Source organism: Aestuariimicrobium sp. Y1814, from assembly GCF_050113895.1.
Lineage (GTDB): Bacteria > Actinomycetota > Actinomycetes > Propionibacteriales > Propionibacteriaceae > Aestuariimicrobium.
This window is the reverse complement of sequence record NZ_JBNJRW010000016.1, coordinates 1-52,720: the sequence shown is the minus strand read 5'-3', so window position 1 is coordinate 52,720 and position 52,720 is coordinate 1. Positions and strand designations below refer to the sequence as shown.

General features: G+C 68.2%; 52 protein-coding genes, 1 tRNA gene, 1 other RNA gene and 1 pseudogene. 36 read left to right on the top strand and 19 right to left on the bottom strand.

Translation table 11 applies throughout. The features are described from left to right. Positions 1–33: 33 nt before the first annotated feature. Positions 34–1,193, bottom strand: a protein-coding gene (locus ACQE3C_RS14370) for an IS3 family transposase (RefSeq protein ID WP_434539690.1) whose coding sequence is annotated in 2 segments (ribosomal slippage) — positions 34–912 and positions 915–1,193 — 1,158 coding nt in all. Because the reading frame shifts where the segments join, the coding sequence is not laid out codon by codon here. Positions 1,194–1,450: 257 nt separating this feature from the next. On the opposite strand from ACQE3C_RS14370, the gene ACQE3C_RS14365 reads away from it, so the two are divergent. The 3 genes and pseudogenes from ACQE3C_RS14365 to ACQE3C_RS14355 all read left to right on the top strand — a co-directional run. Continuing rightward, complete coding sequence (locus tag ACQE3C_RS14365; RefSeq protein ID WP_434539821.1) at positions 1,451–2,623, top strand: aminotransferase class I/II-fold pyridoxal phosphate-dependent enzyme; 1,173 nt, start codon at positions 1,451–1,453, stop codon at positions 2,621–2,623. Positions 2,624–2,792: 169 nt separating this feature from the next. Further along, the gene (locus ACQE3C_RS14360; RefSeq protein ID WP_434539820.1) at positions 2,793–4,160 is read left to right on the top strand and encodes an NADH:flavin oxidoreductase; all 1,368 of its coding nucleotides are present in this window, start codon (positions 2,793–2,795) and stop codon (positions 4,158–4,160) included. Next, a pseudogene (locus tag ACQE3C_RS14355) lies at positions 4,157–4,771 on the top strand (Type 1 glutamine amidotransferase-like domain-containing protein); the annotation flags it as partial. The gene ACQE3C_RS14360 and the pseudogene ACQE3C_RS14355, both read left to right, overlap by 4 nt. Positions 4,772–4,873: 102 nt before the next feature. Here the strand turns inward: ACQE3C_RS14355 and ACQE3C_RS14350 are convergent. The 3 genes from ACQE3C_RS14350 to ACQE3C_RS14340 all read right to left on the bottom strand — a co-directional run bounded on the left by ACQE3C_RS14350 (position 4,874) and on the right by ACQE3C_RS14340 (position 7,467). Then, the gene (locus ACQE3C_RS14350) at positions 4,874–6,730 is read right to left on the bottom strand and encodes a DUF262 domain-containing protein (RefSeq protein ID WP_434539819.1); all 1,857 of its coding nucleotides are present in this window, start codon (positions 6,728–6,730) and stop codon (positions 4,874–4,876) included. A 52-nt stretch (positions 6,731–6,782) separates the two neighbouring features. After that, positions 6,783–6,856: transfer RNA gene (locus ACQE3C_RS14345), tRNA-Val, on the bottom strand. A 35-nt stretch (positions 6,857–6,891) separates the two neighbouring features. Then, complete coding sequence (locus ACQE3C_RS14340) at positions 6,892–7,467, bottom strand: CueP family metal-binding protein (RefSeq protein WP_434539818.1); 576 nt, start codon at positions 7,465–7,467, stop codon at positions 6,892–6,894. Positions 7,468–7,589: 122 nt separating this feature from the next. Between ACQE3C_RS14340 and prfB the strand changes: the two genes are divergently transcribed. From prfB to ACQE3C_RS14310, 6 genes are all read left to right on the top strand, one after another. Next, entirely contained in the window at positions 7,590–8,699 is a 1,110-nt protein-coding gene (gene prfB, locus ACQE3C_RS14335) for a peptide chain release factor 2 (RefSeq protein WP_434539817.1), read from the top strand. A gap of 154 nt (positions 8,700–8,853) precedes the next feature. Continuing rightward, the gene (ftsE, locus tag ACQE3C_RS14330) at positions 8,854–9,540 is read left to right on the top strand and encodes a cell division ATP-binding protein FtsE (protein ID WP_434539816.1); all 687 of its coding nucleotides are present in this window, start codon (positions 8,854–8,856) and stop codon (positions 9,538–9,540) included. 28 nt (positions 9,541–9,568) lie between these two features. Next, entirely contained in the window at positions 9,569–10,471 is a 903-nt protein-coding gene (gene ftsX, locus ACQE3C_RS14325) for a permease-like cell division protein FtsX (RefSeq protein WP_434539815.1), read from the top strand. 30 nt (positions 10,472–10,501) lie between these two features. After that, entirely contained in the window at positions 10,502–12,034 is a 1,533-nt protein-coding gene (locus tag ACQE3C_RS14320; RefSeq protein WP_434539814.1) for a M23 family metallopeptidase, read from the top strand. Between the two features lie 163 nt (positions 12,035–12,197). Continuing rightward, positions 12,198–12,677: an SsrA-binding protein SmpB gene (gene smpB, locus ACQE3C_RS14315; protein WP_434539813.1), complete on the top strand. Its 480-nt coding sequence runs from the start codon at positions 12,198–12,200 to the stop codon at positions 12,675–12,677. After that, positions 12,628–14,505 (top strand): DUF2207 domain-containing protein, encoded by a 1,878-nt coding sequence (locus ACQE3C_RS14310; protein WP_434539812.1) that lies wholly within the window; start codon positions 12,628–12,630, stop codon positions 14,503–14,505. The genes smpB and ACQE3C_RS14310 overlap by 50 nt, the downstream gene beginning before the upstream one ends. Before the next feature lie 38 nt (positions 14,506–14,543). Here the strand turns inward: ACQE3C_RS14310 and ACQE3C_RS14305 are convergent, their stop codons facing one another. Beyond that, on the bottom strand, positions 14,544–14,915 hold the full coding sequence (locus ACQE3C_RS14305) for an FKBP-type peptidyl-prolyl cis-trans isomerase (RefSeq protein ID WP_434539811.1): 372 nt from the start codon (positions 14,913–14,915) through the stop codon (positions 14,544–14,546). A gap of 103 nt (positions 14,916–15,018) precedes the next feature. On the opposite strand from ACQE3C_RS14305, the gene ACQE3C_RS14300 reads away from it, so the two are divergent. After that, the gene (locus ACQE3C_RS14300; RefSeq protein WP_434539810.1) at positions 15,019–15,654 is read left to right on the top strand and encodes a DUF1707 domain-containing protein; all 636 of its coding nucleotides are present in this window, start codon (positions 15,019–15,021) and stop codon (positions 15,652–15,654) included. Positions 15,655–15,777: 123 nt separating this feature from the next. Beyond that, positions 15,778–16,145: a transfer-messenger RNA gene (gene ssrA / locus ACQE3C_RS14295) on the top strand. On the opposite strand, the gene ACQE3C_RS14290 is transcribed toward ssrA, so the two are convergent. The 5 genes from ACQE3C_RS14290 to ACQE3C_RS14270 all read right to left on the bottom strand — a co-directional run bounded on the left by ACQE3C_RS14290 (position 16,124) and on the right by ACQE3C_RS14270 (position 20,063). After that, positions 16,124–17,689, bottom strand: a complete 1,566-nt coding sequence (locus ACQE3C_RS14290; RefSeq protein ID WP_434539809.1) for a recombinase family protein — start codon at positions 17,687–17,689, stop codon at positions 16,124–16,126. The two genes, ssrA and ACQE3C_RS14290, sit on opposite strands and share 22 nt — an antisense overlap. Further along, the gene (locus ACQE3C_RS14285; RefSeq protein ID WP_434539808.1) at positions 17,686–18,279 is read right to left on the bottom strand and encodes a recombinase family protein; all 594 of its coding nucleotides are present in this window, start codon (positions 18,277–18,279) and stop codon (positions 17,686–17,688) included. The genes ACQE3C_RS14290 and ACQE3C_RS14285 overlap by 4 nt, the downstream gene beginning before the upstream one ends. Positions 18,280–18,491: 212 nt before the next feature. Beyond that, positions 18,492–19,094, bottom strand: coding sequence for a cadmium resistance transporter (locus tag ACQE3C_RS14280; RefSeq protein ID WP_016997609.1), 603 nt, complete (start codon positions 19,092–19,094; stop codon positions 18,492–18,494). After that, a complete protein-coding gene (cmtR, locus tag ACQE3C_RS14275) occupies positions 19,091–19,450 on the bottom strand; it encodes a Cd(II)/Pb(II)-sensing metalloregulatory transcriptional regulator CmtR (RefSeq protein WP_006590980.1) in 360 nt (119 codons plus the stop codon). The genes ACQE3C_RS14280 and cmtR (ACQE3C_RS14275) overlap by 4 nt, the downstream gene beginning before the upstream one ends. A gap of 223 nt (positions 19,451–19,673) precedes the next feature. Continuing rightward, positions 19,674–20,063: a heavy metal-responsive transcriptional regulator gene (locus ACQE3C_RS14270; RefSeq protein ID WP_036382791.1), complete on the bottom strand. Its 390-nt coding sequence runs from the start codon at positions 20,061–20,063 to the stop codon at positions 19,674–19,676. A gap of 71 nt (positions 20,064–20,134) precedes the next feature. Between ACQE3C_RS14270 and merA the strand changes: the two genes are divergently transcribed. After that, on the top strand, positions 20,135–21,583 hold the full coding sequence (merA, locus tag ACQE3C_RS14265) for a mercury(II) reductase (protein WP_434539807.1): 1,449 nt from the start codon (positions 20,135–20,137) through the stop codon (positions 21,581–21,583). A gap of 271 nt (positions 21,584–21,854) precedes the next feature. On the opposite strand, the gene ACQE3C_RS14260 is transcribed toward merA, so the two are convergent. The 3 genes from ACQE3C_RS14260 to ACQE3C_RS14250 all read right to left on the bottom strand — a co-directional run bounded on the left by ACQE3C_RS14260 (position 21,855) and on the right by ACQE3C_RS14250 (position 23,345). Beyond that, positions 21,855–21,995: a hypothetical protein gene (locus ACQE3C_RS14260; protein ID WP_002854087.1), complete on the bottom strand. Its 141-nt coding sequence runs from the start codon at positions 21,993–21,995 to the stop codon at positions 21,855–21,857. Positions 21,996–22,059: 64 nt separating this feature from the next. After that, entirely contained in the window at positions 22,060–22,971 is a 912-nt protein-coding gene (locus ACQE3C_RS14255) for a cation diffusion facilitator family transporter (protein ID WP_002854089.1), read from the bottom strand. Continuing rightward, positions 22,971–23,345, bottom strand: coding sequence for an ArsR/SmtB family transcription factor (locus tag ACQE3C_RS14250; RefSeq protein WP_036334148.1), 375 nt, complete (start codon positions 23,343–23,345; stop codon positions 22,971–22,973). The genes ACQE3C_RS14255 and ACQE3C_RS14250 overlap by 1 nt, the downstream gene beginning before the upstream one ends. A gap of 86 nt (positions 23,346–23,431) precedes the next feature. Here ACQE3C_RS14250 and cmtR (ACQE3C_RS14245) point away from each other — a divergent pair, with 86 nt between their 5' ends. From cmtR (ACQE3C_RS14245) to ACQE3C_RS14200, 10 genes are all read left to right on the top strand, one after another. After that, the gene (gene cmtR / locus ACQE3C_RS14245; RefSeq protein WP_060774483.1) at positions 23,432–23,791 is read left to right on the top strand and encodes a Cd(II)/Pb(II)-sensing metalloregulatory transcriptional regulator CmtR; all 360 of its coding nucleotides are present in this window, start codon (positions 23,432–23,434) and stop codon (positions 23,789–23,791) included. Then, positions 23,788–25,692: a heavy metal translocating P-type ATPase gene (locus tag ACQE3C_RS14240; RefSeq protein WP_068398428.1), complete on the top strand. Its 1,905-nt coding sequence runs from the start codon at positions 23,788–23,790 to the stop codon at positions 25,690–25,692. The genes cmtR (ACQE3C_RS14245) and ACQE3C_RS14240 overlap by 4 nt, the downstream gene beginning before the upstream one ends. A 66-nt stretch (positions 25,693–25,758) precedes the next feature. Then, a complete protein-coding gene (locus tag ACQE3C_RS14235; protein WP_068398372.1) occupies positions 25,759–26,364 on the top strand; it encodes a cadmium resistance transporter in 606 nt (201 codons plus the stop codon). A 263-nt stretch (positions 26,365–26,627) separates the two neighbouring features. Beyond that, complete coding sequence (locus ACQE3C_RS14230) at positions 26,628–27,224, top strand: recombinase family protein (protein ID WP_010534181.1); 597 nt, start codon at positions 26,628–26,630, stop codon at positions 27,222–27,224. Positions 27,225–27,231: 7 nt separating this feature from the next. Next, the gene (locus tag ACQE3C_RS14225) at positions 27,232–28,629 is read left to right on the top strand and encodes a Mu transposase C-terminal domain-containing protein (protein ID WP_434539806.1); all 1,398 of its coding nucleotides are present in this window, start codon (positions 27,232–27,234) and stop codon (positions 28,627–28,629) included. After that, the gene (locus tag ACQE3C_RS14220; RefSeq protein WP_037161208.1) at positions 28,626–29,444 is read left to right on the top strand and encodes an AAA family ATPase; all 819 of its coding nucleotides are present in this window, start codon (positions 28,626–28,628) and stop codon (positions 29,442–29,444) included. The genes ACQE3C_RS14225 and ACQE3C_RS14220 overlap by 4 nt, the downstream gene beginning before the upstream one ends. A gap of 61 nt (positions 29,445–29,505) precedes the next feature. Beyond that, positions 29,506–30,477: a hypothetical protein gene (locus ACQE3C_RS14215; protein WP_434539805.1), complete on the top strand. Its 972-nt coding sequence runs from the start codon at positions 29,506–29,508 to the stop codon at positions 30,475–30,477. A 5-nt stretch (positions 30,478–30,482) separates the two neighbouring features. After that, positions 30,483–30,740, top strand: coding sequence for a helix-turn-helix transcriptional regulator (locus tag ACQE3C_RS14210; RefSeq protein ID WP_434539804.1), 258 nt, complete (start codon positions 30,483–30,485; stop codon positions 30,738–30,740). Positions 30,741–30,871: 131 nt separating this feature from the next. Further along, positions 30,872–31,195, top strand: a complete 324-nt coding sequence (locus tag ACQE3C_RS14205) for a hypothetical protein (RefSeq protein WP_434539803.1) — start codon at positions 30,872–30,874, stop codon at positions 31,193–31,195. Further along, on the top strand, positions 31,192–31,755 hold the full coding sequence (locus tag ACQE3C_RS14200; RefSeq protein WP_434539802.1) for an antirestriction protein ArdA: 564 nt from the start codon (positions 31,192–31,194) through the stop codon (positions 31,753–31,755). Before ACQE3C_RS14205 ends, ACQE3C_RS14200 begins: the two co-directional genes overlap by 4 nt. 5 nt (positions 31,756–31,760) lie before the next feature. Here ACQE3C_RS14200 and ACQE3C_RS14195 read toward each other — a convergent pair whose 3' ends face one another. Next, a complete protein-coding gene (locus ACQE3C_RS14195; RefSeq protein WP_434539801.1) occupies positions 31,761–32,027 on the bottom strand; it encodes a helix-turn-helix domain-containing protein in 267 nt (88 codons plus the stop codon). Between the two features lie 110 nt (positions 32,028–32,137). Here ACQE3C_RS14195 and ACQE3C_RS14190 point away from each other — a divergent pair, with 110 nt between their 5' ends. Then, entirely contained in the window at positions 32,138–33,124 is a 987-nt protein-coding gene (locus ACQE3C_RS14190) for a hypothetical protein (protein ID WP_434539800.1), read from the top strand. 49 nt (positions 33,125–33,173) lie between these two features. On the opposite strand, the gene ACQE3C_RS14185 is transcribed toward ACQE3C_RS14190, so the two are convergent. The 5 genes from ACQE3C_RS14185 to ACQE3C_RS14165 all read right to left on the bottom strand — a co-directional run bounded on the left by ACQE3C_RS14185 (position 33,174) and on the right by ACQE3C_RS14165 (position 38,229). Then, a complete protein-coding gene (locus ACQE3C_RS14185) occupies positions 33,174–35,135 on the bottom strand; it encodes a relaxase/mobilization nuclease domain-containing protein (protein ID WP_434539799.1) in 1,962 nt (653 codons plus the stop codon). Positions 35,136–35,139: 4 nt separating this feature from the next. Next, positions 35,140–35,586, bottom strand: a complete 447-nt coding sequence (locus tag ACQE3C_RS14180) for a MobC family plasmid mobilization relaxosome protein (RefSeq protein WP_434539823.1) — start codon at positions 35,584–35,586, stop codon at positions 35,140–35,142. Positions 35,587–35,885: 299 nt separating this feature from the next. Further along, complete coding sequence (locus ACQE3C_RS14175; RefSeq protein WP_434539798.1) at positions 35,886–36,374, bottom strand: hypothetical protein; 489 nt, start codon at positions 36,372–36,374, stop codon at positions 35,886–35,888. 59 nt (positions 36,375–36,433) lie between these two features. After that, positions 36,434–38,011, bottom strand: coding sequence for a DNA primase family protein (locus ACQE3C_RS14170; protein ID WP_434539797.1), 1,578 nt, complete (start codon positions 38,009–38,011; stop codon positions 36,434–36,436). Further along, a complete protein-coding gene (locus ACQE3C_RS14165) occupies positions 38,008–38,229 on the bottom strand; it encodes a helix-turn-helix transcriptional regulator (protein WP_434539796.1) in 222 nt (73 codons plus the stop codon). Before ACQE3C_RS14165 ends, ACQE3C_RS14170 begins: the two co-directional genes overlap by 4 nt. A gap of 991 nt (positions 38,230–39,220) precedes the next feature. Here ACQE3C_RS14165 and ACQE3C_RS14160 point away from each other — a divergent pair. The 13 genes from ACQE3C_RS14160 (at position 39,221) to hpf (ending at position 52,692) form a co-directional block, all read left to right on the top strand. Then, positions 39,221–39,781, top strand: coding sequence for a YqgE/AlgH family protein (locus ACQE3C_RS14160; protein ID WP_434539822.1), 561 nt, complete (start codon positions 39,221–39,223; stop codon positions 39,779–39,781). 149 nt (positions 39,782–39,930) lie between these two features. Beyond that, positions 39,931–40,647 carry a hypothetical protein gene (locus ACQE3C_RS14155; RefSeq protein WP_434539795.1) on the top strand — a complete coding sequence of 239 codons (717 nt, stop codon included), beginning with the start codon at positions 39,931–39,933 and terminating at the stop codon, positions 40,645–40,647. A 14-nt stretch (positions 40,648–40,661) separates the two neighbouring features. After that, on the top strand, positions 40,662–41,927 hold the full coding sequence (locus ACQE3C_RS14150; protein ID WP_434539794.1) for a hypothetical protein: 1,266 nt from the start codon (positions 40,662–40,664) through the stop codon (positions 41,925–41,927). An 11-nt stretch (positions 41,928–41,938) separates the two neighbouring features. Continuing rightward, the gene (locus ACQE3C_RS14145; protein WP_434539793.1) at positions 41,939–42,904 is read left to right on the top strand and encodes a hypothetical protein; all 966 of its coding nucleotides are present in this window, start codon (positions 41,939–41,941) and stop codon (positions 42,902–42,904) included. A gap of 244 nt (positions 42,905–43,148) precedes the next feature. Then, positions 43,149–44,060, top strand: a complete 912-nt coding sequence (locus ACQE3C_RS14140; RefSeq protein ID WP_434539792.1) for a hypothetical protein — start codon at positions 43,149–43,151, stop codon at positions 44,058–44,060. 81 nt (positions 44,061–44,141) lie between these two features. Continuing rightward, the gene (locus ACQE3C_RS14135; RefSeq protein ID WP_434539791.1) at positions 44,142–44,990 is read left to right on the top strand and encodes a hypothetical protein; all 849 of its coding nucleotides are present in this window, start codon (positions 44,142–44,144) and stop codon (positions 44,988–44,990) included. A 40-nt stretch (positions 44,991–45,030) separates the two neighbouring features. Continuing rightward, a complete protein-coding gene (locus tag ACQE3C_RS14130) occupies positions 45,031–46,035 on the top strand; it encodes a hypothetical protein (protein ID WP_434539790.1) in 1,005 nt (334 codons plus the stop codon). Then, a complete protein-coding gene (locus ACQE3C_RS14125; RefSeq protein ID WP_434539789.1) occupies positions 46,035–46,922 on the top strand; it encodes a hypothetical protein in 888 nt (295 codons plus the stop codon). Before ACQE3C_RS14130 ends, ACQE3C_RS14125 begins: the two co-directional genes overlap by 1 nt. Positions 46,923–47,008: 86 nt before the next feature. Beyond that, positions 47,009–47,713, top strand: a complete 705-nt coding sequence (mtrA, locus tag ACQE3C_RS14120; RefSeq protein ID WP_434539788.1) for an MtrAB system response regulator MtrA — start codon at positions 47,009–47,011, stop codon at positions 47,711–47,713. A gap of 20 nt (positions 47,714–47,733) precedes the next feature. Then, the gene (gene mtrB, locus ACQE3C_RS14115; RefSeq protein WP_434539787.1) at positions 47,734–49,446 is read left to right on the top strand and encodes an MtrAB system histidine kinase MtrB; all 1,713 of its coding nucleotides are present in this window, start codon (positions 47,734–47,736) and stop codon (positions 49,444–49,446) included. After that, positions 49,443–51,200 carry an LpqB family beta-propeller domain-containing protein gene (locus ACQE3C_RS14110; protein ID WP_434539786.1) on the top strand — a complete coding sequence of 586 codons (1,758 nt, stop codon included), beginning with the start codon at positions 49,443–49,445 and terminating at the stop codon, positions 51,198–51,200. Before mtrB ends, ACQE3C_RS14110 begins: the two co-directional genes overlap by 4 nt. Before the next feature lies 1 nt (position 51,201). Next, positions 51,202–51,864, top strand: coding sequence for a ComF family protein (locus tag ACQE3C_RS14105; RefSeq protein WP_434539785.1), 663 nt, complete (start codon positions 51,202–51,204; stop codon positions 51,862–51,864). A 195-nt stretch (positions 51,865–52,059) separates the two neighbouring features. Further along, the gene (gene hpf, locus ACQE3C_RS14100) at positions 52,060–52,692 is read left to right on the top strand and encodes a ribosome hibernation-promoting factor, HPF/YfiA family (protein ID WP_434539784.1); all 633 of its coding nucleotides are present in this window, start codon (positions 52,060–52,062) and stop codon (positions 52,690–52,692) included. Positions 52,693–52,720 lie beyond the last annotated feature (28 nt).

Here is a 52,720-nt window from a genome sequence, read left to right as displayed (position 1 = left end):
TGGGACTGCTGCACGTCTTGGTGACAGGTTGGGTTAGGCGGCTTGGTCGGCCGGTGTGGTCATGATGGTCTCGAACTCGATGGGGGTCAAACGTCCCAGGCGGGCTTGTCGTCGGCGGCGGTGGTAGGTCCGTTCGATCCAGGTCACGATCGCGATGCGGAGGTCGTGGCGGGTGTGCCAGCGGCGCCGGTCGAGGACGTTGTTCTGGAGCAGGGCGAAGAAGGATTCCATGGCGGCGTTGTCGCCGGCGGAGGCGACCTGGCCCATCGAGCCGGTCAGGTCGTGACGACGCAGGGCGGCCAAGTACTTCCTGGACCGGAATTGACTGCCCCGATCGCTGTGCACGATGCAGCCGGTCACTTTGCCGCGGCGGGCCACCGCCATGGCGAGGGCGTCGACCGCGATGCGGGACTTCATCCGGTCACTGATGGAGTAGCCGACGATCCGGTTGGCGTACACGTCCTTGACCGCGCACAGGTACAGCTTGCCCTGGCCGGTGCGGTGCTCGGTGATGTCGGTCAGCCACAGGACGTTCGGGCCGGACGCGGTGAAGTCGCGCCGTACGTGGTCGTCGTGGGCGGGCGGGCCTGGCTTCTTCCCGTTGGTGCTGCGCTTCTTGCCGAACACGCTCCACCACCGGTTGGCCGCACAGATCCGCCACACCCGCCGGTCGCAGCCGGTGTGGCCGGCGGCGCGGACTTCATCGGCCAGCAGCCGGTAGCCGAACTCCGGATCATCGTGGTGGGCGTCGAACAACGCGTTCGCCAGAAACGCCTCATCGAGTTCCCTGGCAGTGACCGGACGGGCGAGCCAGCGGTAGTAGGGCTGGCGGGCGAGCTTGAGGACCCGACACGTCACCGTGACGGGGATCCCGTCAGCAGCGAACTCCTTCACGAGCGGGTACATCATTTTCCCGGCAAGTTGGCCTGCGACAAATACGCCGCTGCCCGACGCAGGATCTCGTTCTCCTGCTCCAGCAGCCGGTTACGGCGCTTCAACTCCCGCAGCTCGGCCGACTCCGCGGTGGTCACACCGAGCCGGTGGCCGTCTGCGACATCAGCGCGCTGCAGCCAGTTCCGCAGACACGACTCACTGATCCCGAAGTCCTTCGCGATCTGGGCAATCGGAGCCTCGCCACGACGGGCCACCGCGACCACGTCGTCACGGAACTCCTTCGGATGGGGTCTAGGCATGGTCAACATCCTTCCAGCAGGACCTCACGGCCCCACAGATCGAATGTCACCTACTCGTGCAGCAGTCCCAGTCGTCATGGGAGGGGATCCAGTTCTGTTGAGGGGATGGGTGTTGTTTGGCGGGTGACGCACAGGGCGTGGGGCACTGGGCGTCGCTACGGATTGAACCGCGTTCACGGCCTCGCGCGCGGCGGAATCGGCGAAAAAATCCCGGGGTGTTGACCCGGCAGGAACTCGGCCGGCCCTAGCCTTGCCCGATGAAACTGTCACGACGTGCCGGCCTGGTCGAACCGTTCCATGCCATGTCATTCACCGCGCAGGCAGCCGGGTTGAGGGCCCAGGGGCACCCGGTGGTCGCGCTGAGCCTGGGGGAGCCTGACTTCGGCGCCCCGCCGGCGGTACGCGAGGCGATGCGTGAGGTGATGGACGGCCGTCCGTTGCCGTACACCCCGGCGATGGGCCTGCCCGAGCTCCGGGCGGCCATCGCCGGTTTCTACCGTGACCGCCACGGCGTCGAGGTCGACCCGCAGCGCATCATCGTCACCTCGGGGGCCTCGGCGGCGCTGCTGGTGGTCGCCGCGGCCACCACCGATCTGGGTGACGACGTCGTCATGGCCGACCCGTCCTACCCCTGCAACCGCCAGTTCATCACCAGCTTCGGCGGGCAGGTGGTGACTGTCCCGACCACGGCCGAGACCCGCTTCCAGCTGGACCGCGCCGGCCTCGAGGCCGCATGGACCGAGCGCACCAGCGCCGTCATGGTGGCCACCCCGTCCAACCCCACCGGCACCTCGATCCCGTACGACGAACTCACGGCCATCTGCGAACTGGCCCGTGACCGCGGTGCCTGGCGCATCGTCGACGAGATCTACCTGAACCTGGCCGACCCGACCGCTGACGGGACCCCGGCTCGCAGCGTCGTGGGCATCGACCCCGACGCGATCGTGATCAACAGCTTCTCCAAGTACTTCGGGATGACCGGCTGGCGACTGGGTTGGGCGGTGCTGCCCGAGGTGCTCGTCCCGGTGGTCGAACGGCTCGCCACGAACTACTTCCTGTGCGCGTCGGCGCCGGCGCAACGGGCGGCGTTGGCCGCCTTCACCCCCGAGTCGCTGGCCGTCTGCGAGCAGCGTCGCACCGAACTGGTGGCGCGCCGAGGGCTGGTGCTCGACGGCCTGGCCAGGGTTGGCCTGCCCGTCCCGGTCACCCCCGACGGCGCCTTCTACGTCTACATCGATGTCACCGGCACCGGGCTTGACGCCTGGGAGTTCTGCGAACGCGCGCTGCAGGAGGCCCACGTCGCACTCACCCCAGGACGGGATTTCGGCAGCCACACCGGGGCCGGGCACGTCCGGTTGTCCTATGCCGCCTCCCGCGCCGACCTGGCTGAGGGCATTGACCGTCTGAGGCGGTTCCTGGGCACGTTGTGAGAGGCGGGCCTCCGAGCAGTTCCGGCTCTGGCGTGCCGCTGATGACGGCGCGCATAATGAGGTCAGCAGCCTGGTCCGTCGGCCCCACCTTCCTTGCCCGCATGGCCCCCTGAATTGGACTGTCATCCCCGCCCGGCAGCCATGTCGGGCACTGTCGAGGGAGGTTGCCATGTGGTCGGAACCGTTGACCATCAACCAGGTCACACTGCCCAACCGGCTGGTCCGTTCGTCCATCGGTGGACGGATGGCCTACTACGACGGCACCGTCAACGGGGCCTGGTCGAACTTCGAGAAGCGTTTCGCCGAGGGTGGGGTGGGTGCCATCATCTCGGCCACCCTCACCATCGACGAGCGGCGCTGGTCGCCCCTGGAGTACCCGAAGATCAGCCACGACCGCTACATCGGGGCGCTGCGCCGTGGGGTCCGCAAGGTGCAGGCCATGGGCACGAAGTACCTGATCCAACTCGGTGACCCCGGCTACCACACGCAGACCAGCCTGTTCAGCCAGCGCACCGACGCCGCGTCGGCCTCGTCCGGTTTCGACCTGCTGTTCGGCTACCGCAACTGGCGCCACCCGCTGAGCACCGGGGAGATCGAACAGGTCGTCGCGAACTTCGCCCAGGCGGCGGTGCGGATGCGCGAGATCGGCTGTGACGGGGTCGAGGTGACCGCCTCGAAGGGTTACCTGATCCACCAGTTCCTCAACCCCGGCATCAACCGGCGCACCGACCGCTACGGCGGCTCCCATGGGGCGCGGTTCCAGTTGCTGGCCGAGATCGTGACCGCCATCCGCGAGGCGGTGGGCCCTGACTTCCTGTTCGGCGTGCGGCTCTCGGCCCGGGACTACAACCACGTGCCGCTCAACCTGCGGCTGCCACCCACTCTGCCGCTGCGCCACTGGTGGTTCGGCAACGGGATCGAGCAGACCATCGACTACGGCAAGCGGTTGCGTGAGCTGGGGGTCGACTTCCTGCACATCTCGAACGGGTTCGGGTTCATCAACCCCCGGGAGAACCCCGGTGACCTGCCGGTGGAGGAGGTGCGCATGTTCATGGATTCCACCGCCCACCTCACCGGGAAGGCGGCGGTGAGGGCCGCCGCGCTGCGGCTGCCCAAGGCGGTCGTGCGACCGCTGATGAACCTCGGCTGGGGCGACAAGGGCACCCTCAACCTGGACGATGCCCGCCGCTTCCGCCAGGAGGTCGGCCTGCCGGTGATCGCCAACGGCGGCTTCCAGCGCCGCCCCGACATCGAGCGGGCGCTCAGTTCAGGGGCCTGTGACGTGGTCTCGATGGCCCGGCCGCTGCTGGCCAACCCCGACCTGCCGAAGCTGTTCGAGCAGGGCGTCGAGGCCCCCGCGCGGCCCTGCACCTTCTGCAGCCGCTGCACGATCCGCACGACCACCTTCCCGCTGGGCTGCTACGACCGCAGCCGGTTCGATTCCGATGAACAGATGGAGGCCCAGATCATCAGCTGGTCGGCCACCCTCGACCCGATCACGGACGAACCCGTCACCAGTCCGGGGGCACACTCGTGAAGCTCCTGCTGACCTCGGGTGGCGTCACCAACCCCAGCATCGCCGCGGCGCTGACGGGCCTGTTGGGCAAGCCGGTCGACCAGTCGCGGGCATTGGTCGTCCCGACGGCGCAGTGGGGCCACCCGATGTGCGGGCCGGACTCGGTGCGTGGGCTGGTGGCTGCCGAGCCCGACTGGCGGCACTTCACGGGCCTCGGCTGGGCGTCGATGGGGGTGCTCGAGCTGACGGCGCTGCCCACGATCGGCCAGGAGCGGTGGTTGCCCTGGGTTCGTGAGAGTGACGTGCTGCTGGTTGACGGCGGGGAGGCGACCTACCTGTGCCACTGGATGCGTGCGTCGGGCCTGGCCGGGGTGCTGGACTCGCTGCCGGACCTGGTCTGGGTGGGGGTGAGCGCCGGCAGCATGGTGATGACCCCGCGGATCGGTGTCTACTTCGTCGAGTGGGACGGGGCGCCGGACGATGCGGGCCTGGGTGTGGTGGACTTCTCGATCTTCCCGCACCTGAACCTGTTTGCAACGAACACCTTGGCCCACGCGCAACGCTGGGCCGCCGACCTGGGTGGCCCCGGCTATGCCATCGACGAGCAGACCGCCATCACGGTGGTTGACGGCCGGGTCGAGGTGGTCTCCGAGGGGAGTGGCACAAGTTCGGGTGACCCCTCAGATGGCGGGCGCGATGCCCTTGGTCGACCTCATCGCGCCCGCCCGCGCCTTTCAGTCGACGTCAACAGGCTCCAGAGGTACTTGCGCCGCAACGACCGTGTTGGCGCCCACGAGCCCTTCGAGCTTCGTCTTGAGGAAGGCGCGACGCTTCTCGATGAAGTCCTTGTAGTCCACGAAGTCCAGGCTGGTGCCGGCTGGGATGAGTGGGTCGAGCGCGGTCTTGCCGAGCCGAGGCTCAAGCCAATCCTTCAACGGCTTGTCCTGCTTCGAAGTGTTCTCGCTCTCGGTGAGCAGCCAGAGGTTGCTCACGCCGTTCCAGTTCTCGCGGTCCTCGTAGAAGGCACGCAGTTCCGGATTTCCGATGAGGAACTCGCGCTCGTCCAAGCGGCCCTTGCCGAAGTCGGCAGCCGGGTGCAGATGGTCGGCGTGGAGTATCTGCTGAATGTCGACGTCAGGCTGAAGCAACGCCAAGATCGAGTAGCAGTTGGGATCGTCCTTTTGCGTGACCAGAAGCCTGTCGACGAAGACGTCGTCGAAGGTGAGGTCCCGCGCCGTTCCCCTGTAACCCGCCAGGATCTCGTCGAGCGGGAAGCCGTCAGCGTCATCAAGGTGGTCACGGATGACCCGACGCAGGCTGGTCAGCAGAGAGTCTGCCGCGCGACCGAAAACTGAGCGAAGTAGCGACATCAGTAGCCACTGCCTCATCTTGGTTCGCTCATCTCGATGGGCGATCGGCTTGTTGATCGTGGTGAATAGGCCACGAGCACCCGACCCCTGATCCCGCCCCTTGTGGAAAAGGTAGTAGGCGATCGGGAGTACTGGGTTCTTGGCGCGCAGGGATGCATCGTTGAGGCCGAACGATGCAATCATGCGGAATGACTCGACAAGTGAGTCTCTGATGTCGTCCCAGGCCTCGCGAATCTTCGCCACGTTGGACGCATCGAAGTTGCGTGCCTGGAACCTGACATCGGCGTCGGTGATCATCACGGCGGCCTTCATGACGAGGTCGCGGTCGATGGAGAAGCCGAACTCGGTGCGGACCAAGTTCACAAGCTCGTCGACGCGGTCACGGGCATCCTCCCAGTTCGCCGACATGATCGACATGAGGAGGTCGGAGAACCGCAGGGGAGTGCCACCCTCGTTCGTTCGGATGAAGATGTCGAGGACACGGCCGATGTCCTGGCTCTCCTCGACGAAGTAGTTCAGGATCGCCTCACGGCGGATCGCGAAGTAGAGGCGACTGAGCGTCTTGCGCGCGAATTGGTTACGCCCATGACCGAGTCTGTCGAGGTAGTCCATGACATGATCGACGATTTCGTCATCGGTCTCGACCGTCGGAAACTGGAGAATCTGACCGACCTCAAACCACAAGTTCTCCGAATCGGTCGGTTTCTTGGCCAGTCCGTCGGAGGTGAGGAACTGGAAGTCGTAGATCAACTGGTCGTCATTACGCTCGGGGTCCAACGGAGCTGCGAGGTTCAGATAGAGCGTGCGAGGCGGCAAGACAGCCGGGTCGTACGCCTTCGGCCACCAAGCACGGTGCTTCTTGACGCCGTACGTGCCCTTCAGCCCGATGTAGAGCGAGGTCAGACGTTGCTGCCCGTCGATCACGGCATAGAACTCGCCGTGACCCTTGGTGTCGAAGTCGAGGTTGTTCTCGGCGAAGCGCTCCACGTACTTGGTCAAGAACTCGTAGAAGCGGAAGCCATCTCGGATTTCGGCCGAGTCGACCTTCCAGAGCATCAGGCTGTTGACCGGGTAGTGCTGCATGACTGAGTCGAAGAGGCGGCACACCTGGCCCATGTCCCAGGTGAACTTACGCTGGATCGACGGCAGGAGGTATCGACGCTCGGCGATGTTCCGGATCGCTGACTCGACGGTGATCGCCTTCTCGTACCCGCCAGCCATGAACTGCCATCCTCTCAACCATCTGGTGCTGTTCCCGTAAGGATGTTATGGGTGGGCGCAGAGGGACTCGAACCCCCGACACCCTGCTTGTAAGGCAGGTGCTCTAACCAACTGAGCTATGCGCCCCGCAAGCAGACTGTAGCAAGCCGCGCCCGGCGTCCTCAGGACAGTTGCAGCGTGGTGATGCAGGTGGCGTCCTCGTCGCCCACGGTGCTGAAGTCGACCGCACCCGAGCGGCCGTCGGACAGGGTGACCTCGATCGTCCCGGTCACCCCGCGGGGCAGCCAGTAGCCGATGAACCCGTTGCCGGCGTAGGTGGTGGTCTGCTCGTTGACGAGCACGTCGCCCTCGGCGGTGGTGATCTTGACGGCCACCGGGGTTTCCTTGAGTTCACCGTTGCAGGTGGCCAAGGAGTGGAAGTGGCAGGGGTGGGTGTTGCTCACATAGGGCGCCACCGAGACGTAGAACTCGTCCTCGGGCAGGGGGACGACCGTCTCGCCCTGCTCGTCAGCCAGCAGCAGACCGGTCGGGCGCACCGAGGCCGCGAACGCCAGCGGACGCTGGTCCGTGCTCGCGTCGAGCTGGGCGACGATGTCCTTGCCGGACAAGCCGGCGAACCCCAGCCGCTCCAGCACCCCGTCGTCGGCGGGTGCAGTGGCTGCACCACCCCCGGAACCGGAGCAACCTGTGACCACCAGCAGGCAGGCCACGACCAGCAGTGAGAAGAATTTGCGCATGGTCACAGGCTAGGAGCCGACCCCCGGCCCGGAAGTGGTGGGGTGGGTGCAAGGGCCGCCCCGGGGTGGTGTAGCGCGTCCGGGCCCGGCAAATCGGGCGTCGACGGGTAGAGTGGGCCAACGTGGCACTTGTAGACCTTCCTGACAGCATCGCCGACCTCGACCAGAAGCTCAGCTCGATCGAGGCCGTGGCGAACCTTGACGCCAAGCGCGCCGAGATCGCCGAGCTGGGCGAGCAGGTGGCCGCCCCCGACCTGTGGGACGACACCGACAACGCCCAGCGCATCACCTCGCGGCTGAGCCAGCTGCAGAACGAGGTCGACCGGGTCTCCGAACTGCGCTCCCGGCTGGACGATGTCTCCGTGCTGGTCGAACTGGCCACCGAAGAGTCCGACGAGGAGTCCGCCCGGGAAGCAGCCAAGGAGGTCGCCTCCCTGGAATCCGACATTTCCGCCCTCGAGGTGCGCACCCTGCTGTCGGGTGAGTACGACCAGCGCGAGGCGATGGTGACCATCCGCGCCGAAGCCGGGGGAGTGGATGCCTCCGACTTCGCCCAGATGCTGCTGCGGATGTACACCCGCTGGGCCGAACGCCACCACCACAAGTTCCAGCTCTACGACGTGTCCTACGCCGAAGAGGCCGGCATCAAGTCGGCCACCTTCCAGGTCAACGCGCCCTACGCCTACGGCACGCTGTCGGTCGAGGCGGGCACCCACCGCCTCGTCCGCATTTCGCCCTTCGACAATCAGGGCCGTCGGCAGACCTCGTTCGCCGGGGTCGAGGTGCTGCCGGTCACCGAGGAGACCGACCACATCGACATCCCCGAGAGCGACATCCGCGTCGACGTGTTTCGCAGCTCGGGCCCCGGCGGCCAGTCGGTCAACACCACCGACTCCGCCGTGCGGCTGACCCACATCCCCACCGGTGTGGTGGTGAGCTGCCAGAACGAAAAGTCGCAGCTGCAGAACAAGGTCGCGGCCATGAAGGTGCTCCAGTCACGCCTGCTCGAGCGGGCACGGCAGGAGAAGGAGGCCGAGATGAGGGAGCTCAAGGGCGACGGCGGCAACTCCTGGGGTTCGCAGATGCGCTCCTACGTCCTGCACCCCTACCAGATGGTCAAGGACCTGCGCACCGACCACGAAGTGGGCAACCCCGACAGCGTCTTCGACGGTGACATCGACGGTTTCATCGACGCCGGCATCCGCTGGCGACGCACCTCGCAGGACGACTGACCTCCCTGCACAGGGCGGCCGGCCCCACCGGGGTCGGCTGACACGCACGCCGGAAGTTGCGCGGGGCTCGGGGCGGACTCGCCTAGACTGGCGAGGAGCCGGCTGAGGAAATCTCAGGAACTTCCCCCATTGTCCACCCCGGTGAGGATGCAGCGTGATCACGTTCGAGAACGTCACCAAGGTCTATGACGGTGGCACCAAACCAGCACTCAAGAACGTCAATGTCGACATCGACAAGGGCGAGTTCGTCTTCCTCGTCGGCCAGTCGGGCTCGGGCAAGTCGACCTTCATCCGGCTGATCCTGCGCGAGTACCGACCCACCAGCGGGACGATCTACGTCGCCGGGCAGGACCTGACCCGGCTGAGCAACTGGAAGGTGCCGGGCCTGCGCCGCCAGATCGGCACCGTCTTCCAGGACTTCCGGCTACTGCCGGGCAAGACGGTCCACGAGAACGTCGCCTTCGCGTTGCAGGTGATCGGCCGCAAGACCAGCGACATCAACAAGATCGTGCCCGAGACCCTCGAGACCGTGGGCCTGAGCGGCAAGGGTGACCGGCTGCCCGAGGAACTGTCCGGTGGTGAGCAGCAGCGGGTGGCCATCGCCCGCGCGTTCGTGAACCGGCCCAAGATCCTGATTGCGGACGAGCCCACCGGCAACCTCGACCCGGCCACCAGTGTCGGCATCATGAAGCTGCTCGACCGCATCAACAAGACCGGCACCACCGTGATCATGGCCACCCACGACTCGACCATCGTCGACCAGATGCGACGACGGGTCATCGAGCTCGAGCAGGGCCAGGTCATCCGCGACCAGCTGAAGGGCGTCTACGGGACCGCCTGAGCGGCCCCGCGGACGAGAGAGGTACACCATGCGACACACACTTCGCGAAACCTGGTCGGGATTGCGGCGCAACCTGACGATGACCCTGTCGGTCATCGTCACCATCTGGGTCTCACTGACCCTGTTCGGTGCCGGGCTGATGGCCGCCCAGCAGATCGACCTGGTCAAGGGCCGCTGGTACGACCGGATCGAGCTGTCGGTCTTCCTGTGCGTCAAGGACTCCTCGGGCGGAAACTGCCAGCCCGGCGCCGACACCACCGACGCCCAGCGTGCGCAGATCCTGGCCGCGCTGGAGGCCAACCCCGAGGTCGAGCGGGTCTACTACGTCTCCAAGCAGGAGGCCTACGAGGAGTACCGCGAGGTCTTCAAGGACTCCCCGCTGCTCGAGACCGTCACCGTCGACCAGATGCAGGACTCCTACAAGATCAAGCTGGTCAACCCAGAGAACTACCAGGGGGTGGTCTCCGAGGCGCTGGGCCTCGACGGTGTCCAGAACGTCGTCGACATGCACACCGTGCTCGACCCGATCTTCCGATGGCTCAATGCCGTCCAATGGGGTGCGATCGGCATGTCGGTGCTGCTGCTGGTGGCTGCCGCCCTGCAGATCGCGAACTCGATTCGGATCGCGGCATTCTCCCGGCGCCGGGAGCTCGGCATCATGCGGTTCGTCGGTGCCTCGAACCTCTACATCATGGCCCCGTTCCTGCTCGAAAGCCTTGTCACCGGGCTGGTCGGGGCACTGATGGCGTGCGCGACGCTGGCGCTCGGCTTCGAGCTGATCGTGCAGCGCAACGCTCAAGTCTCAATCCAGAGTTTGCAGTGGATTGACTGGTCCCACGCGGGAATTGCCATGGCAGCGGTTGCAGTCGTCGCAATTCTGCTGTCTATCATTCCCACGATTCTTGCAACCAGGAAGTACCTGAGGGTGTGAGCCTGAGAGGTACTGGATTGGGGTAACACTGTGAACCGGGACCTTCCCCCCGCTGACCCCAGCGGCCCGCGCAACAGCTTCAACCGCAGCAACCCGTTCGACGTCAAGCGCCTCGGCAAGCTGGCCCGCACCCTCGTGGTCGGCCTGACCGTGCTGATGCTGGGTCTTGCCCAGCCGCTGGCGCACGCCGACGAGCTCGATGACCGGAAGAAGGAAATCGAGGCGCAGCTGGCGCAGTCCAAGCAGGACCTCCACGACTACAACCAGGTGGCGGCCCGGGCCGCGGCGGCCCTCGAGGCTTCCCAGAACGAGCTGGCGGCCGCTGAGTCGGCGCTGAGGACTGCCGAGCAGGCCGAGACCGATGCTGCCGAGAAGGACAAGCAGGCGGCTGCCGCCCTGGTCATCGCCCAGCGTGAACTCGCCGCCGCCAAGGCTGCGGCCGCCAAGGCCAAGGACGAGGTCGACAAGTGGATGAAGACGGTCGGCGCGACCGTCATCCAGACCCAGCAGCAGCGCACCGACCTGCTCGGCCTGGCGGTGCTGACCACCGACACCAACATGGGCAGCCTGAACCAGCGCGTCCAGTGGTCGAAGACCCTGATGGATTCCACCCAGGCCAAGCTCGACCGCCTGCGCGCCCTGCAGTTCGCCGCCGATGCCGCTGAGCAGAAGGCCACCGACGCCGAGGCTGATGTCGCGGCCAAGCGCGCCGCCGCGCAGCGGGCCTACACCGAGGCCCAGCAGGCCCGCACCGCGAGCCAGCAGGCCCGTGATGCCCGTGCTGCTGCGGTCGTCACCAATGAGCAGGCCCGGGCCACGGCCGATGCGGCCGTCGAGGAGGAGAAGCAGAACCAGGCCCAGCTGGAGGCCGAGGGCAAGGACGTCGCCGAGCGCATTGCTGACCGGATCGCTGCGCAGAAGGCCGCCGAGGCCAAGGCCAAGGCTGAAGCCGCCGCGAAGACCAAGGCCGAGGCGGACGCAGCCGAGCGCCGTGCCGCCGCTGCCCGTGCCGAGGCCGCGAAGGCCACCGCAGCCAAGAAGGCCGCCGCTGATGCGAAGGCCAAGAAGGCCGAGGAGGAGGCTGCCGCCGCCAAGAAGAAGGTGGCGACCACCAGCGCCTCGAACAGCAACTCCAGCAGTTCGAAGAGTTCCAGCAGCAGCTCGTCGTCCAAGGGGTTCATCTACCCCTCGGGTGCGGTGATCACCTCGAGCTACGGCCAGCGTTTCCACCCGATCCTGCGGTACTGGAAGCTGCACGACGGCACCGACTTCGGCGCCTCCTGCGGCACCCCGATCAAGGCAGCTGCCGCCGGTGTGGTCGAGGAGCGCTACTACAACGCCGGCTACGGCAACCGCCTGATCATCGACCACGGCAGCGTCAACGGCCGCTACGTCACGACCTCGTACAACCACGCCACGCGCTACATCGTCAGCGTCGGCCAGCGGGTCAGCCAGGGCCAGACCATCGGGTACGTCGGTTCCACCGGCTACTCGACCGGCTGCCACCTGCACTTCATGGCCTGGGTCAACGGGTCCCTGGTGAACCCGATGACCCTGTACTGAGCACCCGGGTGCTGAGCACCCGGCGCCCAGCCCCCGAACGACAACCGCCCACCCCTGCGGGTGGGCCGTTGTCGTGCCGGGGGACAGGCCGGAAATCCACTGCTGCGCACGGCCCCAGCGTTGGTAGGGTTGAGCCGATCGACTGCGACGAAAGGGGTGCGTGATGCCGCGCGAGAAGGGCCGCAAGCTGATCGCACAGAACAAGAAGGCGTCACACGACTACCACCTGGGCGATCGATTCGAGGCGGGCATGGTGCTGACCGGCACCGAGGTGAAGTCGCTGCGCCAGGGCCGGGCCTCCCTGGCTGACGCGTTCGCGACCGTCGACGACGGCGAGGTCTGGCTGCGCAACGCGCACATCCCGGAGTACGCCTTCGGCACCTGGACGAACCACGCGACCCGGCGCACCCGCAAGCTGCTGCTCAACCGGCGCGAGATCGACAAGCTGGCCCGTGAGACCGAGAACTCCGGACGAACCATCGTCCCGCTGTCGATCTACTTCTCCGACGGCTACGCCAAGGTGGAAATCGCTGTCGGCACCGGCAAGAAGGCCTGGGACAAGCGCCAGGCCATCGCCGCCCGCGACATGGACCGTGACGCCCAGCGCGAACTGGCCGAGCGCCAGCGGCGACGCCGGGGCTGACCCCATGCTCGATGCGCAGCGGCTCGTCCGGTGGCTGGCAGCCCTGGCCCTCAGCCTGGTGGTGGTGGTCGGCGTGCCCAGCGGCCAGGCCATTGCGGCGGGCGACTCGGTGGACTCATGGCGGTTCGCGATCGAGGTCGATGACCAGGGGCTGGTGCACGTCACCGAGACGGTGACCTACCGGTTCGGGTCGAACTCCGGTCGCCACGGCATCATCCGCACCCTGGTCACCCGTGAACCCTGGGACGAGGACAACGACGCGGTATACACCATCAGCAACATCCAGGTCAGCTCGCAGGACGCCTCCGACGAGTTCCGCACCAGCGAGAGCAGCACCGGGCGCAACCGGCTGCTGAGCATCCGGATCGGCACGCAGGACGAGACCGTCAGTTCGCCGACGGCCACCTACACGATCTCGTACACCGTGGCCGGTGCCCTGCGCACCTTCGCCGGGTACGACGAGTTCTCCTGGGACCTGCTCTCCGGTGAGGCGCCGCCCACCAACCTGGTCACCGCTTCGGTGGAGGTGCCCGGTGGGGCGCAGCAGGTCGCCTGTTCCAGTTCACCGGCGGGGACGTCCGAGGACTGCACCAGCTCCACCATCGTGGCCGACCGCGCACTGTTCACCGAGCAGGACCGGGCCAGCGGTGATGTCACCACCGTGGCCGTGAAGATCACCAGCGGGCTGGTCACCGACCCGTCGCCGGACCTGCACCCCAAGGCAGTGACGTCCAGCGGTCGCGACCTGGAGGTCCCGGGCCCCGAAGCGGCGGTCATCCCGGTGGGGGCCACCCTGCTGGCCGGTGTGGCCGGGTGGGCGCTGCTGCGGCGCAAGGGCCGCGACCTGCGTTTCCAGGGGGTGCCCCCCGGCGTGGTGCCCCCGCCGGAGCGCAACACCCCGGTCAAGCTCAGCGACCCCATCGAGGTGCCGGTCGCCTTCTCGCCGCCCCCCATGCCGGTGGCCGAGGCCGGCCTGCTGGTCGACGGGCAGGTTGACGTCCGGGAAACCACCGCCACCCTGGTGGACCTCACGGTGCGTGGGGCGCTGGAGATGAAGCAGGGCCACAGCAATGGACTGCTGTTGCGGCTGATTGACGGCCACAAGGCCAAGGCACCCCACGAGCAGGTGCTGCTCGATGCCATCTTCACCGGTGCGCCGGCCAATGGCTGGGTGTCGCTGTCGTCGGCGGGGTCAATGGAACAGGCCCACAAGGCGCTGGTCGCCTCGGTCACCAACCAGGTCAGCTACCGGGGATGGTTCACCGACATGCCCCACACGAAACTGGCCTCGGGCATCGGGGGCCTGGGCGGTGTCCTGTTCTTCGGCGCCATCGCGGGGGGCAGCCTGTGGATCCTGTGGCCCCTGCTGGCCGCCGCCGGCGGGGTGGCGCTGGTGGCCTTCTTCGTGAGCATGCAGTTGGAGCGCGGCCAGCGCACCGGCCTCGGTCGTGCCCTGACCGACCAGGTGGAAGGCTTCGAGCTCTACCTCACCACCGCCGAGACGGGGCAACTGCGCTTCGAGGAGGGCGAGGACATCTTCTCGAAGTACCTGCCGTGGGCGATCATCTTCGAGGTCGCCGAACGCTGGGCCAAGGTCTGCCAGCCGTTGATCGAGTCCGGCCGGGTGCCGGCCCCCACCTGGACCGGGTCCGCGATGGGTGACTGGTACGTGCTGAATTCCATGCTCAGCTCGGTGGACCGGGCCGCCTCACCCCCACCGAGCGACAGCGGCTATTCCGGCACCGGGTCGGGTGGGGGCTCCAGCTTCGGCGGCGGGGGGATCTCGTCCGGTGGGGGCGGAGGAGGGGGCTCAGCCAGTTCCTGGTGAGCCCCCCGGGTGGTTGTTCCAGTTCTCAGCGGGTCCGCTCAGCGCACCGCGACCAGGTCACACACGAAGATCAGGGTTTCGCCGCCCTTGATGACGCCGCCGGCGCCACGGTCGCCGTAGGCCAGATGCGGCGGGATGACCAGCTGGCGTCGTCCGCCGACCTTCATGCCCTGCACGCCCTGGTCCCAGCCCTGGATGACGCGGCCTGCGCCCAGGGGGAACGACAGCGGCGCGCCGCGGTTGTAGCTGGCGTCGAACTCCTCACCGGTGGAGTAGGCGACACCGACGTAGTGCACGTCGACGGTGTGGCCGGCCTCGGCGACCGGGCCGTCGCCCTCGATGAGGTCGGTGATCTGCAGTTCGGTGGGCGCGGGGCCCTCGGGGAAGTCGATTTCGGGCTTCTCAGTCATGGTGACGAGCCTAGCCCCCCACACCGAAGTACCGGCCGCTTCCGGGATCGCTCAGGGTCGGTCCTGATGGTCCGCGACCGGGGGAGCGACGAGAATGGAACACATGAACGCGACCTCTTTCCGCTCCAACTCGTTCGAGCACCCGTCCTTGAACCTGCTCGTCACCGACACCCAGCGCGACCGCGCCATCGGCTACCTCCAGGAGGCCTACGCCGATGGGCGCCTCACCGGAACCGAATTCGACGAGCGTGTCGAGCAGGCGCTGAACGCCCGCAACCGCCGCGACCTGAATGCTGCCTTCGAGGGGCTGGTGCGGGTCTCGGGAACCCAGCAGGCCTTCGCCGCACACCCCGCCTACCTGCCGGTGGTCAACCAGAACGCCGACGGTGCCAGCGGACGACTCACCGCCGGGCTCGCGCACTGGTCCTCGATCCCGTTCCCGCTGGTGGGGCCCGGCGTGATCTACGCCGTGGCCGAGAAGGGCTCCTACGCCCGCAGCCAGGCCGCGAAGGCCTTCAACTTCCAGGTGTTCGCGCTGGCGGTGATGGTGGCGCTCGGCATCGTCTCGGCCATCTTCGACTTCGGCCTGTTCAACGGCCTGTGGACGATGGCGTGGTTCGTGCTCACGGTTGTCGGTGGCATCAAGGCCTTCTCGGGTGAGGACTGGACCAACCCGATCATGAACAAGGTCCCGGTGCGACTGCTGGACGAGTCGACCCGCCGCGGGATCGGCCGCTGAGGCCGGCTCGCGTCGTCCGACCCACCAACCAGGTCGCGTTCGGAGATTTCGGTTGGTGGGTTCGCCATGTCAGCGGGTAGACTTGCAAGACACCGTCGGCTCAGGCTGGCGGACAACTCAACAGGGGGTGACTGGTTTCGACTTGGGACGGTAGTCCCAGGGGAAGCGGGCCGAGAATCCAGAGTCAACTCGTAAATGTCCTCTGGAAACCTATAAGTGCCGATTCCAAGCGCACTGACTTCGCTCTCGCTGCCTGAGCAGTGATCGAAGGGTCAGCCCGGATGTAGCCTTCCGTCCGGATCCTGGCCTCATCCAGAAGGCTTGCTGATCAGCCTGCGTCGCAGGGGCTGATCGGGACTTTACTGTGACTGGGCCTGTCTGCACATGCCGATGTGAGTGCAGGGGCCGAGCAGAACGACACATCGGCTGCGCCCGGAGAAGCCCTGGTTCGCCTCTCGAGGACGCGGGTTCAATTCCCGCCACCTCCACCTCGGGGGGAAGTGTTGAACTCTACGTTCAGCACTTCCCCCGTTTCCTTCATCTCGTCCAGATCGGCGAGGGTGAACTCTGCGCCGTGGTCGAAGAACCACGACGCGATGGTCAGCGTCGTCGCGCCGACGAAGATCTTGTCGATGAAGTACTCGAACAGCAGTTCCCTGGTCTCGCGGGTGTCCATCGTCGCGTGGGCGAAGCGCTGGTAGAACGCCCCGATCGACGCCTCGTCCTCGAACAGCGTGGCCTTGATGTGCTCGGCCTGGATCGCGGCGTCCAGCTCCGTCTTCTGTCGCTCCAGCGCCGCCATCGCCTCGGCCGTGGTCTCGTTCATGATGCCCATGGCGATGGCCTTGACGAAGTTGCCCAGCTTGCCCTCAACATCGCGTCTACGGGCCTCCAGGGCCTCCAGGACGTCCCTACCGCGCTCGTGGGTCTCCCGGTAGTGGTGAGCCATGTCGACCGCCAGAGAGGCCAGCATCTCGGTGTCGTCGAGGAAGGACTCCACGAGCTCGACCACGCGCTGCTCGATGTCGTCCTTGCGCACCGCCTTGGCCGCACACTTTTTCTTCCGCTGGTTCAGGCAGTTGTAGTACCGGTACTTCCGGCCAGTCTTCGACGTGCCCGAGACACCTTCCATCGACGCGCCGCACCGTTCGCAGAACAGTCGGCCCGTCAGCCAGTAGTCAGGTGCCTCGTCGCCCAGAGAGGCCAGCTCGGCCTTCGTCTTCGCGCCGCGGCGCTTGTTCACCGCGAACATCTTCTGGACCTGCTCGAACATCTCGTCGTCGACGATCTGCGGCATCCCGCCCGGGACCACGTGCCCGGCGTAGGAGTACTCCCCGATGTAGGCCCGGTTCTTCAGCATCTTGTTCAGCGTCTTGGGGGAGAACGTGAACCCGTTGGTCGTGCGGACGCCGGCAGCGTTCACCTCGTCGCAGATGCGCTGCATCGACTTGCCGGCGGCATAGTCGGCGAACATCTGCTCGACCACCGGGGCGTTCTGCGGGTCCAGCTCGTAGCGCTTGTCAGCGCCGATGGCGAAGCCGAAGATCTTCCTGCCGTTGGCCAAGGCCTTCTCGGCGTTGAAGTGGACCCCGCGGCGGATGTTCGCCGAGAGCTGCCTGGAGTAGTACTCGGCAAAGGCATCGCTGAGCCCCTCGACCAAGATCGAGTCGGGGTCATCGGTGGGGGAGAAGCCTTCGATGTAGTGCAGCTTGGCGCCGGCCATGCGGATCGCGTTCTTGACCTTCAGCAGGTCCATCCGGTCGCGGCCCAGGCGGTCGTTCTTCCAGACCGCCACGTAGGAAGGACGGATGCTCGGCAGCTCGCGCAGCATCAGCTGGAACTCGGGTCGTTCAGTGTTGGTGCCGGTCTTGGCCGCGTCGGCATACTCCCGGACTACTTGGAGCCCCTGAGCCTTGGCCCAGCGGTGGACCAGCTCACGCTGCTGCTCGATGCTGGCCTCGTTCTGGGAGGCCGACGAGTAGCGGTAGTAGCCCACGACCAGATCGTTGTCGTTGAACTCCGGCTTGCCCCTCATGACGCGACGCCTTGCTCCGCGTACCGTCCCTCGCCCTTGAGTGCCGCGTACAGCGTCTGTCGGGCCACACCCAGGTCTCGGGCCACCTTCGCCTTCGGAACGCCCCCAGCGACCCGCTGACGGGCCTCTCGGACCTGTTCAGGGGTCAGCTTCGGCCCCCGGTCGTAGACGCCCTTGCGCTTGGCGATGGCGATGCCCTCGGCCTGCCGCTCGCGGATGACCCGACGCTCCATCTGGGCGATGCCCGCCAGCACCGTGATCATGAACTCCCCGTGCGCGGTCTCGGTACTCAGCTCGGGGTTGTCGACGAACTCCACCGCGACCCCCTTGTCGCGCAGCTGCTGCACCAGGGCCAGCAGGTCGGTCGTCGAGCGCGCCAGCCGGTCCGGCGACTTGACCCTCACTGTGTCGCCTTCGCGGACGTAGGCGAGCAAATCCGTCAGCTGCTCCCGGTCGGCCATGTTCTTGCCCGAGACCTTCTCCTCGAACAGCCGGTCGACCTCGCCGATGCCTTCGAGCTGCCGCGCTGGGTTCTGGTCGGCCGCGCTCACGCGCACGTACCCGACCACCTGGCCCTTGTGTCCGACCATGCCTGGACCGCCTCTCCACTCCTGTCCAACGATACACATCACCGATGCCGTTGGACGCAGGATGTGGCTTCGTTCGCTTGGTGGCGGGGTTTTTGCAGCGCTCCGTGGCGGTCTTGTTGCCGCGATCACGCAGGACTGGCTGCAGGTAGGTGTCGCGGTCTGAACCGAGAGGGGTGCGCCCGGTCGGGGCCGTTTGGATCGCTGCCGCTACGTCAGAGTCCGAAGGCTCCGCCGCTGACGAGGATCACGATGCCGAGGCCGATGAGAACGATGGGGAAGAGGATGTGCTCCCAGCGTTCGAGCACTTCGGCGATCGGGGGGCGGGTGGCGACGAACTTTGCCAGGGCCACCAGGACCGCGACGAGCGCGAGGAAGACGATGCAGTAGGCGACTACTGCGAGAGGTTCCACGCTGAGGAAGACAGGGGTGTAGACGCCGATGTTGTCGCCGCCGTTGGCAAGGGTGACGCCTGCGACTGTCCACACGCCGACCTTCTTGCCGGCAACCTTGGCCTCGTCGTCATCGTCGTCATCGTCTCCGCGCCAGGCCTGCCATGCGGCCCAGAGGCCGAGGCCCAGAGGGATGAGACCGAAGTACGGGATGGCTGCCGAGGGCAGGAATGCTCCGGCACCGATGGTCACCAGGACCGCGGCACCGAGGATGCCGGCGAATCCGAGGTACTGGCCGGCCAGAATGCGGGCGGTAGTGCCGCGCTGGCCTGCCCCTCGCGCGAAGAAGAGGGAGAGCACGATGATGTCGTCGATGTTGGTCGCTGCGAACAGGCCCATCGCCTGCAAGACCGAGGTGAGGATCATGCGCCCTCCCCAGCTGCGTCGCATCCGGGAAGCGAGCAGGCGGGATCGATGCACGGGGCGTCTTCGTCCACTGCCAGGGTGGCATCGACCAGTGCCGTCAGCGCCTGCGCCAGGTGCGAATCGGCGATCTCATATCGTGTCCGACGACCCTCGGGCTCGGAGACGACGATCCCGCAATCGCGCAGGCATGCCAGGTGGTTGGACACGTTCGGGCGTGTCAGGTCCAGATCTCGGGCCAGTTCCGCCGGGTAAGCGGGATGGTCGAGCAGGGTCAAGATGATCCGGGATCGAGTGGGGTCGGCCAGTGCACGACCCAGGCGGTTCATCACGTCGAGACGCGAAGCAATAGTCAGCATGGACTGAACTATACAGCGCGAACTGAACACTCGGTCACAGGCGTCAGCCCAGATCGCATGCCCGCAAGGGGATCCTTCACCGGGACAGCGGCCGACGGCAGGCCGGAGGAATAGGCGTCGCGATAGGGTGCACCCCGCGCAACAGAACCGTTGCGAAAGGTCTAACACCCCAACGCAACAGAGTGGGCCGCCATGCGCTGCCACGGGCCCGTGAACTTCGGTGTCACAGGTAGCGGCAGACATCCTCGGGGGAGCACGTGGCCGGGTCGCCGGCGGCGGCGTCCTCGCGCAGGTCGGCGATCGTGGTGCGTAGCTGCGCGAGCTCGGCGAGTTGCCGGTCGATCACATCAAGGCGGGTGTCGAGCAGGTCGGTGACGTGCCGGCAGGGGGCCTGCCCCCGGTCGCGGATGTCCAGCACCTGACCGATCTGGGCCAGGGTCAGCCCGGCCGCTTGCCCCCGGCGGATGAAGTCCAGCCGGTCGAGCACCTCGGCGCCGTAGTCCCGGTAGCCCGCCGGGGTGCGGTCCGCGGCGGGTAGCAGCCCGACCTCCTCGTAGTACCGCAGGGTCTTGCTCGTCGTGCCCGACGCCCGAGCCACCTCACCGATCCGCATGCCACTCATTCTCCCCCTTGACCTTCCAGTGCACTGGAAGGTCGATCCTGAGGGCGATGAAGGAGGAGTTCATGACGGCAACGGCTAACAGCAGGTCGTATGACCTGGCAATGATCGGGTCCGGTGGGGCGGCGTTCGCGGCCGCGATCCGCGCCACCAACCTCGGCAGACGGGTGGTGATGATCGAGCGTGGCACCGCCGGCGGTACCTGCGTGAACACCGGGTGCGTGCCCTCTAAGGCCTTGCTCGCGACCGCCGAGGCCCGCCACGTCACACTCGACGCCTCCCGGTTCCCCGGCCTGCCGCTCCCCGAAGTCCGGCCGGTCGACATGCCCGCCTTGATCGCCGGCAAGGATCGGCTCGTCGGGTCACTGCGTGGCGAGAAGTACCTGGACCTGGCCACCGAGTACGGATGGGATCTCCACCCCGGGGACGCCACGTTCGTCGGCACACCCAGCGAGCCGGCACTGCGCGTCACCGGCCCTGACGGCACGGTGGAGACGGTCCGGGCCGCGCACTACCTCATCGCCACCGGCTCCAGGCCCTGGGCGCCGCCGGTCCCCGGCCTGCAGGAGGCCGGTTACCTGACCTCGACCACCGCGATGGAACTGGACCACGTCCCGGAGTCGCTGCTGGTCATCGGCGGCGGCTACGTCGCGATGGAGCAGGCCCAGCTCTTCGCTCGGCTCGGCGTCCGGGTCACCATGCTGGTCCGCTCACGGCTGGCGTCCCAGGAAGAACCCGAGGCGTCCACCGCCCTGGATGAGATCTTCACGGACGAAGGCATCCAGATCATCCGCGGCGCGGTGCCCAGCGCGGTCCGCCGCGACCCGGCCACCGGCGAGGTCACGGTCACTGCCACCACCACTGACGGCTCACAGGAACTCCGGGCGGCCGAGGTACTCGTCGCCACCGGGCGCCGCCCGGTCACCGCCACGCTCGGTCTCGACACCGTCGACGTGCGCACCGGCGACCACGGCGAGGTGGTCGTCGACAGCCATCTGCGCAGCACCAACCCGCGCGTCTGGGCTGCCGGTGACGTCACCGCCCACCGTCAGTTCGTGTACGTCGCCGCGGCCCACGGCGCCCTCGTCGCCGACAACGCCCTCACCGGCGCCGGCCTCGAGGTCGACTACCGCCACCTGCCCCGGGTCGTGTTCACCAGCCCCGCCCTGGCCGCCGTCGGGATGACCGAACGGCAGGCCTCCGCTGCCGGGATCCGCTACGACAGCCGTGTCCTGTCACTCGCGCACGTCCCACGCGCGATCGTCAACCGCGACACCCGCGGGTTCATCAAGATGGTCACCGACGCCGACACCGGCCGCATCATCGGCATTACCGCCCTGGCCCAGGACGCCGGCGACCTCGCCGCCGCCGGGGTCTACATGCTCGAGGCCGGCATGACCACCAGCCAGGTCGCCAACCTCTGGAGCCCCTACCTGACCATGGCCGAAGGCCTCAAGCTCACCGCGCAGGCCTTCACCACCGACATCGCCAAGCTCTCCTGCTGCGCGGCGTGAACCTGCCCCGCACACAGGGACACCGATAGGGGACCGCCTCGCCCCGGGGCGCGAGACAAGAAAATGGGCGCCGATCAGCCCTACTTACTGGCACCCCTGCGTATCGGACCTGCAACCACCGGGGAGTTCAGTCGATGCAAGAACTCCCGTCCCAGGCCTATATCTGGACGTCTTCACGACCTCTACGTGCTCGACCCGACGAGGACAGCACTGGACGACGCGATGACCGCCTTGCGGCGCCGCCATGAGGCCGCGGTCCGTTTGGGCCGCGTCACCGCACCACCATGACCACGATCGTCACCACGTAAGCCGCGGCGACCAGACCGATCCCCAGCAGGGTGAGCACCACCCCGCGCCGGGCCGGCCGCTGGCCCTCGTCCGGCCCGGGGCCCTTGCCGTGCTTCGCGGTCATCGCGCGCTCCTAAGACGTTGCTCAAGCATGTGCGGCTCTCGCGAGCGGGCTTCCGTGCCGAGTGCTACCAGCTCAGGTCGTGACAGCCGTCGCTGCCGGCGCCCTCCACCTGCAAGGTGGCATGGGCGATACCGTAACGGTCGCGCAGCACCCGGCGCGCGCCGGCAAGCACGGCGCCGTGGTCCGCGCCCTGGTCAGCGACCAGGTGGGCCGTGGCCACGTTCATCCCCGACGTCAGGGTCCACAGGTGCAGGTCGTGGACCTCCTCCACCCCCTCGACCGCGTCCAGGTCACCGGCGACGTCCTCCGGGTCCACCCCTTCCGGGGCGTGCTGGCCCAGCACCGCGATCACCTGCCTGCCCAGAACCACTGCCCGGATGATGACGAAGACCGCGATGAGCGCCGCGACCACGACGTCCCAGATCGGCTGGCCGGTGAGGATGATCAGCACGCCGGCGACCATGACACCCACCGACCCGGCGGCGTCGGCGATCACCTCGTAGTAGGCGCCCTTGACGTTCAGGCTGTCCTTGGCCCCGCTGCGCAGCAGCAGCATGGAGATGATGTTGATCACCAGGCCGGCGAAGCCGACCGCGAGCATAGCGCCGGAGGCCACCTCCGGCGCGTCGCCCAGCCGGCTGATGGCCTCGACCACCACGTACACCCCGACCGCGAGCATCGCCAGCACCGCCAACGCCGAGGCGAACACCTCGGCCCGGTAGGAGCCATAGGTGCGTCGCCCTGTGGAGTCCGGCCGGCTCGCGATGCGCGTCGCCAGCAGCGCCGCACCCAGCACCACCACATCGGCAGCCATGTGCCCGGCATCCGACAGCAGCGCCAACGACCCCGACACCAGCCCCGCGACCAGCTCGATCAGGAAGAAGCCCGCCGTCAGGGCGAACGCCCCCGCCAGCCGCCGACGGTAGCGGCCACCGGCATGCCCGGTCGCCGGGGCATGGCTGTGTCCCGCCCCCATCAGCCCTGCCCCTCGTGGCGGGCGTGCTCACGGGAGACGTCCAGCAGCATCCGCACATGCCCGTCAGCGAGGCGGTAGTACACCATCCGCCCCTCCCGGCGGTTCTCGACCACCCCAGCGGTACGCAGCACCCGCAGCACCTGGGACACCGACGCCTCCGCGACATCGACCGACGCCGCCAGGTCACACACGCACAGCTCGCCGGCCTCCAGCAACGCATACAGCACCCGGGCACGGCGCGGGTCCCCCAGGAGCTTGAACAGCCCGGCCAACCTGCCGGCCTCGCGCTCGTCGGGGATCCTCTCCCGGGTCAGCGCCACCTTCTCCGGATGGACGGCGGTGACCTGACACGAATCCAACGGCGTCACACTCATGCCACGACCATACACCAATGCAGATGTGCAGATATCAGCAGCGGGAGCCACACACGAGAGGTCAGCAGGTTCTGTATGGTCAGCGCATGCTGACTATTGCTTCGCGGCTGGACGTGATGAACCGGCTGGGCCGGGCGATGGCCGACCCGACCCGCTCCCGCATCCTCATGACACTCCTCGAGGGCCCGAGCTACCCGGCGGTACTCGCCCGCGACCTAGGCCTGACCCGGTCGAACGTGTCGAACCACCTCACCTGCCTGCGGGACTGCGGCATCGTCGTGGCCGAGCCCGAGGGGCGCCAGACGCGGTACGAGATCGCCGACCCCCACCTGGGGGCGGCGATGACCGCGCTGGTCGAGGTGACGCTGGCCGTCGATGAGAACGCCCCGTGCGTGGATGCCACCTGCACGGTGCCCGGCTGCTGCCCGAGCGGGACCGTGGCATGAGGGCGACCACCCACACCCCCGTCGAGGAGCTCGAGACCGACGACGAGCACGAGACCCCGTGGTGGGCTGACCGCGCCGTCCTGATCCCCATCGCCTCGGGGGTCGCGTTCGTCGCCGGGCTGGCCTGTGAGTGGTCCGGCGCCCAGAGCGCGGCGCTGGTGCTGTTCTGGGTCGGTCTGCTGCTCGGGGCCTCCACGTTCGTCCCCGGTGCGCTGCGCAAGCTCGCCACGGGCAAGCTCGGCATCGCGCTCCTCATGACGATGAGCGCCACCGGCGCGGTCATCCTCGGCCACGTGGAGGAGGCCGCGGCCCTGGCCTTCCTCTACTCCATCGCCGAGGCCTTGGAGGACCGGGCGATGGACCGGGCGCGTGCCGGGCTGCGCGCGCTGCTCAAGCTCGTGCCCCAGAGCGCCACCGTCCTCACCGACGGCCATAGCGCGAGCGTCCCGGCCCGTGACCTGGCCGCGGGGCAGGTCATGCTGATCAGGCCCGGTGAGCGCATCGCCACCGACGGCATCGTCCGCAGCGGGCACAGCAGCGTGGACACCTCGGCGATCACCGGTGAGTCCATCCCCGTCGAGGTCGGCCCCGGTGATGAGGTGTCTGCCGGGGCGATCAACGCCGCCGGAGCCCTGCAGGTCGAGGCGACCGCGCCCGGCACCGACAACTCCCTGACCACGATCGTGAGCCTGGTCGAACGCGCCCAGGCCGAGAAGGGGCAACGCGCCCGGCTGGCCGACCGCATCGCCCGTCCGCTCGTGCCCGGCGTCCTGGTCCTGGCCGTGCTGGTCGCGCTCATCGGCTCACTCGCCGGTGACCCGCAGACCTGGATCACCCGCGCCCTGGTGGTGCTCGTGGCCGCCTCCCCGTGTGCGCTGGCGATCGCGGTGCCGATCACCGTGGTCTCCGCGGTCGGCTCGGCCAGCAAGTTCGGCGTCATCATCAAGAGCGGTGCCATCTTCGAACGATTCGGGGACATCGGGCACGTCGCCTTCGACAAGACCGGGACCCTGACCCGCAACCAGCCCACCGTCACCGCCGTCGTCCCCGCCGCCGACGTCACCGAGCAACAGGTCCTGGCCTGGGCCGCCGCGCTCGAGCAGCACAGCACCCACCCCCTCGCCACCGCCATCACCCACGCCGCCCCCACAATCCCCGCCGCCCAGGGCACCACCGAGGAAGCCGGCCACGGAATCCACGGCACCGTCGACGGCGCCGTAGTGCTGGTCGGCAGCCCCCGCTGGGTCGACCCCGGCGACCTCACCTACCGGGTCCGTGACCTGGAGGCCCAGGGGATGACGGTCGTCGTCGTCCACCGCGACGGCGCGGTCGCCGGGGCGATCGGGGTGCGTGACGAGCTCCGTCCCGAGGTCCCCGAGGTCATCACGACCCTGGCGGGCCAGGGCATCGACGTCACGATGCTGACCGGAGACAACGAGCGCACCGCCCGCGCCCTCGCGGCCCAGGCCGGCATCAGCGACGTGCGCGCCGAGCTGCGCCCCGAAGGCAAGTCCGCCGCCGTGGGCGAGCTCAGCGTGCGCCGGCCCACCGCGATGATCGGTGACGGCATCAACGACGCCCCCGCCCTGGCCGCGGCCGACGTCGGGATCGCGATGGGAGCCACCGGCTCCGACGCCGCGATCGAGTCCGCCGACATCGCCTTCACCGGCCAGGACCTGCGCCTGCTGCCCCAGGCCATCGCCCACGCCCGACGCGGACGGCGCATCGTCAACCAGAACATCGTCCTGTCACTGCTCATCATCGCCGCGCTGCCACCCCTGGCCATCACCGGCGTCCTGGGCCTGGCCGCCGTCGTACTCATCCACGAAGTCGCCGAGGTCCTGGTCATCCTCAACGGCCTGCGCGCCGCACGCACCCACCAGCCCACGCGCGGACACTGACCCCCGCGGACCAACGCGGCCCCACTGACCCACCGCCGGCGGTCCGGCGCGCCCTGAAAGGCACCGATGGAACTGCTCACCCCGATCCTGCAGGCGATCGGCCTGTTCGTGGCCACGAACATCGACGACATCATCGTCCTGTCCCTCTTCTACGCCCGCGGCGCCGGCCAGCGGGGCACCACCCGCAAGATCCTGCTCGGCCAGTACCTCGGCTTCGGGGGCATCCTGCTCGCCGCCGTGGTGATCTCCCTCGGGGCCCGCAGCTTCCTGCCCGAGGACGCCCTGCCCTACTTCGGGCTCATCCCCCTCGCCCTGGGCCTCTACGCGGCATGGCGAGCGTGGCGCAACCGCGGTGACGACGACGATGACGAGGCCAAGGTCGCCGACAAGCAGGTCGGAGTCCTGACCGTGGCCGCCGTGACGTTCGCCAACGGCGGAGACAACATCGGGGTCTACGTCCCCGTCTTCGCCACCGCGTCCACCACCGCGATCATCGCCTACTGCCTCGTCTTCCTCGCCCTGGTCGGCCTCCTCGTCCTCGCAGCCAAGTACGTCGCCACCCGCCGGCCCATCGCCGAGATCCTCGAACGCTGGGAACACATCCTCTTCCCGCTGGTCCTCATCGGCCTCGGCATCGTCATCCTCCTCGAGGGCGGCGCCTTCGGCTTGTAGCTCACGCCCGCGGCGCCCGACATCACTGGAAATTCAACGACGACTGACAGAACGTCGCGGTCCTCGGGAGCAAACGCTGTTACCTCTTCTGCGGCGGGAGGGGGAGGTCTGCGGCATGAGCATTGACCGTCCCGTAAGTGGAACCCTCACCGGACACCACCGCTACTTATCGAGAGGAACGACGGCACGCCTGGCGGGCTGTCCCGTAAGACCCGTCCGGTGAACTGTCCGGTGAAGGGAGGCTATATGACACACTGGGGAGCATGTCCCCCTTGAAGGTCGGCTATGCCCGAGTCTCCACCGACGAGCAGGACCTGACCGCGCAGCGTGACGGACTCGCGGCGTTCGGCGTCGATCCCAAGCGCATCTACGTCGATCACGGGCTCACGGGCCGCAACGCCGACCGTGAGGGCCTGCGGCAGGCGCTGGCTGCCTGTCGGGACGGCGATACGTTCGTGGTCACCAAGCTCGATCGGCTGGCGCGTTCAGTCCGTGATGCCCACCAGATCGCCGACGACCTCGCGGCGCGGGAAGTGAAGCTGAGCATCGCCGGATCGGTGTACGACCCGACCGACCCGATGGGGAAACTGTTGTTCAACGTGCTGGCGATGGTCGCCGAGTTCGAAGCCGACCTCATCCGTGCCCGCACCCGCGAGGGGATGAAGGTCGCCAAGGCCAAGGGCCGGCTGCGCGGGAAGTCACCGAAACTCACCCCCCGGCAAGAAGCTCACCTCGTCCAGCTACATGCCGCCGACGAGCACACCGTGGGCGAGCTGGCCGAGCTGTTCAGCGTGGGCCGCTCCACGGTCTACCGCGCCCTTCAGCGCGCCGAGCGCGGGCGCGAGAACGCCTTGCAGTAGGTGCGTCGTGGACGCTCGAGCGCGGTGGCGAATCCTCAGGCTCCACGTCGAGGACCAGGTGCCCCTCGCGCGCTTAGCTCGCGAGACCGATGTAGGGCTGCGGACCCTGGAGCGCTGGCACGCCCGCTACCGCGCCGACGGCTACGCCGGACTGGAGACAGCCTCACGGGCGGACACCGGGACCCGCCGCCTTCCGCCCGACCTCGTCGACCTGATCGAGGGCCTGGCACTGAGCAAGCCGCGGCCGGCCATCGCCACGATCCATCGCAAAGTCACCGGCATCTGCGCCACCCGGAGATGGCCGGTCCCCTCCTACTCGGTGGTGTGGGACATCGTGCGGACCCTGGATCCCGGCATGGTCACCCTCGCCCTGGAGGGCGCAGCGTCCTACCGCGACAAGCACGAGCTGGTGCTACGCCGGCAAGCAGAGCTGCCCAACGCGATGTGGCAATCCGATCACACCATGCTCGACATCCTGGTGGTGGGCACCGACGGCAAGCCCGCACGGCCATGGCTGACAACGATCCTCGACGACTGCTCCCGGGCGGTCTGCGGCTACACAGTCTTCCTGGGCGCACCGTCGGCGATGAACACCGCCCTGGCGCTGCGCCAAGCGATCTGGCACAAGACCGACCCGGCCTGGCCGATGTGCGGCTTGCCCGACGTGCTCTACGTCGACCACGGCAGCGACTTCACCAGTGACCAGCTCGCCCACACCGCCGTCGACCTCCATATCCGACTGATCCACTCCACCGTCGCCCGACCCCAGGGACGGGGCAAGATCGAGCGGTTCTTCGGGACCATCAACACCGAGCTACTCGCCACCCTGCCCGGACACATCACCGAAGGGGACCCCTGGCCGACACCGAAACTGTCCCTGGCCGACCTCGAGAGCGCCCTGGAGGCGTTCGTGGCCACCTACAACGACCGCACGCACAGCGAGCTCGGAACCTCCCCGCGCAGCGCGTGGATCGCGGACGGCTGGCTGCCCCGAATGCCCGACAGCCTGGAAGACCTCGACAGACTGCTGTTGACCGTCGCCAAGACCCGCGTCGTGCGCCGCGATGGCATCCGCTTCCAGGGCCTGCGCTACGTCTCGCCAACTCTGGCCGGCTACGTCGGACGCTCGGTCGTGATCCGCTACGACCCCCGCGACATCACCGAGATCCGCGTCTTCGATCACGACGAATTCGTCTGCAAGGCCGTCAACCAAGAGCACCACGATCAAAAGGTCAGCCTCAAGGAGATCCAGGCCGCGCGCAACGCCCGCCGCCGAGCGCTGCGAGCCAGCATCAACGAACGCATCGCCCTCGTGGCCGCACCTACCGAGACGCCACGGATCACCGAAGCACCGGCTCCGGCGCCGAGGTCGGCGTTGAAGATCTACAAGGAGGACCTCAGGTGAGCCAGCGCTTCATCGTCACCAAGGAGCACCGCCGCTTCACCGAGTTCGCCGACGCCGTGCGCCGCGGGCACACCATCGGTTTGTGCTTCGGATCAGCCGGCGTAGGAAAGACACTCTCCGCGCGCCGCTACGCACACTACGAGAAGGCTCATGACCTGCTGACCTACTGGGGGCCGCGCTCCGACAACGACGCCAAGATCTACGCCGCCTTGAACCGGAGCCGCACCGTGCTCTACACCCCCAGCGTGCTGACCACCCCGCGGACCCTGAAGGACGAGCTGACCCAAGCCATCACCCGCACCAACATGTGCATCGAGCAGCACCTCGTACCTCCCGGCACGGCCACTCCCGAGGCCTGGGGATGGCGACACGGCAGGAACTACGTGGAGCTGATCATCGTCGACGAGGCCGAACGACTGCGTCCCGCCGCTCTGGAACTGCTGCGCGATCGCTACGACCGCGACGACATCGCCCTGATCCTGATCGGCATGCCCGGCCTGGAGAAGCAGTTCAGCCACTACCCCCAGTTCTACAGCCGAGTCGGCTTCGCCCACCAGTACCGGCCCCTGGGACAAGACGAACTGCTGTTCGTCCTCGAGCGACACTGGCGATCCCTCGGCAAGACCCTCGACCCCGACGACTTCACCGACGCCCAAGCCATCGCAGCCATCGCACGGATCACCCGCGGCAACTTCCGGCTCCTCGAACGCCTCTTCCCCCAGATCCAGCGGGTCCTGAAGATCAACGAACTCGACACCATCACCAACGACGTCATCGAAGCCGCACAGAGCACCCTGGTCATCGGTGTCACCTGACCCCGCCACGAAGCGACCGAAGAACCCCGCCATTCAGCAGACGAAGTCACACTACGCCTACATGAAGACGCCGACCTTCTTCGCAATCGCGCGGAGCGCCCAGTACGGCCACATGATCAAGCACCTTGAGCCCGAGCACGTTCTGGCCATGCCGGTGGCGATGCCTGACGCCCGGTTGCGCAGAGACATCGGCCAGGACGCCAAGAACGCCTTGGAGATGCGTCAGGCCTCACGACGTCTCCAAGCCCAAGCTGACAAGCTGCTGGCGAACCTCGTCAACCCGAGCGGCACCCCAGTGCAGGACAACCCCACCACCACGGTCCTCGCCTCCGACCTCTGGTTCGGACGACGCCGCATTGAGGGGCAGTTCCATCGTTCAGACGTCCTCCAGGTTGAGGACCTCGTGAAGAATGCAGGGCGAGCCGCCGAGCCGTTGGCCGACCTAGTCGAGTCGGTCACGATGGCCCCAAGATTCAAGAGGCACTTCGGCGCAAACGGGACTCCCTACCGCTCTGCCAGTGAACTTTTCGACGTGAACCCGCCAGTGACCAAGCGAATTTACGCGGGCCTCTTGGAGGAGCCAGATATCTACACGCTTCGGGCGGGCGAGATGATCATGGCGCGCTCCGGCCAGACCTACGGACTGCTGGGCAGGACCATGGTCTTGAACCGCACGCATGCGGGCGCATTCGGCAGCGAAGACCTCATTCGCATCGTCCCCGACGAGTCGCGTGCACGGACCGGCTACATCCAAACGGTCCTGAACCACGTCGACTACGGTCGACCGCGCGTGGTCCGGTACGCGTCGGGCACATCAGTGCCGCACCTCGACCCGCCGGACATCCGTCAGGTCCTCATCCCGAGGTTCGACGCCGCCCAAGAAGACGCCATCGCCGACCTCAGCGACGAAGCCACAGCCCTCTCAGCCGAAGCCGATCGAATGGAGAGCGCGGCAGTACGAGCTGCGGAGAAGGCCGTGGCGCTGCTAACAGGACGCCACGGGGCCATCAAGACGGTCAAAGACAGGGAATAACCCCCATGTACCCGACCGGCAGTGCGGGCGGCCCGAGCGAAGGGTCTGACGCTGTCACCGCGCTACCTCCGGATGCAGCCGCCATCGCAGGCGCGATCCGAGCGGCCCGTAAGGGCAGAGGATGGACCCAGACGGATCTCGGTAAGCGGGCCGGTGTCTCTCGCCCAACTGTGGCTCGTGTGGAAAGAGGAGATTCCGTCTCGTCGAAGACGCTGATGAAGATCGCTTCCGCCCTCGACCTCCGCCTGGGATTGCAGAGCTGAGCAGATAGCGCCGCGGCACAGCCGCGCCGGGAGCCTCCGTGAGGACCCGGCTGCGCCCGTAAGCGCCGATTCATCCGAGCACGGCTGCGAGGGTGCTGGCCGGGTCCTCCCCGACACCGAGGAGGACCACCATGGCCTGGACAACGATCCGCACCGCCGCCACGCTCGACCTGCCCGCCTTCGCCGAGCCGCTCGAGATCCACCACGACCCCGCGCAGCACGCCCTGCTGGCCCTGGACCCCGCCAGCGGCGAGTCCGAGGTCCTGACCACCCACCTGCCCGACCTCCCACTGCTGCCCGACGAGGCCGTCGTCAAGGACTGGTCCGAGCACAGCGGGCTCGCCCGCGCCCTGGCCGAGGCAGGCGTCGTCGAGCTGCTCGACGCCATCGCCGTCGGGCCGTTCGCCGCCACGGCGCACCGCGTGCGCGTGCTGACCGCGGGGGATGCGGCATGAGCACGGCGACCCCCACGGACACTGGTGCTCCCCGGGTATGGCTCGGGTGCCTGGGCTGCTACAACGACGGGGCCCTGGTGGGCCGGTGGGTCGACTGCACCGACGTCGAGGACGTCACCCTCGCCGACCTCCACGCGGGCTCTGGGAGGCCGTACGCGGCCTGTGAGGAGGTCTGGGTGCTCGACCACGAGTTCGTGCCCGTCGAGGGCGAGTTCGGGCCTCTGGAGGCCGCTCAGTGGGGCCGGTGCTACGAGGAAGCCGGCTCCGACCGCTGGACAGCCGTGTGCGCGTGGGTCCGGTCGGGGATGCACGTGGTCGAGGGCACCGGCGACATCCCGAGCTTGGGCGACTTCGAGGAGCGCTACTGCGGGCACTGGGAGGGCTTCCGGGAGTACGCCGAGCAGCTCGCCGACGACACCGGGATGACAACCGGCTGGCCGGAGGAAGCCGTGCGGTACTTCGACTGGGCGAGCTGGACCCGTGATCTCGCCTTCGACCACACCGTCGTCGACGCCCCGGCGGGCGAGGGATACGGCGTGTACGTGTTCCGCGACCTCTGAGCTGCTCAGACGAGCTTGGAGGGCACGCCCACCTGCTTGGGGTGACGAGCGCACACCGGGGCCACCAGCTCGGTCAAGGGCACCCCGAGGGCGTGGGCGATGCCGTGGAGCGTGGAGATCTTCGCGGCCACGCGCCCGGCCTCGACTTCGATGATCGTCTTGCGGTGGACCCCGGCGGCCTCTGCGAGCCGGTCGATCGAGAACCTGGACTCCTTGCGCAGGCGCGCCACCTCCACGCCGAGGGCGCGCAGGTCTGGGGCGGGAGCAGGCATCCACCCAACTTCCCGCAGGCGCGTGCGTTGCACAGTAACCCAAACGCGCCTGTTTTCAGTACGCTGATCGGGAGTTCAACCGAACCATTGCCGAACGAAGGTGAACGACCATGTCCCACAGACCAACGATCCTGACTGCATCGGTCCTGCTGTCGCTGCTGGCCCTCACGGGGTGCGGGGGAGGCTCGGGCGACCCGACGCAACCCGACCCCGGAGCAGGCGATCCCGCCGACGACGGGTCGGGCTCGGCCGTCTACGAGTTCACCCGCGAACCGCCGGGCATGCTCACGTCCCTGACCGTCGCCATCCCCGACGACCTCAGAGAAGCCGCAGGGCCCGATGCCGAGGGGCTCCTGGTCAACAGCGTGACCCTCACGCCCCACGAGCTCGACGGCGTGAAGCACTGCGCGGTGAATGTCGCCATCGAGTGGGCTGATGGTGCCCTGGAGCTGGCCAACAAGCCGGCCACGTCCCAGGCCGACGCCGACGCCGAGATCGAGAAGTGGACCAACAGCTTCCTCGACTACTTCGACGTCGAGACCACCGAGGAGTGGATCGAGCTGGCCGAGCGGGCCCAGGGCGGCGATGCACAGGCGGGCCAGACGATCGCCGAGGGGATGGAGGCAGCCGACCAGAGCCATCCTTACGCTGCCAACGCCACCCGCGAACTGCGGGAGCAGGGCCTGGCGTTCGAGCCCCGCCTGTTCATCGAGAAGATGCAGGAGCTCATCGCCGCCGACGCCAACAAGCCCGTCGACGAGGCGGCAGAGGAGTCGGAGGAGGCCAACGTCGCCCGTGAGGGCCTCGGCATCCGGAGCAGCGTGTACCCGCTCGCCGACCTGAACGAGTCCGCGCCCGAGACCGGCCTGTATCTGGCTCCGGACTTCGCCTCCGGCATCAACGTGGGCAGCTGCGCGGCCAACCCGACCGACGACGACGCCACCGAGACCTTCACCTTCCGGACCTCCCAGGACGGGGAGGGGGCCGACTTCGCCGAGTTCGACTACACCGTCCTGTCCGACGGCTCGATCACCGTGGTCGAGGCCGAGGTCGAGGACTACGAGCGCGACATCAACGGCGACTGGATCGCCAAGTAGACCACGCGCAGCCGCAGGCCCGCTCCCGTCGGAGCGGGCCTGTCGTCTTTCACCACTCCACCCCTCCGGCGTTCGGTGGGCACTCCAGCCCGTCCTCGTGGTTGACCTCGAGGTCGGCCTCACGGACCGACTTGAGTGCCTTCTCCCTGCTGGTCAGCTCTCGCCTCGTGGCCTCGTGCCTCAGCTCGGCCAGCGTCGAGGGCTCACCGTCCCAGGCGTGGTCGCCCGCAGCGACCTCGGCGCGCATCGCGTCGGCCAGTGCCTTGTCCTGGCGCACCTCGACGGCCCTGCGGGCCACGGCGAGCTTCGCCGCGCGGCGCCACAGCTCGAAGGCCACCGAGGCGTCCAGCGCGTCCTCGTAGCGCTCCAGCGTGGCGCTCCTGAGTCCCTTGGCCAGCGCGCCGTCCAGCGGCTCCCCGGCGGCCAGTTGCACGCGCCAGCGCTCGTCGATCTCGATCATCTGCTCCCACGCCGGCACCTCGCGCTCGCGCGTCGGCCTCCTCTCCCGCAGCGGCGACTCGTAGGGCGCAGCGGCCCGCACCTCGGAGGTCGAGGACGCGCTCACCTCGGCCACGTCCTCGACCGCCCCGGCGGCCTGCTCGCGCTCCCAGGCGGTCTCCGGCTCGTCGAGCGCGCGCCAGGCGGTGATGGCGGCGTCGACCTCCGCGTAGCCCATCCCGTCCCTGAGCATCGCGCCGCGGTCGGGCGTGCGCAGCCGCCACTTCTGGAGGTCCCAGGCGTCGAGGACGACCTTGTCGGCCAGTTCCGCGTCCGGTCCATCCGCATCGGATCCATCCGCCACGGCGACGCCGTCGTCTGCGCTCTCGGGCGACGGCCCAGCGGGCGCCATGACCGCCTCGAACCCAGCCCGTCGGGCTTCAGCCATCATCTCCTCCGCACGGCGCTCCTGCTCCCACTGGGCGGCCAGCGCCTCGGCGCTCTCGCTGCGCCGCTCAGCCAGGGCGTCGTCGAGGCTGCTCGCCATCGCCGGGCGCATCTGCGCCATCGTCATGGCCCGTGTCGGCGCGGCCTGCTTCACCAGCTCAGCGTTGCGCTGGATCACCTCCTCGACGTGGTCGAGCATGGCGAACCGGCCGAGCCTGCTGGCCCGTCGCCGGTCGCTGGGGCTCGGCTCGATGTACTCACCATCCGCCCCGAGGCGCTTCATCTGGTAGGTGAGCCCGCGGCCCTTCTCGCCGCGCTTCTCCACCACGACGCCGACCTCGGCCAGCACCTGGGCGTACCCGTCGAAGTCGGTGTAGCCCGTGGCCTCGAGCGCAGTCCGGATGCGCTCCTTCAGCACCGCGAAGCTGAACGGCTCCGGCTCGCTCGGCGAGGCCCCGGCGCTCCACTTCTGGTGCTTGTCCAGCCCCCGCTGCTCGGACTTCTCCTTCAGCTCCCAGCCCGTGGATGTCAGCTCGTTGCGCTGCTCGTACCCCTGCGCGGCGAGCACGGCGTCGTGGGTCCTGGACAGGACCGAGTGCTTCACGTTGGACGAGGCGAAGCTCTTGCCCGTGGCCTTGTCGATCGAGTCGATCACGATGTGGTTGTGGACGCAACCGGTCTTCCCGTCGACCTGGGTGACGACCAGCGCGCGGCGGTGGTCACCGGCGAGCGAGCGGGCCAGCTCTTGGCCCAGCCGGTGCCCCTCCTCCCAGTCGTCGGGATCGTCGGGGTCGAGCGCCCCCGCACCGTCCCGCGCGAAGCTCTGGATGACGTGGTACGCCTGCACATAGGCGCCCTCGGTGACGTCGCGGTAGGTCGGCTGGCTCGTCACCTTGTCGGTGCCCCACTGCACCTTGACCGTCCTCGTCCCGTCCTTGCGCCAGCGCTTCCGGTTGTCCCGGAACTGCCCCTCGGCGAACTCCGGGATGCAGCCGTTGATGCCGCTCGCAGCCACGAACCGGTCGCCCTTGGCCTGACCGTCCTTCTCGGTGAGCGCATACGCAATCAGCCGCGCCGAGTTCCTCGTCGGGCTGGACATCACGACCGCTGCGATGGGCTTCACCATGGGCTCAGTCATCCACTCCCGCGACGCGCCCGGCCAGCTCCACCAGCCTGCTGTCGATCGCTTCGAGCTGGCGCTTCACGTCGTCGAGGTCGCCGGTCACCTGACCCGTCTGGTGGGCGACCTTGGCCATCTGGTTGACGTTGTGACCGACCTTCCTCATCTCGGTCCTCAGCTCCTGGACGCCGTCGATCAGGCCGTCCACCACATCGGGATCGGCACCGCCCCTTCGGGCCGATGCCTGGGCCTGCTCGCGGGCCAGTCGTCGGCATCCGTCCTCCACCGCTTCGCGGATGATGTCCGAGACGGTGACGGCCCGGCCCGTCGCCTCGCTCGCCCGCTTCGCGGACTCCTCGGCGAGGTCGAACGATGACTGCGTCATCCTGAGTTCGACCCGCTTCGGGTAGATCGCCCGCCTACCTCCTCGCCGCCTCGGCTGCGCCTCGTCCGGCATCGTCACCACGTCGGTCGACCTCCCCTCGGTAATGCTGCAACCGGGCTGTCCGGTGGGCTGCGCACCCCCCCTCAGTCTACCCGGTTGCAGCATTACGGCGAGCAGTTCAACTGTACGGGTGTTTGGCTCCGCCAAACCCCCTCCCAGTTGCTGCCCGCCCCTCGTCGGCTCCGCCTCCTCGGGGGACAGGGCTACCGCCCTCCCCACCTCTGCTGCGCTCCGGTGGGGCCCCTCCCGACGGCACGGAAAGACCCCGGCCCGCTGCGCGGAACCGGGGTCCTCGTCACCGTCCACGACGCCTACGCGCCGTAGACCGAGAAGCCCCGCTCGTGCGTGTCCTCACGCTCCTCGGGCTCGTCGTCGTCCTCGTGGACGCCACCGTCGGCGACCGTCTCCCCGTCCTCGAGGACGGGCTCCTCGGCCTCGCTCGCGGCCTCGCTCGCGGCCGCGCGCGCCTTCAGCGCGACGACGGCTTCGACGAGGCGCGCGGCCCGCTTGGCCTCGCCGCGGTCCTTGCGGACCCGGCGCACCGTGCCGTCCTTCGTCATCCGCTCGGTCACCTCCTCGGTGATACCGAACAGCTCGTACAACTCCTCGACAGCGGCACAGCGCGCCTCACCGGCGTACTTGAGCGCGTCCTTGACGGCCTTTGCGTCGGCCCTCTCCTCGGCCTCGATGGCCGCCTTCTTCGCGACCAGCTCGGCCTCGAAGGCCTTCCGCTCGGCGACGAGATCGGCGAGCCGCTGAACCCGCCGCTCGCGCCGAGTCATGGTCATGTTGTCGGTCATAGTGATGCCTCCTTAGGCGTCGTTGTTCGGGAACCCATCCCCGGTGGTGGGCCGGTCAGTCAGAGCAGCAGGATCCCCGGGGCGTCCGCGACCTCGTCCCAGACCGACGTCTGGGGTTTCGGAGATTGCTGCGGTACCGCAGCAGGGCGCTGCCCGGGAGGGAGCTCTACCATCGGCTCCTTGGACACGGTCAGCGCCTCGCGCAGGACGTTCAACCCCTGGTGCACCATCCCGCGGCGCTCCTTCACCGACGGGTAATCGAGCCGAGCCAGCGCATCGGCGAACGCCGACCGACCGAGCTGGTCGCGGCGGTAGATCCCTTCCGCTGTGCACCAGTCCTTGTACGCCTCGTGCAGCACCGTCGTCGTGTCGCCGATGCCCCCCGTCTCGCACTGCTCGGCCACGAACCTGCGCACATCGTCCTGGCCCTCGGCGTACTCGCTCGTCCTCTCCTGAACCGCCTCCGGCTCATCGAGGCCGCGCTCCCAGTACTCGCCGAGGCCAGCCACCATCCATGTCAGAATCGCGTCGGCCGCGAGCTCCAACTTCTCCGGAAGGCGGGGGTCCTGCTCGTCCGGCGGGATCACGACATTGAAAGGCACCGCGCGCACCCGCGACCACACCGCAGGGTCCGCGACCTTAGACGGCAGCTCGGGCAAATGGTTGGTCACCATGAGGAAGCTGTGCGACGGGAGAAACTCGATCGGGTCCTTCCGCAGCGCACGCGCCTTGATCGGATCGCCGCCGGTCAACCTCTTCAGGATCGACGCCGACAAACGGATCTTCGTGTCGGTCTCCGAGAGCACCACCATCCGACGCCCCCGCAGGTCGAAGAACGCCGGAGACGGCGCGTTCGGATTCGACTTGACGACCTCCATCAGCGCCGGGTCAGCCACCCCGCCGTAATCACCCAGAGCGTGGAGAACCGACGTGTACGCCACACCCTTGCCATTGCGCCCCGTCCCGGTCGCGATGGGGAACACGTGCTCCAAAACCTTCCCCACAAGACCCACCCCGAAGAACCGCGCGAGGTAGGACCGAACGTGGTCATCCGGCAGTACCTGCTCCAGGAAGTCTTCCCACAGCTCGCTACGAGCCCCAGGGGCGTAAGCGGCCCGGGTGACCTTCGTGATCCGATCATCGGGGTCGTGGGGTCGCAGTTCCAGACCATGCAGGTCGAGCGTCCCGTTCGCGCAGTTGAGCAGGTAGGGGTCGGCGTCCATGTCCGCAGCAGCGGCGCACATGCCCTCCAGGGACCCCGCGAGTTCGAGTACCCCCCGAACCCCGGAGGCCGTGCTGCACGCCATCACGTCGGACGTCAGGTCCTTGTCGCCGAGCGCGACCCCCCACATCGCCTTGAGCGTCTCCATCGCCGCAGCCTTGGCGCGCGTATCGCCCTTGTCCTCGGCCCAGCGCTTGCCGTCCCAGTGGTGCCAGCCGATGCCGACCACGTACAACAACTTGCCGAGCCACTGGGCAGCGAACTCATGCGCAGCCCTGACGTGCTTGCGGTGCTTGCGGGCGTCGTCGAGCAATATCGTGCGCTGCTCTGCAGTGCTAATCTGGGCCCCAGAGTCGGCAAACTCTTCCGGAGCCGCTCCACCTGACTGGGTGGGGCGGCTTTCTTGTTCGCTCATCGCGGTCCACCTCCAACGAGGTTTTCCGCAAGCCAGGCGTCCAGATCGGCGACACGATAGACGACCCGGGTGCCCGCACGGACGTACCGGGGCCCCTGGCTGCGGCCACGCCAGTTAGCGAGGGTCTTCGGAGCGACGCCGATGTACCGCGCCGCTTCGTCAGTGTCGAGTGCAGCCGGGGGGAGGGTGTGGCCGGGATCCACAGTATTCAGGGACATGATCGTGAGTCCTTCAGGAGGCGACGGGGGACCGTCGGGCTCACCGAATCCCGATCAAGACGAATACGCGCGTGAAGCCTTCGGAAGCTTCACGTCAGGGCGTTCAAGCCCCGAGTCCCCTCACGCCGACAGGAGGACCAGAAGATCTACTGTGGTGCCGCCCAGGTCGGACGCCAGGCGGCCCGCCGCAACCCCTCAGGGCTCGTCGGCGGTATAGGAACGAGCCTAGCACCCCTGTCAACCCTGCGCTACCCCAGGCATGGGCTAACTTGCAGGTCTTCGGCCTCGCGCGACGGCGGCATCTGCGCTTCGCTCGGCCGAGGGCACGCTGCGGGCCCGCCCTCTCCAGTCGAGAGATCCTCCCCATCAGGAGGGACCCCACTCATTCAGTAGACGAGGCGGTCAGCAGGGGTGGTCGATGGGGTGTGCAGGAGACCCTGGAGGCAAGATGCCCTCTGACCAGGGGTTGTGAAGTTTGTGCAGTTTCCCCCTGTACTTCCTCCCGGGCGCGCGGGAAAGTAGTGCAGCAAACTGCACAAACTTCACACACAACAGTGCACACGACTCGCAGCCGGTGTTACAGCAAAGCCGGCGGCCCGCGCCACCGCACCGGTAACGAGCGCCATCGACCACCCGGCCTGACCGATTGCCCTGCCCGAGCGAGCAGGCCTGCTGTCTTCCCGGAGGGGGTCCTGCCCTGAGAAGAGAACCGCGCTATGTGCCGCAGGCCGCTCTACCGGGTTGCAACGACCTGGACGTCCTCGACCGCCAGTCGCGCACCGGTCGCCCCTCACGCCGCCAGGAGCCAGCCCGTCATCACCAGGTGATTCCTGAAGGCGCGGAGTTCGACACGTGCCCCCTGAGCTCCACGTACACACCTGCTGAGTCTGCTGCCCCGGATCCCCACGGATCCGGGGCAGCGTCGTTCCCGCCGACGAGGGCCGCTCCAGCCGTCGACCTTGCCGGGACGTGGAAGGATGGGAACGTGACGATGCCAGCCGGACCCAGCGCAGGAGAGCTGCTGGTGGCCACCGCCGCGCACGGGGGTGGCTACTTCAAGCAGACCGTGATCTATTTGCTCGATGCGGACGAGAGCGGCGCACTCGGAGTGGTCCTGAACCGGTTGGCCCCCGCAGACCTGGACGAGGTGCTGCCGCAGTGGGCGGGCCTGGTGAGTCCGCCGCAGGTGCTGTTCGCCGGTGGCCCCGTCTCGCCGAACGGCGCGGTGTGCGTGGCGCGGCTGTCCAACCCCCATGAGGACCCCCCGGGATGGCGCCGGGTGCGCAAGGACATCGGCCTGCTGCACCTCGACACCCCGGTGGAGATCGCTGAGGGTGCCTACTCCGACCTGCGCATCTTCGCCGGCTATGCCGGCTGGGAGGCGGGCCAGTTGGAGGGGGAGATGCTGCAGGGTTCGTGGCACCGGTTCCCGTCCACCGAGGCTGACGTCTTCGGCGCCGACCAGGAAAACCTGTGGCGTCGGGTGCTGCGTCGCCAAGGCGGCGAGACGGCCTGGTTCTCGACCTACACCGAGGACCCCGAGCTCAACTGAGCCCAGCAGATTCTTCGGAACTTCTGGGGAACCGGACGAGGGTCCGACACGTCCCAGCACGTGGAAACGATGACCCCGGCATCTGGTTGCATGGGGTCAGGTACTCAGACGAAAGGTGTCGAGTGACGACATGGCGGGAGGTGGAGGGCGTGGGATTCGACGACTTCGTGGATGATCTCGACCCCATGGCAGCACCGGTGGGAACCTTCGGTGCCCAACCCGAAGAGGTCGACGAGGACATCGACGTCCTGAGCCGTGCCGACGAGACCTGGCACCCCGGTCTGGGGTTCCCGGACGGCTACGGCGTGTGCCGCGTGTGGACTGATGAGACCGGGCTGATCACCAAGGTGCGCGTGAGCGCCTCGTGGCGTGAGAAGCTGGGCAAGAAGGTGCACCTGTCGATGCCCTTCGCCCAGGCGTTCGCGCTGGTCAACAGCTACTTCCCGGTCGAGGCGAAGTCGGCGCTGGAGCAGGACAACAACCACCAGGCCAAGTACCCGCTGTCCTGGGAACGGCTGGACACCCTGACCCGTGAGATGGCCAACCTCACCCAGCGGCTCGAAGCCATGGGTGACGGCGGCGCCGGCCACTGGGAGGGCAAGTGCGCGCTGGGGGAGTCCCCGGACAAGCTGGCGGCCATCGAACTGACCGAACACGGCCAGCTGGGGCGGATCATCTTCAACACGCCCAAGCTGGAGGAGTCGCGGATCCGGCAGATCACCGACGCTGTCGTCCGCGCCCACGCCGATGCCCGGGCCAACTTCGTGCCCTCCACCTACGTGGAAGGTGAACGGGACCGGGTGCAGGCCGAACTGAGAGAACTTCGCAACGAGACCCTGGCGATGATGAGACGAGGATTCAAGTGATGGAGGGTTCACCAATGAATAACCGGAACGAGGAAGACAAGCTCAAGCGCGCCCAGGAGAGCGGCGTCGACGGCTACCGTGCCGAGTCCGACGACGAGTTGGGTGACCTGGACATCTACGAAGGCCTGATTGACCCCAGCGGCGGTGCCGGTGGCAAGGGCAAGGGTGGCGGCGGCGGTTCGCCCATGATGATGCCCCCGATGGGCATGGGTGCCGGTGGTGCGGGCGCCGGTGGCGCCGGGCGCATGGGCATGATGCCCGGTGGTGTCGCTCCCGGTGGCATGGGCGCCGGTGGTGCCGGTGCCGGTCTGGGCGGTGGCGCAGGTATAGGTGCCGGCGGTGGCCTGGGTGCCGGTGGCGGTCTGGGTGGCGGCGCCGGGATCGGTGCGGCCGGTGGTCTCGGTGCCGGTGGCCTGGGCGGTGGCCTGCCTGCGGGTGGCCTGGGTGGCGGTACCTTCGCTGCCGGCTCCGGTGGCGGCTACGGCGGCATCGACACCGACGGTGACGGCATCCCCGACACCTTCGCCAACGGCGGTATCGACACCGATGGTGACGGCATCCCTGACTCCTGGCCCAACGGTGGCATCGACACCGATGGTGACGGCATCCCTGACTCCTGGCCCAACGGCACCAACAACGGTGACAACACCTGGCCCGATGGCAACAACAACTGGGGCAACGACGGCAACAACACCTGGCCGAACAGCGATGTCGACTCTGACGGTGACGGCATTCCCGACCACCTCGACTCCACCCCGAACGGGCCGAACTACCCCGATCTCGGCAACGACATCAAGACGCCGAACACGGTCAACCCGAACGGCCTCCCCACGGGCGTCCCCCCGACCTCGCCGGACCTGTCGTCCCCCGACACCAGCGGCGTGACCGGGAACTTCCCGACCCCGACCACCCCGAGCCCGGACACCTCGGGCCTCGGCGGCGGTGGTGGCTTCGGCGGTGGTGGTGCCGGCGACTACGGCACCACGGCGGTCGACACCGATGCGCTGGGGGCCACGGCCACCGGTTGGAACGGCCTGTCTCAGGACCTGACCACCACCACGTCCACCATCGCGCAGCTGGCGAGCCAGGGCACCGAACTGGGCTTCGCCCAGGACATCATCGGCCCGAACTACAACGGGCTGCAGTCCACCATGAACGACTGGGGCACCAACGGCAGCGCGGCCTTCGCCGAGATCGCCGAGAAGCTGACCGCTGACGCGGCGGGGTACATCGACCACGCTTCCGCCGCCATCGACGAGACCCGCACGATCAACTCCTGAGGAGCAGACGCATGACTGAAACGCTGCAGACCATCACCGTCACCCTCCCCGAAGGCGGATCGAGCACCGTCAGCTACTACGGCACCTCCGCAATCCACGCGGTGCTCACCCGGATCCGGGGCTACGTGACCACCTGCAAGCAGAAGGACGACCAGGAGGCAGCGCAGGGTGCGGACACCGCCCAGTGCCCCGACCGGGGTGCCTTCGAGGAGCAGGCCAACGCCATCAAGAACGGCGCCGACACTGCCCTGTCGAACATCTGGAACACCTTCGACACCCAGTTCCAGCCCAAGTCGCAGGTGATCCAGACCCTGGTCAACGACCTGTCGGCGCAGTGGTCCCAGTCGGGCATCGAACTCGACACCATCCAGGGCCATGTGCAGAAGCACATCAACGAGGACAGCTGGCAGTCCCAGGGCGCCCAGGAGTACAAGGCCGCCCTGCCGACCCAGAGCAAGGCCCTCTACGAGTTCGAGGAACTGTGCTACCGGGCCACCAACGTGCTGACCAGCGCCGCGGCCATCAATGCCGCGATCTTCTACTCGCTGTACCAGTCGCTGATCAACATCGAGGAGCCGATCAGGGTGAAGGCCAACACGCCGGTCAAGAACTTGGAGTACTGGTCGGACCACGGCTCGTCCGTCGAGTCGAACGGTTGTGTCTCGTATGAGTACTACACCCGTTCGGCCACTGCGAAGGCGAACCTGGAGGGTCTCGAGTCGTGGTTGAACACCTTTCTGACCACCCAGGGCGAGTGGAGCACGGGTGCCTATCAGGTGGCCGATGACATCCCGCAGACCCAGGGGTCGGTGGCGAACCTGAAGCCCGCCGGCCAGTGGCCCGAGCCGCGGTCGGTGGTCACCGCTGACGCCAACGTTGACGACCAGACCAGCCACACTGGCACGCGGGGCTCCACGAGTGGCCAGACGGTCGATGAGGGGGTCGACCTCAACAACCGCGGCGGCATCTTCGGCTGAGGCTGATCTCGCACCATCGCTGAGCCACACCAGGGCCGGTCCCGCACCCGCGGGGCCGGCCCTGCTGCGTCCCCACGATCGTCCACTCTCGTCTTCGTCCCACGTCTGCAACCCCCATCCGCCGCGGCCTGCAGATGCGGATCGGCACCCGGCCTGCAGACGCGGATGGGGTGTGCGAGGCGCGCAGGTGAACCGCGGCGGTGGCAGGATTGCACCCGACCAACAGCGAGACGACGGGGGACACATGAGGCATCTGCGAACGGTGGCTGCGGCAGCACTGGCACTGGTGGTGATGGCCGGGTGCACCGGCGCCCTCGGCGCCCCCGGCGAACGGGTCAGTGCGGCCGCCGAGCAGGGTGGCATCAGCGAGGTGGGTCGGGTCAGCATCACCAGCAACCAGCTGTGGTTGGACTACAGCCAGGGCAACCAGTACTTCACCGCCACCCGGGTCAAGAACGATGACGTGCAGACCCAGCCTGACTCGATGGGCGAGGGCTGGATCCCGCAGCGCCCCGTCGGCGAGCTCCAGCTGGACGCCTTCACCTCACGGCTGGCAGCCGTCGAGGACTCGTGCAACGAGGGTCGCTACGGCGGCAGGATCATGCCCACGATCGGTGGCGCGGTGGTGCAGCAGATCGGCTGCGGCGACTGGTCGTTCAAGTCGGTCTGGATCGACGACCAGGAGGTCACCGGCATCACCGAGTGGGACGAGGCGACCATCGACCGGGTGCTGGCCGAAGTGCGCGCCGTGCACGGGCAGACCTCCTCCGACCTGGTCTTCCTCACCCCCCGCACGGCCAGCGTGAACCCGGCCTACACGCTGCGGTTCACCTCGCCGCAGCAGACCTCAGCAACCGGCGAGCCCTGCTGGATCACCAGCTCGCGTCATGCCGAGTCGACCCCCGATCGGCCGATCCTGAACTACTCCTCCTGCACCAGTTCCTCGGGGGCATTCTCGGACGAGGACTTCGACCTCGAGCAGGTGAGCGGGGCGAAGATCCTGGCGGCGCTGGCCTCGGGTGCCGAGAAGCTGGGGATCACGCTCAACGACATCGGCGACTTCACCGTGCTGCTCACCGACGGCGAGTTGAAGGTGCAGATGACCGTGGCCTCCGGGGTGTCGGCGAAGGCCCCGATCTGGTCGGAAGTCCTCTGAGCGCAGCCCTGGTCGTCCGGGTTTGGTGACTGTGTTGCCGAACCCGCTGAAGATGACCCGCTGATCATTGAGAATGGACCCGTGAACAGCAGCGGTCGAGGCGCCTGGGATGCCGATGATGTCGGTGAGGAGGACGACGGCCTCGAACGGGTCGGTCACTACCCTGACGCGGCCGAGGAGCCCGACCCGGGGGTCGACAGGTACGGTTCCCCCGGTTCGGACGAGGGTGTCGACAGTCTTCGCGATGGCGATGACCCTGCCGACGACTACCTGGCCGACGACGACCCGGGGCTGTCCAGCGACGAGGACGACGAGGTCGACGAGTCGCAGGCCTGGGTCAAGGAGATGGGTTTCCCCGACCAACTCGGGGTCGTCCGGGTCTGGGTCGACGATGACGCCCTGATCGAACGCGTCCGGCTGTCGATCCACTGGCGTACCCGGCTGGGGGAGCAGACCCTGCAGCAGTCCTTCGGCGTGGTGTTCATGCTGATCAACAACTACCACCGCCTGCAGCAGCGCCGGACCCTGAACTACTACGAACCGGAGCGCGAGGCCGCCGAGCCGCTGTCCTTCGAAGCACTGGACCGGATCCGCGAGCGCAGCGACGAGGTGCGCCGGCAGCTGGAGGCCCTCGGTGACGGCGGACACCCGCAGCTGCAGGGCGAGGAGACGATCGGGGTCGCCCTGCACGGCCGGGTGCAGCTGAAGTTGAACCTGGTCGGCCAACTGGACGGGGTGCAGTTCGACCCGACCTGGCTGCGGACCGCCCGCATCAAGGAGATCAGCGACGCCGTCGTCGAGGCCCACGCGGACGCCCGCCGACGGTTCGTGCCCGCCGAGGTCATCGTCGGTGAGCGGGAGAAGCTGGTCAACGAACTGGCCGGGTTGCGCAACGAGACGCTGGCGATGATGCGCCGCGGCTTCTACTGACATTCATCCACCACACGCACACGACGCTGAGGAGAACACGGTGACTGACCGGGGTCCGGAAGAGGACATGAACAAGCGCGCCACCAGGTCGGGCGTACAGGGCTACTCAGCCGACACCGACGACTGGCTGCACGACATCGACCACGACGAGCAGCGCATCGACCCCAACCGTGAAGTCGGCGGACGAGGACGATCCGGCGGTGGCAGCCCGATGATGATGCCCCCGATGGGCATGGGTGGCGCCGGTGGCGCTGCCGGGGCCGGTGCCGCCGGTGGACTCGGCGGTGGGCTCGGGGCCGGCGGGATGGGTGGCTTCGGTGCCGGTGCACGGGCCGGGACCTTCGCCGGCGGTGGGATGCCGGGCACGACCCCGGCCGGTGCCGGCATCAGCGGCGGTGGGCCCGGTGGTATCGGCGCCCCCGGTGGCGGTGGTATCGGTGGCGCCGGCCTCGGTGGTGGTGGCCTCGGCGCCGGCGGTATCGGCGGTGGCACCTTCGCGGCAGGGTCCGGTGGCGGGCTCGACGGCGTCGACACCGATGGCGACGGCATCCCCGACACCTTCTCCAACGGTGGGATCGACACCGACGGTGATGGCATCCCCGACAAGTGGCCCGGTGGGGGCATCGACACCGACGGAGACGGGATTCCAGACACGTGGCCCGGATCCACCACCAACCCCGGCACCGGTGGCTCTGGGCCCAAGGACCCGTTCGGTGGGGCCCAGACCGGGGGCCCCGGCGACATTGACGTGGACACCACCGAGCTGGACACCGGTGCCAAGGAGTGGGCCACCATGTCCGACCGGATGTCGGCGGTGCTCGCCCGCGCGAACGCCCGGGCGACCACGACCGAGGAGTTCGGCTTCGTCACCGGGCCGAACGGCCAGTACAACGAGATGACCTCGGCCATCACGGCATGGTCGACCAGTGCCAGCGCCGAGTTCGGGGTGATCAGCGACAACCTCGTCGCCGATGCCAGGGCCTACCGCCAGACCGAGCAGCTGAACGCTTCCCAGACCTTCGCGATCACCCAGGAGATGCAGTGATGAACAGTTGGACGACCGTCGAAGAGGTCTACGCGTCCGTGCTGGGCCTGGAGGCCCAACTGCAGAACACCTGGTGGACCGAGAAGGCCCCCGCCGACAGGGCGCTGAGCAAGCTCGACTGGCGCCACTGCGCCGACAAGAAGCGGTTCCGCCGCGAGGTCGGCCAGTTGGAGCAGAACCTGAGGGCCGCCATGTCGGCGCTGAAGGACATCTACTTCACCCACTACGACCCGAAGAAGCGCGTCGTGGACAACCTGATGGACAACCACCACCAGGAGTGGTTCGCCATCATGACCGAGGTCGAGAGCCTGCGCCAGGACATCGGGGACCGGCTCACCACCCTGAACTGGGAGTCGGTGGGCGGCAAGACCTACCACCAGGTGCTGCCGGCGCAGCTGGCGGCGCTGCAGGAACTGCATGGGGTGGCCCTGGCCAACTACGAGGCCACCCAGCAGGTCGCCACCCTCAACACCGCCATCTACGCGGTGACCCGCGACAGCATCGATGCGGTCGCGGCCACCATCAAGGACGAGACCAACCCCGGGGAGTACGAGGGGCGATCGACCAGCTGGTTGGGCTTCGGTTCCGGCTCGTTGAAGGGCTACTACTACACGGCCTCCTACAACGCGCTGGACCACATCCGCCAGCTCAACACCTGGATCCAGACCATCGTGGACGGCGCGGAATGGGGGCAGACCGCGGTCGGCCTCGGCGACTCCATCAAGACGGTGGAGGAGTCACCGGCGATGCTGAAGCCGCACGGGGGCTGGCCGCGGGCCATCGCCCAGGAGGCCGCCGAGTCCACGCTGGAGTCGCTGGGTAGCCACGAGGGTCATGTGGCCACCGCCACCACCCAGGCCTACCAGCGCGGCGTCAAGCTGCGCTGACCCCTCGTGTCGTCCCACCCGGTTACCATGGTCGTCATCCGGACTGCGGTCGTCCGGTAGTCCGGTGGTCCGACGAAAGGTGGAGCATGGTGGAGGCTCGGCACCACGTCCTGGTGGTGGACGACGATGCTGCCCTGGCAGAGATGCTGCAGATCGTCCTGGTCCAGGAGGGATTCGAGGCGAGTTGGTGCAACACGGGCCTGCAGGCACTGCAGGTGTTCCGCGAGACCAAACCCGACCTGGTGCTGCTCGACCTGATGCTGCCGGGCCGCGACGGGGTGCAGATCTGTCGTGACATCCGTCTGGAATCGGGTGTGCCGATCATCATGCTCACCGCACGCACGGACACCCGTGACGTGGTCACCGGGCTCGAGGCCGGCGCCGACGACTACGTCTCCAAGCCGTTCAAGCCCAAGGAGCTGCTGGCCAGGATCCGCACGCGGCTGCGCCGCCTCGAGTCCGAGGGCGCGGTGCAGGACAGCTACGACATCGGCGACCTCACCATCAGCACCCGCAGCCACACCGTCAAGCGGGGCAACCAGGAAATCTCGCTGACCCCGCTGGAGTTCGACCTGCTGCTGGCCCTGGCTCGCCGACCCCAGCAGGTCTTCAGCCGCGACGTGCTGCTCGAGGAGGTCTGGGGCTACCGCCACGCCGCCGACACCCGACTGGTCAACGTCCACGTGCAGCGGCTGCGCTCCAAGATCGAGAAGGACCCGGAACGACCCGAGATCGTGGTGACCGTGCGCGGCATCGGCTACAAGGCGGGTGAGCCGGCCACCGCCGGCTGACCGCAGGACTGACGCCGATCATGAAGCGCCTGCTGGCCGGACCACTGCGGTGGTGGTGGTCGTCGCTGCCGCTGCGCATCGTTGGGTCGACCCTGGTCGGCTCGGTGCTGGTGCTGCTGGTCGGTGGCGCCTTCCTGATGCGGCAGGCCAGCGACGGCATCCAGCAGGGCAAACGCGAAACCGCGGTCGCCGAGGCCAGTGTGGCCCTGGAACGCATGCAGCAGCAGTTGCGTGACGCCGACCTGCAGAACGCCTCCCTCTACGACCGGTTCGGCCAGCTCGCCGACGAGATCGGCTCCCAGCCGAACCAGTACTACCTGGTCATCCAGGGCCCCGTCTCGGGCTTCGTCGCGCCCGGCATCCGCGCCGAGTCCGTCCCCGCCGCGATGTCGGCCACCGTCCTGCGTGAGGGGCAGGGCATGTTCGTGACGCCCACCGAGGTGGTCTTCAGCGACCCCGAGCGTGAACCGGTGCCCGGGCTGGTGGTCGGCGGGCTGCTGCTGAGCCCCAACAGCGTCGACGTCTACCCGGTCTACTTCGTCTTCCCCATGGAACGTGAGCAGGCCACCGTCGAACTGCTGCAGCGCGCCGTGCTGACTACCGGTGGTCTGCTGCTGATGCTGCTCACCGGCATCTCTGTGCTGGTCTCCCGGCAGGTCGTGCGACCGATCCGGCAGGCCAGTGTGACGGCCGGCCAGCTCGCCGAGGGCAACCTGGACCAGCGCATGGAGGTGCGCGGCTCCGACGACCTGGCCAGCCTGGCGAAGTCGATGAACCACATGGCCACCGAGTTGCAGACCCAGATCGGCCAGTTGGAGGACCTCTCCCGGGTGCAGCAACAGTTCGTCGCCGACGTGAGCCACGAACTGCGCACCCCGCTGACCACGGTCCGGATGGCCGCCGAGATGATCTACGAGGCCCGCCACGAACTCGACCCGTCCCTGCGCCGGGCCAGTGAACTGCTGCACAACGAACTCGACCGCTTCGAGGACCTGCTGGGCGACCTGCTCGAGATCTCACGGTTCGACGCCGGTGCCGCCGTCCTCAGCGTCGACGAGGTGGACCTGGTCAGCCTGGTCCGTGACGAGGTGGACGCCCAGGCTGCCTTCGCCGCCTCGGTGGGCTCCGACCTCGTCGTCGAGGCACGCGGCCAGGCCAGTGCCGAAGTCGACTCCCGCCGCATCCGCCGGATCCTGCGCAACCTGATCACCAATGCCATCGAGCACGGTGAGGGCAGGCCGATCACCGTCACCGTCGCCACCGACGAGCATGCCGTCGCCATCACGGTGCGCGACCACGGCGTGGGGCTGCACGCCAGCCAGGTGCGTGATGTCTTCCACCGCTTCTGGCGCGGCGACCCCAGCCGGGCACGGCTGGTGGGCGGCACCGGGCTGGGCCTGTCCATCGCCATGGAGGACGCCCACCTGCACCGCGGCTGGCTCGCGGCCTGGGGCCGGCCCGGCCGCGGCGCCCAGTTCCGGCTCACGCTACCGCGCCGCGCCGGAGGGGTGCTGCATTCGTCCCCGCTGTCGCTGGCGCCACACGACTACACCGCCCTGCCCGACCCGCCGCCGGGCCCCCACGCCCTGCCCGCCCCCGGGCACACCGACGATGGTCCCGCTGCCCCGGATCGTCCCGCTGACCAGGACCGTCCCGACGAGCGCGCCGACGAGGACGGGCCCGGGCGTGACCAGCCCGCCGTGGCCACCCGCGCCCCGGAGGTGCTGCCATGACCCGTCGACCCCCTTGGACGGCCCTGCTCGCCCTGCTGCTGGGCATGGTGCTGGCCGGTTGCGCCAACATCGCCACCCAGGGACCCGTGCAGCAGGTCGGTCCCTCGCCGACCGCGACCGCCACCGGTGGGGTCGAGATCGACCCGCAGCCGCCCGAGCCGGGTGCCGACCCGGAGCGGATCCTGGCGGGCTTCCTGGCGGCCATGAGCACCGGTGAGGCGAACTTCGCCTCGGCCCGGCTCTACCTCACCCCCTCGGCGCAGAAGGTGTGGAACCCCGACAGCGGCACCACCATCTACCAGTCCGAGAACAGCAAACCGGTCACCACCGACACCTCAGCCTCCCTCAACGTGCCCGTGGTCGGACGGCTGGACGCCGAGGGTCGTTACAGCGCCTCCCAGGACCAGCTCGTCCACGATTTCGCGATGGCCGAGGTCGAGGGGGAGTGGCGCATCGCCAACCCCCCGGACGGGCTGCTGATCGCGCGCTACGTCTTCGACCGCTACTACTACCCCCTGCAGGTCACCTTCCTGACCGCCGACGGGGGTCGCTACGTCCAGGAGCCGGTCTACCTGCACGTCGGGGAACTCACCCCCACGGCGGCGGTCAAGGCACTGCTGGCCGGCCCCTCACCCTGGTTGGCGCCGGCGGTGACCTCCGCCATTCCCGGTGACACCCGGTTGAGTGTCAACGCCGTGACCGTCACCGACGGCATCGCCGAGGTCTCCCTGACCGACCAGATCCTGCCGCTGGCCGACGTGCAGCGCATCCAGCTGGCGGCCCAGATCGCCGCCACCCTGGCCAGGTTCGACCAGGTCGACGGCATCCGGGTGCGCATGAACGGGCAGCCCTGGCAGATCCCGGGCCAGGACCCCGACGGCGTGGTCACAGTCGCCTCCTTCCCCCAGTTCCGGCTGCTGGACGACCAGACCGATTCCGCAGTGTATGCCGTCCAGGACGGCCTGATGGGGGTCATCGAGTCGGACGACGAGCGGCGCTTCCGTCCGCTGGGCGGGGCCTTCGGCGCGGGGGGCTGGGGCGACGAACCGGGCCAGTTCGCGCTGCACCGATCGGCTGACTGGATCGGGATGGTCAACCGGCAACGCACAGCGCTCTACCTGGGCGCACCGGAGGGGGCCGCGGTGACCCAGGTGCACACGGGGGTCGACCTGGTGCGCCCGCAGGTGATGCCCGACCGGTCGACGTGGACGATCGACCACGCCAGCGGTCAGCCCACCCTGGTCGTGGTCTCGGCCGGCGGCACGGTGACCCAGGTCGGCCTGCCCGACCTGGCCGGTCGCACGGTGCTGTCGTTCCGGGTCTCACCCGACCGGACGCGCATCGCGCTGGTGGTCAGGCAGGGCGAGAACATCCAACTGGGCATGATGCGGGTGCGGGGGACCGACTCGCTGGTGGTCGACGGTTGGCGTGTGCTGCAGGTGACCTCCTCGTCCGGGCCGCTGACGGCCACCCGTGACGTGGCCTGGTCGGACACCGAATCGCTGCTGCTGGTGGCCGCCACCGACTCGACCAGCGCCTTCAACGTCTACCGCGTCCGCGGCGACGGGGCCTCGGTGGAGAATCTCGGCCCCGCCGGTGGCGGTGGCCAGCCCACCATGATCACCGCCTTCCCACGCAGGGTCGGCACCTCGGCCGGGTTCCTGAGTGATGCCGGTGAGGTCTACCGGCTCGAGGGCGTCTACCGGTGGCAACGGTTGGCCGGTGAGCTGACCGCGTTGAGCCTGGCTGGTTGAGGTGCGCACGATCGATGCGCTGGCCGACCTGCTGCTGGGTGCCAGTTGCCCCGGGTGCGGTCGGGCCCGGTGGGGGACCTGCTCCAGCTGCCGCCGCGAGGTCAGCAGTCCGCAGCTGCAGCTCAGCCCTGAAGGGCTGCACGTGGTGGGGCTGTGCGCCTACGAAGGCGTGGGCGGGGCGATGGTCAGGGCATTGAAGGACGGCGGGGCCTGGTCGGTGGCGAAGGTCTGCGGGCCAGGCCTGGGTCGGGCGCTCGACCTGGTCGCGCCGGCGGGGGTGGCGCTGGTGCCAGCACCCTCGCTGCCCGCCTCGGTGCGCCGCCGCGGCTTCGACCACTCGGCGGCCCTGGCCAGGGCTGCTGCCCGCCCGGGTGACCGGGTGGTGGCGGCCCTGCACCGCTCGCGCCGGGTCGCCGACCAGGCCGGGCTCGACCACGAGGACCGCCTGGTCAACCAGCACGCCAGCATGCTGGCCGACCCGCCCGGGTCGGGGCCCGCAACGGCGGTGGTCGTCGACGACATCTGCACCACTGCCGCCACCGTGCTCGAGGCCAGGCGGGCCCTGCGGCGGGCCGGCTGGAAGGTCGCCGGGGCGGTCGTGGTGGCCATCACCGAGAAACGCATCCCCGTCCGCGGGTCGACTCGTGGGCCCGGCGCGAAATAGAGGGTGAATGAGTGAATTCCCTATGACAGGGCGGTAACGTTGGGTCATGGTACGACCCATCAATCACCAGGGCTCAGGTCGAGGTGTGGGGTGCGTACCTTTTGTGTGCCCGCGGGTTCCCACGCCGACAGGGCAGGCCCGCCGGCCCCGCCGAGCAGCGGCATCGATGCTGCTGCCATATTCCAGGAGGTCGCCATGGACATCATCGTGAGTGGACGCCACTGCCACATCAGTGACGCCATTCGTGAACAGGTCACCGAGCGCATCGCCACCGTTGAGCGGTTCAAGGACCGCGTCCAGCGAGTGGAGGTCGAGTTCACCGTGAACGAGACCAAGGGCTCACCCGATGACGCAGTCGAGGCCGAGATCACCCTTCGCAGCAAGGGACCGGTCGTCAGGGCAGAAGCCACTGCCGAGGACAAGATGGTTGCCTTCGAGAAGGCCATGGAACGGCTCAAGTCACAGTTGCGCCGGGCCAGCGACCGGCGCAAGCACCGCAAGGGCCTGCGCCACCACCACGGCGGCCCGGCCCAGCCCGGCGCACCTCTCGACACCCTGCTGCTGCCCTCCGACGAGGACGAAGGGGTCAGCGAGAACGGCGTCGACCGCCACGTCGTGGCCGGCATCGAGGTCACCGGCGACGGCCCGCTGGTCGTGCGCGAGAAGGAGTTCCCAGCCACCCCGCTCACCCTTGACCAGGCCCTCGACGAGATGGAACTGGTCGGCCACGACTTCTTCCTCTACCAGGACGCCGCCTCGGGGCGCCCCAGTGTCGTCTACCGCCGCAAGGCCTACGACTACGGAGTGATCCACCTCAACGTGAGCTGACCAGCCACGAGCACCCACCCAGCGGTGG

Bases quoted from the DNA above. Each gene is read 5' to 3' on its own strand.
- ACQE3C_RS14280 (WP_016997609.1), bottom strand. From the start codon at position 19,094: ATGATCCTCACCTCGGTCTTGCAGGCGATGGGCCTGTTCGCAGCGACC.
- mtrA (WP_434539788.1), top strand. From the start codon at position 47,009: ATGGTGGAGGCTCGGCACCACGTCCTGGTGGTGGACGACGATGCTGCC.
- ACQE3C_RS14270 (WP_036382791.1), bottom strand. From the start codon at position 20,063: ATGCGGATCGGTGAGGTGGCTCGGGCGTCGGGCACGACGAGCAAGACC.
- ftsX (WP_434539815.1), top strand. From the start codon at position 9,569: ATGCGACACACACTTCGCGAAACCTGGTCGGGATTGCGGCGCAACCTG.
- ACQE3C_RS14210 (WP_434539804.1), top strand. From the start codon at position 30,483: ATGTACCCGACCGGCAGTGCGGGCGGCCCGAGCGAAGGGTCTGACGCT.
- ACQE3C_RS14160 (WP_434539822.1), top strand. From the start codon at position 39,221: ATGCCAGCCGGACCCAGCGCAGGAGAGCTGCTGGTGGCCACCGCCGCG.
- ACQE3C_RS14200 (WP_434539802.1), top strand. From the start codon at position 31,192: ATGAGCACGGCGACCCCCACGGACACTGGTGCTCCCCGGGTATGGCTC.
- ACQE3C_RS14300 (WP_434539810.1), top strand. From the start codon at position 15,019: ATGAACGCGACCTCTTTCCGCTCCAACTCGTTCGAGCACCCGTCCTTG.
- ACQE3C_RS14360 (WP_434539820.1), top strand. From the start codon at position 2,793: ATGTGGTCGGAACCGTTGACCATCAACCAGGTCACACTGCCCAACCGG.
- ACQE3C_RS14195 (WP_434539801.1), bottom strand. From the start codon at position 32,027: ATGCCTGCTCCCGCCCCAGACCTGCGCGCCCTCGGCGTGGAGGTGGCG.
- ACQE3C_RS14250 (WP_036334148.1), bottom strand. From the start codon at position 23,345: ATGAGTGTGACGCCGTTGGATTCGTGTCAGGTCACCGCCGTCCATCCG.
- ACQE3C_RS14175 (WP_434539798.1), bottom strand. From the start codon at position 36,374: ATGACCGACAACATGACCATGACTCGGCGCGAGCGGCGGGTTCAGCGG.
- ACQE3C_RS14365 (WP_434539821.1), top strand. From the start codon at position 1,451: ATGAAACTGTCACGACGTGCCGGCCTGGTCGAACCGTTCCATGCCATG.
- mtrB (WP_434539787.1), top strand. From the start codon at position 47,734: ATGAAGCGCCTGCTGGCCGGACCACTGCGGTGGTGGTGGTCGTCGCTG.
- ACQE3C_RS14230 (WP_010534181.1), top strand. From the start codon at position 26,628: ATGTCCCCCTTGAAGGTCGGCTATGCCCGAGTCTCCACCGACGAGCAG.
- ACQE3C_RS14235 (WP_068398372.1), top strand. From the start codon at position 25,759: ATGGAACTGCTCACCCCGATCCTGCAGGCGATCGGCCTGTTCGTGGCC.
- ACQE3C_RS14150 (WP_434539794.1), top strand. From the start codon at position 40,662: ATGAATAACCGGAACGAGGAAGACAAGCTCAAGCGCGCCCAGGAGAGC.
- ACQE3C_RS14140 (WP_434539792.1), top strand. From the start codon at position 43,149: ATGAGGCATCTGCGAACGGTGGCTGCGGCAGCACTGGCACTGGTGGTG.
- cmtR (WP_060774483.1), top strand. From the start codon at position 23,432: ATGCTGACTATTGCTTCGCGGCTGGACGTGATGAACCGGCTGGGCCGG.
- ACQE3C_RS14180 (WP_434539823.1), bottom strand. From the start codon at position 35,586: ATGCCGGACGAGGCGCAGCCGAGGCGGCGAGGAGGTAGGCGGGCGATC.
- ACQE3C_RS14240 (WP_068398428.1), top strand. From the start codon at position 23,788: ATGAGGGCGACCACCCACACCCCCGTCGAGGAGCTCGAGACCGACGAC.
- ACQE3C_RS14215 (WP_434539805.1), top strand. From the start codon at position 29,506: ATGAAGACGCCGACCTTCTTCGCAATCGCGCGGAGCGCCCAGTACGGC.
- ACQE3C_RS14125 (WP_434539789.1), top strand. From the start codon at position 46,035: ATGAACAGTTGGACGACCGTCGAAGAGGTCTACGCGTCCGTGCTGGGC.
- cmtR (WP_006590980.1), bottom strand. From the start codon at position 19,450: ATGCTGACTATTGCTTCGCGTCTCGACGTGATGAACCGCCTGGGTCGT.
- ACQE3C_RS14290 (WP_434539809.1), bottom strand. From the start codon at position 17,689: ATGAGGGGCAAGCCGGAGTTCAACGACAACGATCTGGTCGTGGGCTAC.
- smpB (WP_434539813.1), top strand. From the start codon at position 12,198: ATGCCGCGCGAGAAGGGCCGCAAGCTGATCGCACAGAACAAGAAGGCG.
- ACQE3C_RS14110 (WP_434539786.1), top strand. From the start codon at position 49,443: ATGACCCGTCGACCCCCTTGGACGGCCCTGCTCGCCCTGCTGCTGGGC.
- ACQE3C_RS14190 (WP_434539800.1), top strand. From the start codon at position 32,138: ATGTCCCACAGACCAACGATCCTGACTGCATCGGTCCTGCTGTCGCTG.
- ACQE3C_RS14340 (WP_434539818.1), bottom strand. From the start codon at position 7,467: ATGCGCAAATTCTTCTCACTGCTGGTCGTGGCCTGCCTGCTGGTGGTC.
- ACQE3C_RS14185 (WP_434539799.1), bottom strand. From the start codon at position 35,135: ATGGTGAAGCCCATCGCAGCGGTCGTGATGTCCAGCCCGACGAGGAAC.
- ACQE3C_RS14305 (WP_434539811.1), bottom strand. From the start codon at position 14,915: ATGACTGAGAAGCCCGAAATCGACTTCCCCGAGGGCCCCGCGCCCACC.
- ACQE3C_RS14170 (WP_434539797.1), bottom strand. From the start codon at position 38,011: ATGAGCGAACAAGAAAGCCGCCCCACCCAGTCAGGTGGAGCGGCTCCG.
- hpf (WP_434539784.1), top strand. From the start codon at position 52,060: ATGGACATCATCGTGAGTGGACGCCACTGCCACATCAGTGACGCCATT.
- merA (WP_434539807.1), top strand. From the start codon at position 20,135: ATGACGGCAACGGCTAACAGCAGGTCGTATGACCTGGCAATGATCGGG.
- ACQE3C_RS14350 (WP_434539819.1), bottom strand. From the start codon at position 6,730: ATGGCTGGCGGGTACGAGAAGGCGATCACCGTCGAGTCAGCGATCCGG.
- ACQE3C_RS14145 (WP_434539793.1), top strand. From the start codon at position 41,939: ATGACTGAAACGCTGCAGACCATCACCGTCACCCTCCCCGAAGGCGGA.
- ACQE3C_RS14165 (WP_434539796.1), bottom strand. From the start codon at position 38,229: ATGTCCCTGAATACTGTGGATCCCGGCCACACCCTCCCCCCGGCTGCA.
- ACQE3C_RS14205 (WP_434539803.1), top strand. From the start codon at position 30,872: ATGGCCTGGACAACGATCCGCACCGCCGCCACGCTCGACCTGCCCGCC.
- ACQE3C_RS14285 (WP_434539808.1), bottom strand. From the start codon at position 18,279: ATGGTCGGACACAAGGGCCAGGTGGTCGGGTACGTGCGCGTGAGCGCG.
- ACQE3C_RS14255 (WP_002854089.1), bottom strand. From the start codon at position 22,971: ATGGGGGCGGGACACAGCCATGCCCCGGCGACCGGGCATGCCGGTGGC.
- ACQE3C_RS14260 (WP_002854087.1), bottom strand. From the start codon at position 21,995: ATGACCGCGAAGCACGGCAAGGGCCCCGGGCCGGACGAGGGCCAGCGG.